This window comes from Mesorhizobium sp. PL10 (genome assembly GCF_053714315.1).
Genome location: NZ_JBSKBR010000001.1, coordinates 527,501 through 584,333, shown reverse-complemented (window position 1 = coordinate 584,333; position 56,833 = coordinate 527,501). Strand labels below are relative to the sequence as shown.

Here is a 56,833-nt window from a genome sequence, read left to right as displayed (position 1 = left end):
CCGCACGCCCTCGGAGCGCGAACTGGCCGAGCATTTCAGCGTCAGCCGCGGCCAGATCCGCGAGGCACTGGCCATTCTCGAAGCCATGCGCATCGTCGAACGTCGGGCCAAATCCGGCATCTATGTCGACACCCGGCAGGCCAGTGTCGAGGCATTGGCGCTGTTCGCACGCGCCGGGCTGCCGCTCGATCCCGTGCAAATCTACGAGACCGTGGAGCTGCGCAAGATCCACGAGATCAAGGCCGCCGAACTTGCCTGTTCGCGCGCCACTGAAGAGAATTTCGAGCGCCTGCGTGAGATCCTGAAAGCGTCGGAGGAGCGCATCGCCGCCGGCGAAGGGCTCGCCAAGGAGGACCGCGAATTCCACCTCGAAATCGTGCGGGCGACCAAGAACGGCGTCTTTCACAACATCTGCAGCGTCTATTATCTGATGGGCGAGCAGCGGCTGCCGATCTACTTCAACGATCCCGAGCGCTCAGTGCGCTCGCATGCCGAACACATCCAGATCTACGAGGCGCTGTTGCGCCGCGACGGCAACCTCGCCCAGGCGCTGATGAGCGCCCATCTGCAGGGCGCGGAAAGCTACTGGAAGGGCATCATCGAGGGCCACGGTGTGGAGCAGACAAGCGCCACGCTTGAAAAGGTCTGAGCATTCCGGAAAAGTGTGAAACGGTTTCCTTGGGAAAAATGTAGTGCTTTCCCTTGGGAACTGCGCCTTAAAGGAACAAGAACCCGATGCCCAAAATCCTGACGACGCACACGCTGCATCCGCGTGCTTCCGCCATGCTGGCGGGTGCCGGCGAACTGGTCGTCGCCTCGGCGCTCGATTCCGCCACGCTGACCAGCGAGGCGAAGAACGCGGACGTCATCATTGTGCGCGCGCCACTGCCGCCGGCGCTGTTCGAAAACGCGACCAAACTTCGGGCAGCGGTGCGCCACGGCGCCGGCCTCGACATGGTGCCGATGGAGGCCGCGGCCGCGGCCGGCGTGCTGGTCGCCAACGTGCCGGCGGTCAATGCGCGCTCGGTCGCCGAATATGTGATGTTTGCAGCCCTTGCGTTGCTTCGCCGCTTCCGCTCGGTCGACCGCGACCTGCGCGCCAGGGGCTGGAATGCCGGCCGCGACCACGCCAGCCATGCCAGCGAGCTTGCCGGCAAGACGATCGGCATCATCGGTTTCGGCGCTATCGGTCAGGCGGTCGCCCACATCGCCGCACACGGCTTCGGTCTCAACGTGGTGGCGACGCGCAGCATGCAGCCGGCGCCTGACCGGATCGGCTTCCTGTCGATCGACGCGCTGGTCGAACAGAGCGATATCATCGTTCTCTCCTGCCCGCTGACACCGGAGACGCGCGGCTTGATCAACCGCGAACGCATCACCAGGATGAAGCCGGATGCGCTGCTGATCAACATTTCGCGCGGGCCGGTGATCGATGACGAGGCGCTGATCGAGGCCTTGCGCAAGGACCGCATCGGCGGCGCCGCGCTCGATGTCTTTGCCACGCAGCCGCTGCCGGCAGATCACCCCTATTTCGATTTCGACAATGTCATCGTTACCCCACACATGGCCGGGATTACCGAGCAATCGATGATGCGCATGGGTGTCGGTGCCGCCGGCGAGACCTTGCTGGTGCTGGCCAACCGGCTGCCAGTCAATCTGCGCAACCCCGACGTTGTCGAGCATTATCGCAGGCGGTTTCCGGCCGACTGAGGTTTCGCCAAGCCGCCTCAATTTTCCCGGATTCGACGACGACCTTCGCCGCATGGTCAGAAACGTCGCAAGAATTCTTGTTCTGGTTGTCGGCGTCTGCGCGGCATTGGCTGAGGCTCGGGCCGATGGGCAAGGCAGCTACGTGCCCTGCGACAATGGCCTGCGTTGCGTGATGGCGCCCTGCCCTTCCATCAGCGCGTTCGACCTTGCCACCGGCAAGGTCGTCAAGGGCGTGTGGGTCGACACTGACGGCCTGCCGCAGCAGGACAAGGCGCTCGACCTCCCCGACAAGCTCTATGCCGGCAAGCTCGTTGTTACGGGTACGATTGAAAACCGGCAGCACAGCTTCGGCGGCACGCAGTACAGCCTGCCGACATTGGTAGCGACCGGTATCTTGCGCACCGCCAAGGACAGCGAACGCAAGCACTGTTCGTCGCGCTGATACCTGACGCCGGTCAGCGGCCAAGCAGTCCTTCGACTTCAGCCGCGATGCGCAGCAGATGATGGTCATGGCCATGCTTGGCCACCAGCATCAATCCAGCCGGCAGCGTCATGCCGGGCATCGGCACAGATATGGCGCAGAGGTCGAACTGGTTGGCGACCTGGGTATTGCGCAGAAGCAGGCCTTCGGTCTTGTCGCGCAACACCTCATCGCCTGCCATGGCGGCGATGGATGGCGCAACCATCGGCACGGTCGGCAAGGCGAGCACATCGATCGCCTCCAGCCGCGCGGCCATACCAGCGGCAAGTTCGCCGCGACGGCGGAGCGTCCTGATGTAAACCGAAGCGGGCACCGCCAGCGCGCGCGACAAAGGCCCGGCCACATGCGGATCGATCGGCACGGACGCTCCGGTTGCTAACCATTCCGCATGCACCTCCGCGCCTTCCATCGATGCGATGGTGCCGCGCTTCGTTGCCGCGCGCATCCCCGCGATGAGATCGTCTATCGACAGATCCGTGACGCGCGCGCCGGCCTTTTCGATCCTGCCGATACACCCCTCGAAGGCACTGGCGACTTCAGCCTGTGTCTCGCTGAACGGCACGCCCCGCGGAACGCCGATGCGCAGACCGGCAAGCGAGACCGGCTGAACGGCCATCGGCTCTTCTCCCGCCATGACCGCGTCAGCGATAGCGCAATCGGCAACGCTGCGGGCAAGCGGGCCGATCGAATCGAGCGTCATCGACAGCGGAAAGGCGCCGGACAACGGCACGCGCCGCGCCGTCGGCTTGAAACCGACCACGCCGTTGAGCGATGCCGGAATGCGCACCGAGCCGCCGGTGTCGGAGCCGATTGAGATGTCGCTCGTGCCCTCGCCAACGGCAACGCCGGCGCCCGAGGACGAACCGCCCGGGATCAGGCTGGCGTCACCTGCGTTTCCGGGCGTGCCAAAATGCTGGTTGTCGCCAATGGCGGTGAAGGCGAATTCGGTCATGTTGGTCTTGCCGACAATGACGGCGCCGGCCTGTCGCAGCCGCTTGACGATGGCCGCGTCGACGACCGCAGGCGCGGCGCTTCTCAGCATCAGCGACCCGGCTGTGGTCGGCTCGCCGGCGACATCGAACAGATCCTTGATTGACACGATGGTGCCGTCGAGCGGCCCAAGCGACACGCCAGCCCGTTTACGTGCGTCGCCGGCATCGGCCGCAGCCCGCGCAGCCTCGGCATAGACCTTGGTGTAGACCCTCTCGTCCGCGGCACGATTGGCAAGACGTGACAGGATGATTTCAAGGCGATCGCGGATTGATTGCATATCGATGTCGGACTCCGCCAAGGTAGAGCGTCTTTAAAGCAGTTCCAGGAGAAGCGTGTAGCGGTTTCCCTCCTGGGGAACTGCGCGGCCTTAAGGGCAGCGGAAGGGATAACCCGGCAAGCGTGCCTTTGCACCTGCCAACCACAGGAAGATGTTGATGCTGTACAAAGGCAGTTGCCACTGCGGAAAGGTGGCGTTCGAGGTCGAGGGCGAACTCGGTATGGCGGTGCGCTGCAACTGCTCGATCTGCCGGCGCAAGGGCGCGCTGTTGTGGGCCGTGCCACATGCGAGCTTCAAGCTTGTCGCCTGGGGCGACGACCTCGGCCGCTACACCTTCGGCAAGGCTTCGATGGCGCATCGTTTCTGCCGAACCTGCGGCACCCATCCGTTTGCGGAAGATGTCACACAGGGCGCCGAGCGGACGGCCTACATCAACATCAACTGTCTCGACGGCATCGATCTAACCGCCATCGAGGTCTTCGACTTCGACGGCCGCTCGGCCTGAAGCTTGTACGTTACCGCTACAAACGCCACAGCCCGAAAACCATGACGGTTCGCGGGCAGTCGCTTTAACGGGTGATGCCTGTCGGGGTGGGCCTATTCCGCGCTCTGCGGGCCATCCTGGCCAGCGCCTCGACCGTCCAGTCACGGTCGGATTGCAGGTGGGGCGAATAGCGGCGAGCACCTTGCCGACATCGGGATTGCGCACGGCCGCGATCCGGTGTGTGCGGAAGAGCTTAGCTGGCGTGCCGCAAGCTCACACCGCTGCCCTTGTCGAACAGCACGACCTTGTCCGCATTCCAGGCGAAGCGAACCGACTGCTCGATCGCCACATCGGTCCGCGCCGGCACGGTAGCGCGCAGCGTGGTGTCGCCGACCCTGAGCGTCAGGATCTTTTCGACGCCATGGTTCTCGACATCATGGACGCGTGCCTCGACCGGCGCGCCGCTTTCGAGATAGACATCCTCCGGACGGATGCCGAAGACGAGAGGGCGCCCTTCGGTCGCCGCACTCGCCTTGGCTCCCCCAAAAGTCTTGGCCCCGATTGTAAGCGGCAGCTCGAAATTCATCGGCGCCATCACCGCGCGGTTGTCGACCAGCCTGCCGTCGATGAGGTTCATCGGCGGCGAGCCGACGAAGCTCGCCACATAAGTGTCGCGCGGATTGTTGTAGATTTCGTGCGGCGTACCGGTCTGGACGATCCGGCCGTGGTTCAACACGCCGACCTTGTCGCCCATCGACATCGCCTCGATCTGGTCGTGGGTGACGAACAGGAAGGTGGCGCCAAGCTGTATCTGCAGGTTCTTCAGTTCCGTGCGCAGCGCCTCGCGCAATTTGGCGTCGAGCGCCGACAGCGGCTCGTCCATCAGGAACACGCGCGGCTTGCGCACGATGGCGCGGCCGATCGAGACGCGCTGCATCTCGCCACCTGAAAGACGGTCGGTCTTGCGGTCGAGCAGATGCTCGATCCGAAGTGTCTTGGCGGCCCGCGCAACGCGGTCCTTGATCTCGGCATCCGGCAGCCGGCGGATCTTCGGCTTCAGCGGGAATTCAAGGTTCTCGCGCACGGTGTAGCGTGGGTAGAGCGAATATTGCTGCAGCACCAGCGCCACGTCGCGCTCGGCAGCGCCCCAGTCGGCGACATCGACGCCGTCGATGAACACCTGACCTTCGCTCGGCTTTTCGAGGCCGGCGATCATGCGCAGCGTCGTCGTCTTGCCCGCGCCGGTCTCGCCAAGCAGCACGAAGAATTCGCCATCGGCGATGTCGAGATTGAGCCCGGTCAGCGCGGTGTGGTTGCCGAAGCTCTTGGAGATGTTTTTCAGTTGGATGTGGGCCATTACAATCTCACCCCAAGCGACTTGCCGCTCGCCGTGTCGAAGAAATGCGCTTGTGTCGGATCGATCCTGGCGAAGACCTTTTCACCTGGGCCGCCGACGAAGCCGCTCTTGGTGCGGGCGCGCAGCATTTTGGACCCAACCTTGAGATCGACGATGTCGAAGGAGCCGAGCGGCTCGACGATCTGCGTCTCGACCGGCACGAAGCCGTCCGCTGCTTCATGGCGTACCAGCACGCCCTCTGGCCGGATGCCGAGCGCAAGCTGGCCGCCGGCATGGCCGTTGAGCTTCGCCAGAAGCGCGCGCGGAAATTCGAAGCCGGTGGCTGCATCGCCCACCGTCACCGACGCAGCCGAGGCCTTCTCGCTCACCGAGGCCTCGGCGACATTCATCACCGGGCTGCCGACGAATTGCGCCACGAACAGATTGGCCGGATGCGAATAGACCTCGTCCGGAGAGCCGACCTGCTGCAGCACGCCCTCATGCATGATGACGATGCGGTCGGCCAGGCTCATCGCCTCGATCTGATCGTGGGTGACATAGATGGTGGTCGAGCCCTGCTTGATGTGCAGCCGCTTGATCTCGGCCCGCATCTCCTCGCGCAATTTGGCGTCGAGGGCACCGATCGGCTCGTCCATCAGCATCGCCTTCGGCCGTCGCACCAGCGCCCGGCCGATAGCGACGCGTTGCATGTCGCCGCCCGACAGCGCCGACGGTTTCTTGCCCAGCAGGTCTGTGATCTGCAGCGTCTTGGCGACCGAGCGCACTTCGCTGTCGATCTCTGCCTTGCTCTTGCGCGTTGCTCTGAGTGGGAACGCAACATTCTCGTAAACGCTCATATGTGGATAGAGCGAGAATGACTGGAACACCATGGCGATGTCGCGGTCGGCCGCCTTCAAATGCTGGACCGGCTTGCCGTCGATCAGGATGTCGCCGCCGTCGATTGTCTCCAGCCCGGCAATGGCGCGCAGCGTCGTCGTCTTGCCGCAGCCCGACTGGCCGAGCAGCACGATGAACTCGTTGTCCGATATTTTGAGGTTGAGGTCCTTGATAACCTGGACGGCGCCAAAGAATTTCTGGACGCCGCGAAGCTCGATCTGGGTCAATGCTGTGCTCCAGGATTTCGCGCATCTGCGGCATGACCCGTGCCGGCCTTTTCCTCCGGCGCGATCTTCGACGTGATGTTGAAGCCGATCAGGCCGATCAGGATGATGGTCACGCCATAGCTGTGCAGCAGCATGTTCCACGGCTGGCAGAGCGCGATGATGCCGAGCACCATCAGGATCTGCGAGCCGGGTTCGAGATATTTCTGGTTGATGGCTCGAAAGCTCATTTGCGGATCGCTCCGAAGGACATGCCGCGCAACAGATGATTGCGGAGCAGGAAGGTGAAAATGGCGACCGGCAGCAGGAACAGGAAAGTGCCCGCCGCAATCACAGTCCAGTCCGGCAGGCCGGAGCCGACCTGGCTGGGGATGAAGGGCGGTGCTGTCTGGGCACGGCGGCTGGTCATGATCAGTGCGAAGGCATATTCGTTCCACGCCGTGATAAAGCAGAAGACGGCGGTGGCGGCGATGCCGGTTGCGGCCTCGGGTAGCACGATCTTGAAGAAGGCTTCCATGCGCGTGTAGCCGTCGACCAGGGCGGCCTCCTCGTATTCCTTTGGAATCTCGTCCATGAAGCCTTTCATCAGCCAAACCGAGAAGGACAGGTTGAAAGCGGTGTAGAGGATGATCAGGCCGAGGTGGGAATCGTTAAGGCCGACCGCCCGGTACATCAGGAACATGGGGATGGCTACGACCACCGGCGGCAGCATGCGCGTCGACAGGATGAAGAAGAGCAGATCCGCCTCTCCCTTCACCTTGAAGCGCGAGAAGCCGTAGGCGGTGAAGGTGCCCATGCCGACGGCCAGTACCGTCGAGGTTATGGCCACGATCAACGAGTTCATGAAGCGGCTCGGATAGCCGGACCACTGCACCTGGCCCTTGCCGTCACGCACGATCTTCTCGCCGCCGTCGAAGACGACGCGCTCCCACCAGGGAGCGGCTGCATACTCCTCCGGCGACGCTGGGTTGCGCAGTTGCGAGCGCTTGGTGAACAGCTTGACGAAGGGCGATATTTCCGGCTGGAAGACGACCGTCGGCGGGATGGTGGTGGCAAGGTTGCGCGGCTTGAACGCCGTCGAGGCAATCCAGTAGATCGGCGCCAGGAAGATGATCGTCACCAACAGGACGGCGACGATTGCAACGCGGTTGAAACCGATTTCGGAAGAAGTGCGGACGGCGGCCATCTCAGCGCTCCTTCACCTTGTTCAGGTATTTGACGTAGATATTGGTAATGGCCAGCACCATGATCAGCACGATATAGGCCAGTGCGCAGGAGCGCCCGGTCTGCCATTCCTGGAACGCCATCTTGTAGAGCCGGATCGAGATCAGTTCGGCCGTTGGCTGGCTGGTCAGGATGTAAGCGAGATCGAAGGTCTTGAATGCCTCCATGGTGCGGAAAATGACCGCGATCATCAGGATCGGCGCGACCAGCGGGAGCGTGATGCGAAAGAAGGTGTAGAACGGCCCGGCGCGGTCGATCGCCGCCGCCTCGTAGAGATGCTTCGGCACCGCCGAGAGGCCGGCCAGCGACAGCAGCATGACAAAGGGCGACCACATCCAGATGTCGGTAAGCGCAACCGCATAGAGCGCCATTTTCGGATCCGACAGCCATTCGAAGGTGCCGAGGCCGAGCGCATAGTTGATGATGCCGAAAGACGGATCGTAGAGCAGTTTCCAGAACAGGCCGACGACCGCCATCGACAGCATCATCGGCAACAGAAGCAGCGTCGTCAGCAAGCCCTTCAGCGGAATGTCGCGGTTGAGCAGCATGGCGACGCCAAAGCCGACCAGCAACTGACCGGCGACCGAGATGATGACGTATTTCGCGGTGATGGCGAAATTGGACCACACATAGGGGTCGTTGAGCAGGTCGCGATAATTCTGCAGCCCAACGAAATTCGCCGCCGCATTGGTCGACGCGCGGAAATCGGTGAAGGAATAACCCAGCGAATAGATCAGCGGGAAGATGTTGAAGACGATCAGGAACAGGATCGTCGGAATGATGAAGAGATTGCGGATCGACATGTCGCTGAGGCCGCGTGCGGCGGCTCGTGAGGACCTGTCCAGCGTGGTGATCATCGTGGTCGCCAAGACCCTGCTCCCCGGTTCAAAAAAGAAAACGGAGGAGGCACCAATCGCCCCCTCCGTGAAGATGTCGGTTACTGCCCGCGACCGTATTTCTTGAACGTCGCGTTCCAATCGCCTGCGAGCGCGTCCAGCGTTTCCTTGGCGGAGCCTTCGCCGCCGATCATGTAGGGATAGACGCGCTGGTTGAGCTGCTGCAGCAGTTCGGCATATTCCGGCACCGCCCAGAAATCCTTCACCTTGAACATGGTCTCGTAAAAGGCCTTGTTGTACGGCGTGGCGTTCTGGAATTCCTCCGACTTGAGGACGGCGGCACTGCAGGTGTAGCCGCCGAGTGCCGCCCACTTCTTCTGGGTCTCGTCCTTGATGAACCATTCAAGGAACTTCGTCGCCTCTTCCTGCTTCTTGGAGTAGGAAACGATGGAGATGCCCTGACCGCCGAGTGCGGCGAACTGGTCGCCGCCGGGGCCGGCAGGATTGGCGAAGAAGCCGGTGTTCTTGGCGTTCGGGTTCGACGCCTCGTTGATCAGCGAGGGGAAGAACGCGAAGTAGTTCATGCTCATCGCGGCCAGGTTTTCAGTGATGGCCTGGTTGTCCTCGACGAAAAACGACTTGGCCCAGCCCGGAGGTGTGAACTTGTAGAGTTCCTTGTAGGCGTCGAGCGCCGCGATCGCCTTGTCGGAGTTGATGAAGCCATCGACCTTGTAGGTCTTATAGTCACCCAGCTCGCCGCCAAAGGAGAACAACGCGTTCTCAAAACCCATCGCCATCGCGTCATAGGAATTGTCGGTGTAGATAGCGATGCCGTATCGCTTCTGATCCGGCCGGTGGAAGAATTCGGCGATGTCGCGCAGCGCCTTGAAATCCTTCGGCACGTCGAGATCGTAGCCATACTTGGCCTTGAAGGCTTCCTTTTCCTTGGGATCTTCGAACCAGTCCTTGCGATAGGACCAGCCGACGGCGTCGCCTTCGAGCGGAATGGCCCAGTACTTGCTGCTGCCGCCCGGATATTCGGCATAGTATTTCACCGTAGCCGGCGCCATCACGTCGCCGACCTTGTGCTTGTTGAAGAAGTCGGTCAGGTCGACATAGTGGCCACCGGTCGAGCCGGCGCCGAGCCATTGCGAGTCGCCGACGACCATATCATAGGCGTCGCCATGGGCGTTGAACTCGGTGAAGGCCTTGGTCTGGAAGTCGGGCCACGGCGTGGTTTCAACCGTGATCTTGACGCCGGTCTCCTTCTCGTACTCGTTGCCGAGTTCCTGCAGGTAGTTGGCCGGATCCCATTCCGCCCAGAAGATGGTGAGTTCCTTGTCCTGCGCGTAGACGGACGTTCCGCAGGCAAGCACTAAGCCTATACCAGCAAGCAAGCTGGTCATTGTCTTGCGCATAATGTTTCCTCCCTTGTGCGCATTCTACCGTATCATGCGAGCCGGCAACGGGGCCGACCCTGGTAGTTCCTCCCGAGATCGCACCTTTCCGGTTCCAAGCCTCTCGTCTTGCCGGAAAATGGATCGCAGCTCTCACTTTCGATCCGCTTTTTCTCTCCTAATCTGGTATTACCAATTTTGGATAGCCGTCAAGCTCTTTCTTGGACCACAGCCGGAGCTTGTATGACCGGATTGTTCAGGTATCTGACTGTTTTCCCTTAATTTTCCTACTCCTTGATATAGGCTGCTCTTGTTTTGGTACTTACAGCCCGGTTAACATCGGTAATGGCCGCTCAAATCTGGTCGAACCAGATTGGCGCTATTTCGCCACTGCCGCCGACCTAACCGCATCAGCTTCTGTCATCGATTCCGCCATCGCCGCGCGCACCAGGGCGCTCGCTGCCCATTGCGCGACCGACCGCATGCCACGGCTGTCGAGCCCCCATATATCCTTGAGCACGATCAGCAATTCGACGCCGAACATCATCGATAGCGCCTGCGCCAGGCGCTTGAATTCGCGCGGCGGGAGCTGCCCCTTGAGCGGCGCAATGGCATCCTTCAACAGCTGGACGCGATGGCCTCGGGTGAACTGCGGCTCGCCTCCCAACGTGCCCGCCTGGCGCTGCGCCCACTGGTCGAGCGACAGTTTCAGCGCTGCCTTGAAGGTTGCCTCGAAAGCCTCGATGCGCGGCATGGCGGTGTCGAACAGTTCGGCGACGCGCCGCTGTGGATCTTGCGAGGCCGATTGCCAGGTCAGGATGGGGCCGAGCCCCTCGTCAACCACTGCCTGCACCAGGGCTGCCTGGCTCGGGAAATAGCGATAGGCGGTGGCGCGCGACACTTCAGCCGCTTCCGCGACTTCGCTCACTGACGGATTGACGCCCGCCTGCATCAGTCGCGTCGCCGTCTCCAGCATCAGCCGTTTTGTGCGGGCACGTGGGCCGCGTTCGGCAGCCTCCTTGGCGTCGTCGTTCACTGCGGCTTGTTGACGTGAGACATTCATATCAATACGATACGCGCGTCTCAAAAAAATGCAATGGCCTTCGCGGCCAGACCCAGCACACACCGAAGACGGGGAAACGCGATGAAGCGCATCTATGTGGTGGGCACCGCCGACACCAAGGGCGAGGAGCTTGCCTTCCTGGCCGATGCGATTGCCGCGACCGGTAGTTCGGTTGCCCGCGTCGACATTGGCACGCGCGGCGCCACTGTGCCGGTCGATATTTCGGCCGGCGAGGTCGCTGCACATCATCCCGGCGGAGCCGGCAGGGTGCTCGGCATCGACGATCGCGGCGCGGCAGTGGCCGGCATGGGCGCCGCCTTCACCAGCTTCATCCAGTCGCGCGACGACGTCGCCGGCGTGATCGGCATTGGCGGTGGCGGGGGCACCTCCATCGTCACATCGGGCATGCGCGCACTGCCGCTCGGCCTGCCCAAGATCATGGTCTCGACGCTCGCCTCCGGCGACACAGCGCCCTATGTCGACGTCTCCGATATCATCATGATGCCGTCGGTGACGGACATGGCGGGACTGAACAGGCTCTCCCGCACGGTGCTCCACAATGCCGCACAGGCCATCGCCGGCATGGCCGCAAAGCCGGCGCCGGCCGCAACCGGCAAACCGGCGCTCGGGCTGACCATGTTCGGCGTCACCACCCCTTGCGTGACGGCCATCGCCGACCAGCTGCGGGCAAACTACGACTGCATGGTTTTCCACGCAACCGGCACCGGTGGCCGTTCGATGGAGAAGCTCGCCGACAGTGGCCTGCTCGCCGGCATCATCGACATCACCACGACGGAGGTCTGCGACTTTCTGTTCGGCGGCGTGCTGCCGGCCACCGAGGATCGCTTCGGCGCCATTGCCCGCACTGGCCTGCCCTATATCGGCTCGGTCGGCGCGCTCGACATGGTCAATTTCTGGGCGCCGCCGACCATTCCCGAGAAACATCGCGGGCGGCTGTTTTATGAGCACAATCCCAACGTCACGCTGATGCGCACAACGGCGGACGAATGCCGCAGCATCGGCGAATGGATCGGCGGCAAGCTAAGCCGCTGCGAGGGTCCGGTGCATTTCCTGATCCCCGAAAGAGGCGTCTCGGCGCTCGACATCGAGGGCGGCGCCTTCTTCGATCCACAAGCCGACTCCGTGCTGTTCGACGCCATCGAGCGCGCCATCAAGCCGAACGCCACGCGCCGCGTCACGCGGCTGCCGCTGCACATCAACGATCCCGAATTTGCCAGGGCCGCAACGGCGGCCTTCCTCGACATCGCCAGACAGTGAGAGCCCAGACATGGCCGCCATACCGCGCAAGGACATACTGAAGAAGTTTAGGGCGATGATCGCCGACGGCGTGCCGATCGTCGGCGGCGGCGCCGGCACCGGCCTGTCGGCCAAGGCCGAGGAAGCCGGCGGCATCGACCTGATCATCATCTACAATTCCGGCCGCTACCGCATGGCCGGTCGCGGCTCGGCCGCCGGCCTGCTCGCCTACGGCAATGCCAACGAGATCGTCAAGGAAATGGCCTATGAGGTGCTGCCGGTGGTGAAGAAGACGCCGGTGCTCGCCGGCGTCAACGGCACCGATCCCTTCGTCATCATGCCGCTGCTTCTCAGCGAACTGAAGACGATGGGCTTTTCCGGCGTCCAGAATTTTCCGACCATAGGCCTGTTCGACGGCCAGATGCGGCAGAGCTTCGAAGAGACCGGCATGGGCTTCGGCCTGGAGGTCGACATGATCGCCGAGGCGCACAAGCTCGACCTTTTGACCACGCCCTACGTCTTCAACCCGGACGAGGCTCGCGCAATGGCACGAGCCGGCGCCGACATCATCGTCGCTCACATGGGGGTGACGACAGGCGGCTCGATCGGCGCGACGTCAGCCAAGTCGCTCGACGACTGCGTGGTTCAGATCGACGCCATCGCAAACGCCGCGCGCTCGGTTCGCAAGGATGTCATCCTGCTTTGCCATGGCGGCCCGATCTCGATGCCGGAGGACGCCCGCTACATACTCGACCGCTGCAAGGGCCTGCACGGCTTCTATGGCGCAAGCTCGATGGAACGGCTCCCGGCCGAAGCCGCGATCGCCAGACAGACGGCGGATTTCAAGGCTGTCACGCTGCACGACAAGAAGACAAGGAAGGGATGAGAATGACCGACAAGAGCAAAGTGTTCGTCTATCCGAAGGACGTCAGCGCCTTCGGCTTCGACTGGGGCAAACTGGCGCTGACGGTGGCGCCGGAAGTAAATGGTGCGACCCGTTTTTCCGGCGGCGTCGTCGACCTGCCCTCAGGCAAGGGCCACACCCGCCACAATCATCCCGGTGCGGAAGAGATCATCTTCGTCATCTCAGGCCATGGCGAGCAGATGGTCGAGGACGAGAACGGCAACCCGGTGGTGGCCAAGGTCGGGCCGGGATGCACCGTCTATGTCCCGGAGAGCCGGTTTCACTCGACGCTGAACACGGGTGACGGACCGATGCAGTTGTTTGTGGTCTATTCGCCTGCTGGGCCGGAACTGGTGCTACGAGAATTGCCGGATTTCAGGCTGATTCCGGTTGGGAGTTGATGGGCTGAATCTTCTGCTGGGGCAGTGTTGCCCCTCATTGTCCTGCCGGACATTTCTCCCCGTATAGTGACGGGGAGAAAGGCGCCGTCATCAACGCCGCTCCCTTCCCCCCGTTCTACGGGGAGAAGATGCCGGCAGGCAGATGCGGGGCGGCGCTGATCTTCGCTAACTAAGCTGTTCCACCCCTGTTCCACCCCCGCGCTCGATCCCCGAACATCACGTACCCGTTGTCCGTCACAGCCAACGTATCTTCCAGCTTGATGAACCCCCGCGTTGGGTGAAGCATGGTCGTCTCCACCGATAGCACCATGTTCTTTTCCAGCGGTTTCGCCGCATAGGTGCCTTCGTAGGTCACCGGATGGTTGGTCATCAGGAACGGCGCTTCATGCGTGATCAGCCCCATGCCGTGGGCGAAGAAATCCGTGTAGGGCGCAACCTTGGAGGCCTTCAGCACGCGCTCCGCATGCGAGATCATGTCGCCGCCGATGGTGCCCGCCTTCACCTTGGAGAACGCTGCCTGCTGCACCGCCTCGACCTCGGCCAGCAGATCTTCCAGTTCAGCATCGGGTTCGCCCAGAATGCCCATGCGGCAGAGGTCGCCGATATAGCCGTGATAGTTGCCGCCGGAATCGATCGACAGCACCTCGCCTTTTTTCCACGCCTGCGGTGACGCCGCGCGGTTGTGGCTGGAGCCGAGCGTCAGCAGGCAATATTCGAAATGCGCGCCGCGATTGGTTTCCTCGCGCCTGATATGCTCGATGATGTCGGTCTTGGTCGTGCCCTCGCGCGCCCACTGAATGGTCGCCAGCATGGAATCGGTGATCAACTCGGAAGCGATACGCAGCTTTTCCAGCTCAGCCTCCGTCTTGATGGCGCGCATCCGCTCCAGCATATCGGTTGCGTCGACCAGCTTGGCGTCCGGCAGCGCCTTGCGGATCAGCGCATAGGCGTCGGACGGCAGGAAGGCCGGTTCGATGCCGATGCGGGCGCCGGCCTTGCCGATCTTGCCGATATGCTCGACTGCCAGATTGGCGGCGTCCAGCGTGCCCCAGCAGGCGGTGTGCAGCGTCGGTGTCCAGAACGGGTTGTTCTGGTGCTCGGCGCCCTCCATCCGGTTGCCGATATAGGCAGCATGCTCCGGCCCACCCTTTTCATAGACGACGACAGGCAGATAGCGGCTGTGGCCGATCGCATCCATGGCGGCAAAGAAGATGAACTTGTAGCCGCCGAGCAGATATTGCGTGTTGTGCTTGGACGTCGAGAGCAGCACATCGATGCCGGCTTCTTCCATCAGCCGGTCCACCCTCGCCTGATCGAACGGAATATTGCTGACAGCAGTCTTGCCCGGAGCGATGTTCATCTCTTTCTCCCTGAAATTGCCTGGGATCGTCATTCGCGCTTCGCCGGATCCCTTGGCTGTCGATCAAATCTGTACCATTTTGCCCCCTCTGGTCCAGCCAGAAACAAGGAAAATAGCGTTGGCAGGCGGTCACCAAGTCGTAGTTGCTACGTCTTGGCCAAATCTGGTCCTACCAAGATGACCAAACAAAAGGCCACCCTTTAAAACTGGTCCAGCGGACGAAAATTTCACAGCCAAGCAAGGATGCGCCAATTCCGTCTCTGGCGAAACCCTTGGCAAGGGCCATAATCGCCGCAAGGATGCTGGCGGGGCCGCCGGCATCAAGGGGCGCGCCCTACCGGGTCGCGGAGAGGACGGAGTTCGATCATGTCAGATTTCACGATTTCCAGACGCACGCTGCTTGGTGGGTCCGCCCTGCTGCTGGCCTCCACCGCCATGCCGACACTGGGCTGGACGCAGACGCCGAAGAAGGGCGGCCGCTTGGTAGTCGCCGCTGATTCAGAACCGCGCAACCTCAACCCGGCAATCGTCGCCTCCAACGGCGTCTTCTTCATCTCCAGCAAGATCGTCGAAACGTTGGCCGAAGCCTCTTTCGACGGCAAGGATGGGTTGGAGCCGCGTCTGGCGCTGAGCTGGGAAGGTGCTGCCGACGGGCTGTCAGTGACCTTCAAACTGCGCGAGGGCGTCAAATGGCATGACGGCAAGCCGTTCACCTCGGCCGACGTCGCCTTCTCGGCCCTGCAGATCTGGAAACCGCTGCAGAATCTCGGCCGCACCGTGTTCAAGGATCTGGCCCGCGTCGACACCCCTGACGATCTCACCGCCGTGTTCAAGTTCGCCAAGCCGACGCCGTTCCAGCTGATCCGCAACGCCTTGCCGGCTCTGTCGAGCATCGTGCCGAAGCACGTCTACGAGATCGGAAAGATCGAGGACAACCCGGCCAACAATGCGCCCATCGGCACCGGCCCGTTCACGTTCGGCGAGTACAAGGCCGGCCAGTATTACAAGCTGACGAAAAATACCGACTACTGGGGCAAGGACGAGCCCTATCTCGACGAGATCATCTACCAGGTGCTGCCCGACCGCACGTCCGCTGCGGCCGCGCTCGAGGCCGAAGAGATCCAGCTCGCCGCCTTCTCCGCCGTGCCGCTGGCCGACCTTGACCGCATCTCCAAGGTTCCGGGCCTCAAGGTCATCTCCAAGGGCTATGAGGGGCTAACCTATCAGCTCGTCGTCGAGATCAACCATCGCCGCAAGGAACTCGCTGACGTGAAGGTGCGACAGGCGATCGCACATGCCATCGACAAGGATTTCGTCGTCAAGACGGTGTTCCTCGGCTATGCCGCGACCGCCACCGGTCCGGTGCCGAAGAACGATCCGCAGTTCTATACCGCCGACGTGCCGACCTATGCCTTCGACGTCGACAAGGCCAACGCGCTGCTCGATGAGGCCGGCTACAGCAGGAAAGACGACGGCAAGCGCTTCGCGCTGAAACTCCTGCCGGCGCCCTATTTCAACGAAACCAAACAGTTCGGCGATTATCTGCGCCAGGCGCTGGCCGCCATCGGCATCGATGCCGAGATCGTCAACAACGACTCGCCCGCGCACATCAAGGCCGTCTATACCGACCACGCCTTCGACCTCGCCGTCGGCCCGCCGGTGTTCCGCGGCGATCCGGCGATCTCGACCACCATCCTGGTGCAGAGCGGCATTCCGGACGGCGTGCCGTTCTCCAACCAGGGCGGCTACAAGAACGAGGCGCTCGACGCGCTGATCGCCAAGGCATCGGAGACGCTCGACACCACGGCGCGCACCGACCTCTACAAGCAGTTCCAGAAGGAGGTGGTCGCCGACTTGCCACTGATCAACGTCGCCGAATGGAGCTTCATCAGCGTCGCACGCGACACGGTGGGGAATATCGCCAACAACCCACGCTGGGCGGTGTCGAACTGGGCGGACACGTATCTGGCGGGCTAAGCGCGATCCACACGGGATGCTTGCGCATCGTTTGAGCGAATGCTCATCATCAGGGATGAGAGTTCCGTCGCGCCCCCCTCTGTCCTGCCGGACATCTCCCCCACGAGGGGGGAGATCAGCTGTCATCACGGCCTTCGCTAATCGCCGGCGTTGCCGCAGCGAGCGCGGCGTGGGAACTGCCAATCTCCCCCCGTGTGGGGGAGATGTCCGGCAGGACAGAGGGGGGCGCCGTAGAGCGCAACTTCAAATGCCTGCGCGCGCTCCCTTTTCCCCATGACCCGCGCCCTCACCCTCATCCGCCGCCGTCTCGTCGGCAGCGTCTTCGTGCTGCTGATTGTCATCATCGGCACGTTCCTTTTGCTCGAAGCCGCTCCCGGCGACGCGGTCGATGCCTACATCGTCTCGACCGGCGGCGACGCCGGCATGATTGAATTGCTGCGCCATCGCTGGGGTCTCGACCAGTCGGAACTGACACGGCTCGCCAACTATCTCTGGGCGCTGCTGCATCTAGACCTCGGCCAATCCGTCACCTTCTCGCGGCCGATCCGTGACTTGATCCTGGAGCGCCTCCCCACCACGCTGCTCCTCATGGTCAGCGCCACCGCGTTTTCCTTCGGTTTGGGCTCGGCGCTCGGCGTCTATGCCGGCGCCAGACCCGGCAGCTTTCGCGACCGCTTCCTGTCCATCGGCTCGCTGGCGCTTTATGCCGTGCCGGGCTTCTGGCTCGGCCTGGTTCTGATCGTCGTCTTTGCCGTCGACCTGCGCTGGCTGCCGATTGGCGGGATCGAGACACTGGCCTCGGACAAGACCGGGCTTGCCCGCGCCGCCGACATCGCCGTCCATCTCGTGCTGCCGGTTTCCGCCCTCGGCTTCATCTATCTCGCGCTCTATCTTCGCATGATGCGCGCCGGCATGGCCGAGGCCTGGCGCCAGGATTTTGTGCTGGCCGCCCGCGCCAGAGGGCTTTCGCGCCGCCGCATCGTGCTTGCCCATGTCGCCCGCAACGCGCTCTTGCCGCTGGTCACCATGCTCGGCCTGCAATCGGCGCAAATGCTGGGCGGCAGCGTCGTCATCGAGAGCGTCTTTGCCGTGCCCGGGCTCGGCCGGCTGGCGCAGGAGGCGGTGGCCGCGCGCGACACGCCGCTGCTGCTCGGCATCATCCTCACCAGCGCTGTGCTGGTCATCGCCATCAACCTTGCCGTCGACATCGCCTACGCCTTCCTCGACCCGCGCGTCGGCGCCAGCGAGGCCAGCGCGTGAAACCGCTTAATCGGTACCTGCGTCGGCCGGAAGCGGTCGCCGGCGCGATCATCCTGGCGCTGCTTTTCGCCATGGCGCTGTTTGCGTCGCTGTTGTTCCCCGGCGATCCGCAGGCCATTGCCGGCCGGGCGCTGCTGCCGCCGTTTCAGGACTGGTCGCTGCCGCTCGGCACCGACCGGCTCGGCCGCGATGTGCTGGCCGAGTTGTTCCACGGCGCCCGTACCTCCCTGGCGGTCGGTCTGGCGGCAGCGGCCGCCGCGCTCTTCATCGGCGCGGTCGTCGGCACGCTGGCCGGCTTTGCCGGTGGCCTCATCGATGAGGTGCTGATGCGCATCACCGATGCCTTCCAGACCGTGCCCAGCTTTCTTCTGGCGCTGGCCTTCGTCAGCGTCGTCGGCCCGTCGCTCGGCATCGTCGTCGCGGCAATCGCGCTCGGCGCCTGGACCGGACCGGCACGTGTAGCGCGCGCCGAAGTTCTGTCGATCCGCGAGCGCGACTATGTCGCCGGCGCCCGTGTCATCGGCATGCATCCGCTCGAAATCGCTTTCCACGAGGTGCTGCCCAACGCCTTGCCGCCGGTGCTGGCGCTGTCCTCGGTGATCGTCGCCGCCGCGATCCTCACCGAAGCAGCACTGTCCTTCCTCGGCCTCGGCGACCCCAACCGCGTCACTTGGGGCGGCATGATCGCCGAAGGCCGAACTGTGCTGCGCACCGCGCCCTTCCTGTCGATCGTCCCGGGCGTAGCCCTCATACTGACCGTGCTCGGCGTCTACCTCGCCGGCGAAGGTGTGGTCGAGACGACGGCTGTGCGAAGGAGCCTGTCGTGACGGCGCTCGCTTCGATCCGCGATCTTTCCGTGCACTATATCAGCGATGGCAGCGAGGTTACGGCGCTGAACGGCATCAGTCTTGATGTCTTTGCCGGTGAACGGCTGGCGATCATCGGCGAAAGCGGTTCAGGCAAGAGCACGCTGGCGTTGGCGATTGCGGGGTTGTTGCCGGCAAGCGCCAAGGTCGAAGGTCGCATCGATTGGTACATGTCGGAATCGTCTCATTCCTTCGCGCCCCCCTCTGTCCTGCCGGACATCTCCCCCACAAGGGGGGAGATTGGCAGCTCCGTCGCCGGCTCTCGGTCTGCAACGTTGGAGATTGGCGAAAGCGGCAGCGACAGCGCAATCTCCCCCCGTGTGGGGGAGATGTCCGGCAGGACAGAGGGGGGCGCCGTAGAGCGCCACCCTTCCCGTCCTAGCGACAGGTCCCCCCTCCCCGGCCGCGACATCGGCTACGTCTTCCAGGACCCTTCCGCCAGCCTCGACCCCGTGATGACCATCGGTAAACAAATCGCCGAAGTCGCCCACACCCATCTCGGCGTCGACTGGCCGCAGGCTTATGCCAAGGCAAAGCAGTTGCTCGGACGCGTCCGCCTGCCTGACCCGGACTCGACCATGCGCGCCTTTCCGCACCAGCTCTCCGGTGGCCAGAAGCAGCGCGTGGCGATCGGTGCTGCGATCGCGGCTGGCCCAAGGCTGCTGATCGCCGACGAGGCGACCAGCGCGCTCGACACCATCGTGCAAGCCGAGATCGTCAGCCTCATTCGGCAACTGGTGGCCGAGGACGGCATGACGCTGCTGTTCATCAGCCACGACATCGCACTTGCCGCCGAGCTTGCCGAACGCATCGCCGTGTTCCGGCACGGCGAGCTGATCGAGATCGGCCCGACTGAGCAGATCATCAATGCCCCGCGCCAGGACTATACGCGCGGGCTGCTCGACGCCCATCTTGGCCTCGACGCCTCGCCGCTGCTGCGGCAGGCGCCGGCATGAGTGTGCTCGCCGTCTCCGACCTGACCAAGCGCTACCGCCGCGGCGGCACGGCCATCGCCGCCGTCGACGGCGTCTCCTTCACCATCGAACCCGGCGAAACGCTGGCGCTGGCCGGCCCCTCCGGCAGCGGCAAGTCGACAATCGCGCGGCTGGTGCTCAGGCTTATCGAGCCCGATGCCGGAACCATACAATTCGAAGGCGATGACTTCCTTGCCTTGAAGGGTGCGGCCTTGCGCGCCAGGCGCGCGCGGCTGCAAATGGTGTTCCAGGATCCGCTCGCCGCCTTCAATCCACGCGCCACTGTGGCGCGCGTGCTCGACGATCCCTTGCGCATCCATGCCATCGCCTCTCGCGCCGAGCGCCCCGCCCGCATTGCCGCCTTGCTCGAACGCGTGGGGCTCTCCGCCGATCTCGCCCCGCGCGCCATCCACGAAATATCGGGCGGCCAGCGCCAGCGCGTGGCGATTGCCCGCGCCATCGCCACGAAACCGTCGCTGATCGTGCTCGACGAGGCGGTGTCGGCACTCGACGTTTCGGTGCGCGGACAGATTCTTGAGCTGCTGCTCGACCTGCAAGCCAGGGAACGGATCGCCTATCTCTTCATTTCGCATGATCTCGGCGTTGTCAGAGCCATGGCCCACCGGCTCGTCCTTCTCGACGCCGGGCGGATTGCCGAGAGCGGCGACGCCCGCGCCGTCATCGACGCGCCGCAATCGGCAATCGGCAAGGCGCTGGTGGCGGCGGCACCAAGATTGAACAGAAGACCAAGGCAGCTACCATGACCGACCCAGAAGCCAGAGCCGAAAAACTGTCGCGCGAACTCGATTCCGCCTTCCGCAACCGCGCCGATCTCTACCGCCTGTTGCTCGATGAACTGACCAGCGAGCTGGGCGCGGACAAAGCCGAGGCGATCATGGTCCGCACCATCGAACAGCGCGGCAAGGAGGTGGCGGCGACCGCCTTTGCCCGCTTCGGGCCCAACGACGCGCCGGCCATTGGTGAAGCATTCCTGGCCGTCAGCCCGGACGGCGGCCTGATGTATCCGACCGATGTCGAGCGCGGGCCGGACCACATCGCCTTCAAGGTGAAACGGTGCCCGCTGAAGGATGCCTGGGTCGAGGCCGGTGTCGGTGACGAGAAACTTGCCACGCTCTGCCGCATCGCCGGCGCTTTCGACCGAGGCCTGTTCGAGGCGACGGGCGTGCGCTTCGACAATGTCACCTGGTCGCCGGGCCATGGCTCGGGATGCTGCCACATCGCGCTGACCAACCGGGATGCTGCCGGATAGGTAGCGGCGCCCCCTCTAATCAGTCGGCGGGAACACATGCAGCTCCGTGCCCGCCTGTTTGGTGGCAGTGCGCAGGTCGGCCTTCGGTTCGCTGTCGGTGACGATATCGGCAATGTCGTCAAGTCCGCAGATGCGTTCCAGGCTGGAGCGGCCGAACTTGTCGTGGGTCACAACCAGCACCGTCGACAGGGAACGCGATATCATCGCGCGCTTGACTGCCGCGGCGCCCGAGATCATGTCGCTCGGACCGTCGGCGCTTAGTCCCGACGCCCCGATGATGGCGACGTCGGCATTGTAGCGGCGCACGAACTCGACAGTGTCTTCGCCCAGCACGCTACCTTCCCGGCTGTCATAGGTTCCGGGGCAGAGCAGCACGCGGAAGGTCGGATTGGCGCCAGCCACCGAGGCGACGCCGGTGGAATTGGTGATAATAGTCAGGTCGCGCTTCAGCTGGGAAAGGTTGCGCGCCACCTCATAGGTGGTCGAGCCGCCATCGATCATTACGATCTGGCCTTTCTCGATCAGGCCCGCGGCGCCGCGGCCGATCCGGGCGCGCTCCTCGACCAGGGTCAGGCCGCGCTCGGAGATTACCGGTTCGGACGTCACCAGCGAGATCGTCGCGCCGCCATAAGTGCGGTTGATCAGCCCGGCATCGCCCAGCTCGATGAGATCGCGGCGGATGGTCTCGCCGGCGACGCCGATGCGGCGCGCAAGCTTGGATATGCGAATGGACGCCGACCGGCGCACTTCCGAAAGGATAAGCGCGTGCCGCTCCTTCTTCGTCAGTCGGCCATGATCCATGATTATTCCATTCCCTTTGCAGCAATCAACGCGTCGGCAAGCTCGGCAAATCCGTGCGCGCCGCGCCCGCTTGTGACGAAGGCAGGAGATGCCGGAAGTTCGCCGGCGAAGTCCAGCACATTAGCGACGCCGACGCTGTTGGGGAAGAAGCCGAACATTGGTGCATCGTTTGGACTATCGCCGACGAAGACAATGCTGTCCTTGTCGTGGTCAATATCTATACCGAAACAGTCGCGCAAGAATAGCCGGCTTGTCGACAGTTTGTCGTATGTGCCGAACCAGCCATTGACATGGATGGACGAGATTTTCGCCGTCGCACCGAAGCGTTGGAAGATACCGACGATCTTCAGCACTTCGGTTTTGGGCAGCGGTGCGACGTCTTCGCAGAAATCGATCGCAAGGTCGGCCTCGCGATAGGTCTGGTCGGCAGCGACCGCCGCACCCGGAATTTCCGCGAGCACGGCGCGTTCGATCTCGCGCAAACGCGCCGCGTCGGCCTGCCGTTCGGCAGCGCTTCTGGCGTAGTGGCGGACCATCCGCTTGGCAGCGTCGTCGTAGCGAAAATAAAAGGCGCCGTTCTCACCGATCACGCCGTCCACCGGCCATTGCCGGGCGATCAGGTCGCACCAGCCGGCAGGCCGGCCGGTAACCGGCGCGACGATGAACCCGGCCTGCTTCAGCCGTTCCAGCGCCGCATAGGCCTTTGCCGGCAGCCGCCCCTTGTCGGTCAAGGTGTCGTCGATGTCGGTCAGTACGACGGCGATCCTGCGACGATCCAGGCCGGTGAAGTCGGCGAGCGGACGCAGCACTCGCTCAGGCTCCCGCCGCGACCGTTTCGAGCGAGGCGGCCGCGACGTCGAGCATCGTGAACCTGTCGCGGATCAGCCGCGCATTGGCTACCGCTTCATCGTAGAAGGCGGCGGGTATGGCGACCTCCTGCGGCGTGGTTGGCGCGCCGGCGGCACGCAGTGCTGCCGCGATCTCGCGCGCCGGACGGGCCACGCGGGAAAGCCTTTCGCGATACGAACGCCATTGCTCGGCCAGCATGGTGTTGATGGCGGTCGCCCGCTCATTGTCGAGCAGCTTGGGCTTGAACGCTGCCCAGCAGGAGCGTCCGAGGGTTTCGCCAAAGATCTCGATGAAACGGTCCGGCGTATCGGAGGACGGGGCAAGCTGCAGTTCCGGCAATGCCAACACCCGCTCCTGCAGCCGCGCCATCGTCAACGTCGTCACCGCTATGTGTTCGCCGTGATGCGCATCGGGCAGTCCCTGGCCGCGCATATCGATGTAGTGGGCGATCAGATGTTCGCCCTGGCTGGCCGGATAGGAGCCACCGCACAAAGTCATGCCGAGCCCCGACATGACCAGCGTGCGGACTAGAACTTCCATTGCCGCGAGGTCGCCGGTCCTGAGTTCGCCGGCCTTGGCGATGAGCGCCTTCTCGTCCTCGGCCAGAAGCATGAACGGCGCCTGCCTGTAGGGCGTACCGAGGAAAAGGTGCGCCATCAGCCAGTCGGTCTGCGCGGTCGGCCGCGCCATCGAATCGCCGAAGCCGGCTGCGATCAGCCGGTGCGGCGCCCGTGCCATCACGTCGAGGTCGAGGAACACCCCGACCGGCAGGCTCGCCGTCAGCGATTTCTTCAGGCCGTCCTGAGTGATCGCCGCCGACACCGAGGTGTAGCCGTTCATCGACGGCGCGGTGCCGAACACCACATAGGGTTTTTGGGTCAGATGGGCGGCATATTTGGTGATGTCGTTGATCGAACCCGATCCGACCGCGACCAGTCCGCTGGCATTCTGCGTGCGGGCGATCACCGATCGCACGGCGTCCATGTCCGGATGCGGATGGCGCGGCAGGATGATCTTGTCGACATCGCTGCTGCCGCGCAGCGCGATCGAGACCCTCTCGCCCAGCGCCAGGCGGGTTTCCGGATCCATCACCACCGCAAGCTTGCGGCCGAGCGGCAGCGGCTTGACCAGCGCATCGGCCTCGTCACCAAGACCGCGCCCGATGACGATGGTCTTTAGCGGCACCGATAGCATTCCCTCGTCATCCGGGTCGGGAAGGGTGCCGGCAATGAGGCTATCGAGCATTTCCTTGGACATCGGGATGTCGTCCAATCAGTCGCTATGAAGCGGGGTCAGGGCATCGAACAGGGTCCGATACCGGCGGTAACTTCTGTCGTAGGCGGCCATGGCCGAAGGATTTGGGTCGATCGTCTCGATGCCGCCGCCCAACCTTTCGGCCGCCTGCTGCACCGAGGACGCAAGGCCGATGGCGGTGGCGGCAAGGATTGCCGCGCCGATCGGCGAGGCATCGGCGGCACTTGCTATCTCGACAGGCCTGCCGCTGACATCGGCACGGATTTGCGACCACACCGGGCTGCGGGCACCGCCGCCGGAAAGCCTGATGCGCCCGGTGGCGATGCCAAGCTCGTCCAGTCGGTCGACCACGTCGCGCATGCCGAAGGCACAGCCTTCCAGCACTGCGCGGGCGCAGGCCGCTTTGCCGTGGAAGGATGTCAGCCCGTAGAAAGCACCGCGCGCCTCGGCAATCCAGCGCGGCGCCATGGCGCCGGACAGTGCCGGCAGGAACAGCAGATCGTCGCTGCCGGCAACGACCGTCGCCGCCAGCTCCGACATCGCCGCCGGGGAACCGACGCCGAAGGTAGACTGGAACCAGGTCACTGCGCCGCCAGAAAGCCATCCGGGATTGGAGACGAAATAGCGGTCACCGAGAAAACCATGTGTCTCGACCAGGCCGCCGGGATCGAGGCGAAGCGTGTCCGACACCGCACCGACCACTTCTGCCGTGCCGAGATTGCAGGCAACGATACCGGGCACGACAACGCCGGCGCCGATGGCGGCGGAAAAATCATCGCCCGTGCCGACTGCCAGCGGCGTGCCCACAGGCAGGCCTGTCAGTTCGGCGCCGACCGCGGTCAAGGCGCCGGCGGCCGCCGATGCATCGTCGATGCCCGGCAGCTTATCCGCATCGATGTCGAAGGCCGCCAGCAGATCGCCGGCATAGTGGCGCTCGTTCAGCCCATAGAGCATGGTCGTCGAGGCAAGTGCGTGGTCGATGACGGCACGACCGCACAACGCAGCGACCACGAACGAAACGGGCTGGTGCCAGAGCGCCACGCGACGCGCTTCGGGCAGGTTGCGCGCTGCCCAGCGGATTTTCGCCGCCATATGGGTGGCGTCGAGGACGAGACCGGTGCGCTCCCGGATGAAACCTGGATCTATGCCGGCGATTTCTCCCGACGCCCGCCGATCCATCCAGATGATGCAAGGCGCCAGGGCCTGGCCGCTGCCGTCGACCGCGACGCAGCCGTCGAGCTGGCCGGCAATGGCAAAGCCCCTGATGTCGGATGGTGCAAGCCCAGCCTTGTCGAGTGCGCCGGCAATAGCCGGCTTGAGCGCCGCCAGCCACAGCGCCGGATTCTGTTCGGCCCAACCCGGAGCCGGGAAGGCCGGCTGATAAAGCACAGCGGCCTCGCCACGCAGCCGCAATTCGTCATCGACGACGATCGCCTTCAGGCTTTGTGTGCCCAGATCGAGGCCGATGACTGGCATTAGACACGCTCGCAATCCGCGAGGACATCCCGCAACTGCGAGAGGATAGAACCTTTCGTCGGCGAATAGGAACCGTCGAAAACCGCTGTGCCAATGGTAAAAGCGTTGGCGCCGGCCTGCTTGATTGCCTTGATCCGATCGGCCGAGGCTACGGCGCCGGCGACGATCAGATGCCGCGACGGCCCAAGCCCGCGCCGGGCGGCGCGAACCAGTTCGGCCGGGTCGGCCTCGGTGGCGCGATAGGCGAGGATGTCGCATCCCGCACAACCCTTTTCGGCGAAGGCGCGGCAATCGGCCTCCACCTCTCCAGGGGAGCCGCCGAGCTTGGTCGGATGCCCGACCGGCCGGCCCGGAAAAGGGTAGTATTCGGTATCGCTCCCTTCCAGCAGCGCCATGATCTCGTCGACCTGGGTGCCGCCGAGCAGCCGCTGGATGCCGAGATCCCTGGCGATGCGCGCCGAATTGAGGCAGGCCTCTGCTGTCGTCGAGACAACTTCCATGTAAGTGGTGGCGCCTGTCCGGCGAATGGCGCCGGCGAGCTTGCTCAATACATCCGGCGCCACGCCGATGTCCTTGAAGCCGACATGCTTCAGCCCGACCGGCTCGATCAGCTCGACAAGGTCGAGGCAGTCCTCGACCGTGCGATCGTTACGCGTCAGCATGAAGATGAAGTCCATCCGAAAGGTCCCTCGCCTGGTCGGGAAAGCCGGTTTACTGCCGGTCTGTTAACATCTCCCAACCATTTGTTGCAAGGTGCCACATTTTAATTTGCAGTACCACACATTTTATGACAGAACGGGCGCCGGCCCGCCAGGCACGACTTCTAGGGAGAGGGAAGAATGCTCAAGCCGCTGAGACGTGGGAGTACCGCATCCGGACTGCTCGTCGTCGCCGCCCTTATGTGGCAAATCACACAGGCTGCTGCGTGGGACCTGAAGGAGGCGTCGAAGCCCTACAGCGGCCAGACCATCCGCATGGTCGGCGAGGCGCTGCCGCCGCTCGAAGCGCTGAAGAAGATGGCGCCGGAGTTTGAAAAGCAGACGGGCATCCATGTCGAAGTCGAGATGTATGAGCATTCGGAAGCCGTCAACAAGGTGCAGCTCGATCTCAATTCGCACCGCGGCCGTTACGACGTCATCATCCAGCCGCACCGCGAGCTCGGCAAGTTCGCCACCAACAATCATCTGATCGAAATCGCCAAGATGATGGCCGACCCGGCTTTGCGCGATCCGACCTTCGAGCCGGAAAAGCAGCTCTACCAGACTGCCTGGCACGAGATCTCCTGGTATGACGGCAAGGAGTACGGCTTCCCCTTCACCGTGCTCAACATGTTCATGTGGTATCGCTCGGACCTGCTCGCCGATCCCAAGGAGCAGGCCGGCTTCAAGGCGAAGTATGGCTACGACCTGGCGCCCGCCAAGGACTGGAAGCAGTATCGCGACATCGCCGAATGGTTCTACCGCCCCGACCAGGGCTTCTACGGCACAGCCCTGCAGGGCAAGCGCCATGAGGCGCTGTGGTACGAGTGGCTCAACTTCCTCTATTCCTTCGGCGGCGACGTGCTCGACGTGAAGAGCGGCTCGGCCTGCGGCCCGGTCATCGTCAACAGCCCCAAGGCCGTCGCCTCGCTCGAATATTACAAGAGTCTGCTGCAGTTCTCACCGCCGGACAGCCTCAACTATTTCTGGGACGACGTCATGGCGCTGATGCAGCAGGCCAAGGTCGCCGAACTGATCATGTGGAACGACGCCACCTATGCCGTGTCGGTCGACACCACCGCCTCCACCGTCGTCGGCAAGGTCGGCTTCGACCTCGTGCCGCAAGGCGAAGGCGGCAAGATCGGCCAGGTCGAGGGTTGGACCTATCTCATCCCGGTCTATTCGAAGAACCCGCAGGCCGCCTTCCTCTTCGTCCAGTGGATGATGGGTTATGACCGCCAGCTTGAGCAGCATCTCAATGGCGGCGCTTCCGGCCGGCCCGATGTCTATGCTTCGGCGGAGGTGCAGAAGCTGCCCTATGCCAAGGCTTCGATGGAGGCCAACGAGCATGCGGTGCCGAAGGCGACACTGCCGCAATCGGCAGAGATGACCGACATATTGGTGCGCGAGCTGTCGTCCTACCTCGCCGGCGAGAAGGAAGCGCAGGCTGCCCTGGACACCGCCGCCACCGACATCTCGACATTGCTCGGTTCTTGCGCACCCATGACCTATCCGGCACGATAGGTCTCGAATGTCGCGCAGAGGCTACCCGCACAAGCGGGTAGCCATTCTTGTCCGCAGGAAATGCCCGTGACGAACCGCACTCCATCGCCGCGCGGAATGCCGCTTCTCGACGGTGGGGTGGGACCGCTGCTGATGCTGCCAGCGACGCTGCTTGTCGTCGTCTTCCTGGTCGGCCCGTTCTACTACATGGTCTATACCGCGTTGACCGACCTCAGCTTTGCCGATGCCAGCCATTCCGGCGCGTTTGTCGGCTTCGACAATTTCCGCAAGCTGATGCGCAACGATCCGTTCTTCTGGGCGTCGTTCCTGCTGACGCTGAAATTCGTCCTCATCGCCGTGGGTCTCGAATTCCTGCTCGGCTTCGCGCTGGCCTTCATGATCTTCCGCTTCGTCGCCAGCCAGCGGCTTTTGACCACGCTGCTGCTCATCCCGATGATGATTGCGCCGGTCGCCGTCGGGCTGATCTGGCGCCTGCTTCTGCAGGGCGATTTCGGCATGCTCACCTTCTACATGCGCAAGGTCGGCCTGCTGGCGCAGAACGCCGCGGTGCTTTCGGCGCCCGACCTCGTCTTTCCGACCATCGTCGCCATCGACGTCTGGCAGTGGACGCCTTTCGTCACCCTGATCATGCTGGCCGGCATGATGAGCCTGCCGCGCGCACCGTTCGAGGCGGCGATGATGGACGGCGCCAAACCGTTCCAGATTTTTCGCGATGTCATGCTGCCGCTGCTGCGGCCGGTCATAGCGCTGGTGCTGCTCTTGCGCGGCATCGACGCCTTCAAGGAATTCGACAAGGTGTTTTTGATGACCGGCGGCGGCCCGGGAACGCTGACCGAGCTGGTCTCGATCTATGCCTACCGCGTCAACTTCCGCAACTGGGACCTCGGCTACGGCGCCGCGGTCGCCTTCATGATCTATCTCGTCGTGCTGATCCTGTGCTCGGTCTTCTACAAGGCCGTCTACTGGTCGAGCCGCAAGCCGGCGGCGGCGTTTTGAGGGCACGGCGATGATCGACCAGTCCACCAATCGCGCCTGGAAGAGCTTTGCCTGGGCCGTGCTGCTCGTCGCCGTCGTGGTTGCCTTGACGCCTTACGTCTGGATGGTGCTGGCCTCGTTCAAGAACCGCGTCGACCTGTTGTCGTCGGTGCCGAAATGGAGCTTCGCGCCGACGCTCGCCAACTATCCGGCCGTCTTCATCGACAAGGAATACTGGCCGCTGGCGATCAATTCGGTGCTGATTTCGGTATCGTCGACGGTACTTTGCATCCTCATCGGTGCGCCGGCAGCCTATGGCTTCGCCCGCTCTGATTTTCCCGGCAAGGAAGACCTGTTCTTCTTCTTTCTGACGACGCGCATGGCGCCACCGATCTCGATCGCCGTGCCGCTGTTCCTGTTCTTCACCTCGCTTGGCCTGATCGACACCATCTATGCCGTGGTGATCGCCCACACCTCCTTCAACCTGTCGCTCGTCGTCTGGATGATGCGCGGCTTCTTTGCCGAAATCCCCAGGGAGATCGACGAGGCGGCGATGATGGACGGCCGCTCGCGGCTCGGCGCTTTCTTCTTCGTTGTAGCACCGCTGGCCGCGCCCGGCATCGGCGCGACGGCGGTGCTATGCTTCATCCTGTCGTGGAACGAGTTCCTCTATGCCTTCATCCTCGTCGCCTTCGATGGGCGTCCGCTGACCGTCGGCATACCCGGGCTGGTGACGCCGCATGGCACGCTGTGGGGACAGGTAGCGGCGGTCGCCATCGTGGCGACGCTGCCGATCGTGCTTTTCACTTTCCTTGTCCAGAAACAGCTCGTCCGCGGCCTGACCTTCGGCGCGGTCAAGGGTTGAAGGGATCTTGCATGGCAATTGTTTTCGACGGCGTCACCAAGGCCTTCCCGGACGGGACGGTGGCGCTGCAGGCGCTCGACCTCGCTTTCGAGCCCGGCGAATTCCTCGTGCTGCTCGGCCCTTCGGGCTCCGGCAAGACCACAGCCTGCCGGCTGCTTGCCGGCCTTGAACGTCCGACCGCCGGCCGTATCCTGGTCGAAGGCCGCGATGTCACCGACCTGCCGCCGCGCCTGCGCGGCATGGGCATGGTGTTCCAGAACTACGCGCTCTACAGCCACAAGAGCGTCTACGAGAACATCGCCTATCCCTTGCGCATCCGAAAAATGCCGGCCGCCGAGCTCGACCGCTGCGTGCGCGCCATGGCCGAGCTTCTGGAAATCACGCGTTACCTCGACCGCCGTCCTTCGCAACTGTCGGGCGGCCAGGCGCAGCGCGTCGCAGTGGCCCGCGCGCTGGTCTGGCAGCCCAGTCTTTGCCTGATGGACGAGCCGCTGTCCAACCTCGACGCCTTGCTGCGGCTCCACATGCGCACCGAGTTGAAGCGCCTGCATCGAGAGTTGAAAAAGACCTTCGTCTTCGTCACCCATGACCAGGAAGAGGCGATGACGCTGGCGACCAGGGTCGCGGTGCTGCGCGAAGGCGCGCTGATCCAGTATGACGATCCGCGCGAGATCTACCGGCGGCCGGCCAACCGCTTCATCGCCGAATTCATCGGCCGCCCGGCCATGAACACGTTCGACGGCGATGTCCGCGACGGTGTTTTCCATGCCAGCGGCTTTACCTGCCCGCTGCCCGGACGGCCGGACGGTCCGATCGTGCTCGGCATCCGCCCTGAACAGATCCAGCTCGTCGACGCTTCCGCCGGCGACGCGATCCGTTTCGCCGTCGATGTCGTCGAGCCGGTCGAGCCCGACGTACTGATCTTCGCCAAGAGCGAGGCGAATGCGCTGATCGTCAGGACCGCCAATGACGATCGCGCCTACGGTCCCGGCCAGCCGCTGCATCTGCGCTTTCCGCCAGCAGCGCTGCACACGTTCGATGCGGTGTCGGGAGCGCGGCTGCGGTGAGCACGCTGCTCGCTCTGGCGCCGCTGGCCGCCGCCGCTCTGGTCTGGCGGCTGTTCTACAGCTTCAACCGGTCGAGGCGCTGGTTCTCGACCGGCGAGCTCATTTTCTGGGACGCCATCGCTTTGGTCATCCTGCAGCTTGTCTGGTTGATCTGGTTTTAGGATCCAGCCCGGTCAGGACGCCTTGGCAAGGAATGATTGATAGTCGGACTTGGCCTGCAGCAGGCGCAGCGTGTTTTCGCGCGATCCGCGCACATGGGCGCGGGCCAGACTGCCGGCCCGGTTCACGTCTCCGGCGCCTATCGCTTCGACGATGGCGGCATGTTCGTCGCGTGCGATCTTCCACTCGTCCAGAAAAAGCAATTCCGTCCATACATAGTGTTGGCACTTGTCCAGTATGCCGCACAGCATGCCGTGAAGCATGACGTTGCCGCTGATTTCGGCGATCACGCGGTGTAGGTCGATGCCAACCTCCAGCTCCGCAAATTTCTCCCTGGTGGTGCGGTCGGGAATTGCGGCCAACCGCTCGCATTCGGCCAGCATGCCGCGAAGCCGCGTCATGTCCTTTTCGGTTGCCTTGGCGGCGGCCAGTTCGGTGGCGTGTCCGTCGAGCAGTTCGCGGATTTCGAACGCCTCGCGAAACATGTTGATGTCGAACTCGGTAACGGCATAGCCCTGACGCGGCCTGCCGGTGACCAGTCCGTCGCGCTCAAGGCGGTTGAAGGCCTCGCGCACCGGCGTGCGGCTGACATTCAGCTTGGCGGCGATGTCATTTTCGGTGACGCGCGACCCGGGCGGGATCTGGCCGGTCACGATCATTGCCTTGAGAGACGAGTAGACCGAGTCGCGCAGCGTGTTTTTCGTTTCCTTGGCCAATGATCGGTTCCGTTTCTCAGGTTCTTAGCCGGACGTCGAAGTTCTCTCAGGCCTATCTGTATTCACAGTCGGCGTCATTTGCCACGCCCGGTGAGCCCATCCCCAACGGCACGAGACGCTTAAGTCGGCAGTACCAGGGACTGTTGACTTCACCAGCCCCTAGGCTACACTCAAAATTGTATACAAAATAGCATGCGAAATCAAAAACAATGGGAACACCGGTTGGAGAACCGAAAATGAACAGGACCAGCAACGTCAGAATTTTTGCCATCGCAGGCCTTTTGGCCTCGGTTGCGGTGCCGGCGATCGCCGGCGACACAATCACCGTCGCCTCATGGGGCGGCACCTATCAGGAGGCGCAGACCAAGGCGTTCTTCAAGCCGGCCGCCGATGCGCTCGGCATCACCATCAAGGAAGACACCACCAACGGCCTGGACGATGTCCGCCTGCAGGTGACCGGCAATGCGGTGAAGTGGGACCTCACCGAACTCGGCGCCGACGAATGCGCGCGCGGCTCGAAGGAAGGCCTGTTCGAAAAGCTCGATTACAACATCATCGACAAGGCCGGCATCAATCCGAAACTCGTCCATGACGACTGGGTCGGCATCTCCTACACATCTGTCGTCCTCATCTACCGAACCGACGTCTTCGGCGACAAAGGCCCAAAAACATGGGCGGATTTCTGGGATGTCAAAAAGTTTCCGGGCCGGCGCGCATTGAGCGGCAGCCAGGCGACGGAAACGCTGAGCGTTGCCGCTCTTGCCGAAGGTACCCCAATCGACAAAGTCTACCCCGTCGACATCGACGGTGCTTTGAAATCCGTCGACAAGATCCGCGGCAACGTCGATGCTTGGTGGACCTCCGGCGCCCAGGCCATGCAATTGGTCAAGGACGGCGAAGTCGACATGGCGAGCATCTGGAACGGCCGCGCCGGCACGCTGAAGAAGAGCGGCGCCCCGGTCAGCTTCTCCTTCGACCAGGGTGTGCTCACCGCCGACTGCATGGTCATCCCCAAGGGCGCCAAGAACAAGGATGCCGCCATGAAGGCGCTGGCCATGTTCGTCAGCCCTGACCTGCAGGCCAATCTGCCGCTCTATGTCGACAACGGTCCGGTCAACGAGAAGGCATTCGAGACCGGCAAGATCCCGCCGGAGCGGATCAAGGACATCAACTCAGCGCCCGAAAACGTCAAGAAGCAGGTGCTGCAGGATGCCGAGTTCTGGCGCGACAATCTCGTGGAAGCCACTGAGAAGTTCAACAATCTGATCCAGCAATAGGCTGCGACCGGAACCTCGACTTGCGGCAGGGCGACGAACCTTCGCCCTGCCACCATGCCGCGCCTCACAATCCCGGGAGAAGCTTTTGTCCATTGCGCCCTCCGCGCTCCCCATCGGCATTCGTCGCATAGAGAAACGATTTGGCGCCGTGTCGGTCCTGCGGGATCTGAGCCTCGATGTCGCTGCCGGCGAATTCCTGACGCTGCTTGGTCCTTCCGGATCCGGAAAGACGACGCTGCTGATGATCCTGGCCGGCTTTGTGCGGGCCAATGCCGGCTCGATCAAGGTCGGCGACGAGGAGATCATCGCCACGCCTCCGCACAAACGCAACATCGGCATGGTGTTCCAGAACTATGCGCTGTTTCCGCATATGAATGTGTTTCACAACATCGCCTTTCCGCTAAAGCAGCGCCGCGTGCCAGCGGCCGAGATGGCCGCGCGTGTCGAGAAAGCGCTGGACCTGGTGAAACTGCAGGGACTGGGCGAACGCGGGGTCGACCAGCTCTCGGGCGGCCAGCGCCAGCGCGTGGCCCTGGCGCGCGCCATCGTGTTCGAGCCGCGCATCGTGCTGATGGACGAACCCTTGTCGGCGTTGGACAAGGGACTGCGTGAACACATGCAGATTGAACTGCGCAGCCTGCATCGCCGGCTGGGCATGACGACGGTCTATGTCACGCACGACCAGCGCGAAGCCATCACCATGTCGGACCGCATCGCCGTGATGAACGAAGGACGCATCGAGCAGCTCGACCGCCCGGAAGCCCTCTACGCGACGCCGCAGACCCGATTTGTGGCAGGCTTTATCGGCGAATCGAACTTCATTCCGGTGGAATGCCGCAACGGCTCGGCCTGGTACGGAGACAAGCGAATCCACACGGCAATGCCGGCGCCGACCTCGGGCCAGCGCCTCCTGGTGGTGCGGCCCGAGAAGCTGCGGCTGGTGACGGAGGCCGAACCGGCGAACGGCGTCAGTGTGCTGCGCGCCACGGTCGGCGACATCATTTATCAGGGCGACAGTTTCGTCTGCTACGCAGCGCTGCCTGACGGCAGGCAGCTGACGCTGCGCGATTATTGCCGCAGCGACGTGCTGGCCAGGCTTCCGGCTGCCGGCCAACCCGTCAACCTCGGTATCGACGCGCAGGACGCTATCCTGGTGGCGGCGGACTGATGTCAGCGCAATCGGCCCTCGTGGACGACGCCAGCCATCAGCAGCTGAACGCGCAGGCGCTGCGCGCCGACGCCCGGCGCGAATCCCTTCGGCTGCTGGCGCTACTGGCGCCGAGCCTGTTCCTCGTCTGCGCGGTCATCGTCGTGCCGATCGGCTGGCTGTTCTGGCTCTCGCTGTTCGATGAAGCCGGCGCCTTCAGCGCCGCCAACTATGCCCGCTTCTTCGAACAGGCCTCCTACATCAAGACCTTCGTCACCACCTTCAAGGTCGCCTTCATCGTCACCGCTGCCTGCGTTCTTCTTGGCTATCCCCTGGCCTATATGCTGTCGCAATTGCCGCGCCGGGCGGCGTCGATCTGCCTGATCTTCGTCATCTTGCCATTCTGGACATCGGTGCTGGTGCGAACCTATGCCTGGCTGGTGATCCTGCAGCGCAAGGGGCTGATCAACAGCTGGCTGATCGATCTCGGCGTCATCAGCCAGCCGCTACCGCTCGCCAACAATCTTTCCGGCGTCGTCATCGGCATGACGCACATCCTGCTGCCGTTCCTGGTGCTGCCGCTCTACGCCTCGATGAAGACCATCGACACCGACTGCCTGCGCGCCGGCATGAACCTCGGCGCCGGCCCTGTCGCCACCTTCCGGCAGATCTTCTTTCCGCTCTCGCTGCCGGGCCTTGCCTCGGGCGTGGTCATCGTCTTCGTGCTTTGTCTGGGTTTCTTCGTCACGCCGGCGCTGATGGGCGGTGGCAAGGTGATCATGTGGGCGATGCGCATGGAGCAGACCACCAGCCTCTATTCGAATTGGGGCGCCGGCGGCGCGCTTGGTGTGGTGCTGCTGGTGGTCACGCTTGCGCTGCTCGGCCTCTTCCAGTGGCTGCTCGGCGCACGCGCCACCGGTGTATGGAGTTCGCGATGAGCGCAGATGTCGGCCTGCCCATTTCGCACCGGCAACGCCTGTGGCTCTATGCGCTCGGCGGCCTCGTCCTGTTGTTCCTGATCGCGCCGTCGATCATCATCGTCATCATGTCGTTTTCGGATTCGACACTGCTGCAATTTCCGCCGCAGCAATGGTCTTTGCGCTGGTATGAGAGTTACTTCCAGTCGCCGGAATGGCGCGACGCCACCATTGTCTCGGTCAAAGTGGCTGTTATGACGACATGCGTGGCAACGCCACTCGGCACGGCCGCGGCCTATGCGATCAACCGGGGTACGCTGCGCCTCAACGGCACCATCAATGCGCTGCTGATGGCTTCGCTGATCGTCCCGGTGATCCTGATCGGCATCGGTACTTTCTTTCTTTATGCCCGCATCGGGCTCAACAACACGCTGACCGGCCTCGTCATCGCCCACACGGTGCAGGCGCTGCCGCTGGTGGTGCTGACGGTGCTTTCGGGCCTGCGCTCCTACGACATGAACCAGGAGCGGGTGGCGCGCAGCCTTGGCGCCGGACGCATCGCCGCATTCTGGCAGGTGACCATGCCGCAGATCCGTTTCTCCATCGTCTCCGGCGCGCTGTTTGCCTTCATCACCTCGTTTGACGAGGTCGTCGTATCGCTGTTCATATCGGGCGGCGAGACCACGACGCTGACCCGCCGCATGTTCAACGCGCTACGCGACCAGATCGACCCGACCATTGCCGCCATCTCGACCTGCCTGATCGTGCTGTCGGTCGTGCTTTTGTCGGTTGCGCAGATTTTCGGCCGCCGCCATTGATTTCAGCTGACCATGGGATACCCAGACCAAATGCGTGATTTCCAGTTTCCCGGCCGCTCGCCCGTCCGCGCCACCGAGGCCATGGCCGCAACGTCGCATCCGCTTTCGACGCTCGCCGCAATCGAGATGCTGCGCGCCGGCGGCAACGCCATGGATGCCGCAATCTGCGCCGCCGCAGTGCAGGGCGTGGTCGAGCCGCAATCCACCGGCATCGGCGGAGATTGTTTTGTCCTTTATTGCCCGCGCGGACAGGGCGAGGTGCTGGCCTTCAATGGCTCGGGCCGCGCGCCGGCCAAGGCCACGACCGATTGGTACCGGCAAAAAGGCTTCGACACGATCCCGCTGCAGGGTCCGCATGCGGTCACCGTGCCGGGCGCCGTCGATGCATGGTGCCGGTTGCTGGAGGAGCATGGCCGCAAGGGTATCGCCGAAGTGCTGGCGCCGGCCATCCACTATGCCGAGAACGGCTATGTCGTGCATGACCGCGTCGCCTTCGACTGGGCCGCACCTGAAACGGATCTTTCCGCCGACGAGCATTCGGCGCGCATCTTCCTGCCGGGCGGCAAACCGCCGAAGGCCGGCGAGGTGCACAGGCAGCCGCAACTCGCCGCCACCTTGCGAATCATCGCCAAACAAGGTCGCGCCGGATTTTACCAAGGCATGGTCGCCGACGACATCGTCGACCGGCTCAACGAACTTGGCGGATTGCATACGCTTGAGGATTTCGCCGCCACCAAGGGTGACTACGTGGCGCCGGTCAGCGTCTCCTATGGCGGCCATGAGGTCTACCAGATGCCGCCGAACAACCAGGGCCTGACGGCGCTTCTGATGCTGAACGTGCTGTCGGGCTTCAAGCTCGGCGCGCTCGACCCGAACGGCGCCGAACGCCTGCATCTGGAAATCGAGGCGGGACGGCTGGCCTATCGCGACCGTGATACTTTCGTCGGCGACCAGGACCAGGTTCGGGTGCCGGTGAGAGAGCTTCTGTCCAGCGCCTATGCCGACCGCCTGCGCGCCGAGATCGACCGCGAGCGCGCCATGACGCACCTGCCTGATGTCGACCTGCCGGGCAGCGACACAGTCTATATCTCCGTCGTCGACCGGGATCGCAATGCGGTCTCCTTCATCAACTCGACCTACTACTCCTTCGGCAGCGGTGTCGTCGGCCCGCAAACCGGCGTGGTGCTGCAGAACCGTGGCGCGAGCTTCCGCCTCGACCCGGCGCACCCCAACGCGATCGCACCCGGCAAGCGGCCGATGCACACGATCATGCCCGGCATGATGACGAAGAACGGCCGCGCGGTGATGCCGTTCGGCGTCATGGGTGGGGGCTACCAGCCGTTCGGACATGCCCACCTTCTTACCAACATGCTGGACTTCGGCATGGACCCGCAACAGGCGCTGGATGCGCCAAGGGTGTTCTGCAATGACGGCATGGTGGAAGCCGAACGCAACGTACCCGCCGAGGCCATCGAAGGCCTGCGCCGGCGCGGCCATCGCATCGCCGAGCCGCACCATCCGCTCGGCGGCGGCCAGGTCGTGTTGATCGACTGGGACAAGGGAACGCTGACTGGCGCCTCCGATCCTCGCAAGGACGGTTTGGCGCTTGGCTATTGAGCGGATGCGCGTTGCAAGGCCGGCGCTTGCCGCGCTTCGGCGCCGCCATCTGTACCGAGCCCAAATCGTCCGCTGGACTTTCACAAGCACTCGTTTGAAACATAGCCGGTGACCATGACCCAAAATCACCCAGATCTCTCCCATCGTCTCGTCGCGGGCGTCGATAATGCCGCGGCGATCCTGGCGCCCGACAGGCCCGCGCTGACCCATGGCGGCCTGCGGGCGCTGGTCGCGGCAACAGCCGAACAATTGCACGCGCTCGGCATCGGCCGTGGCGACAGGGTGGCCATCCTGCTGCCGAACGGGCCGGAGATGGCCACGGCCTTCATCGCGGTGGCGGCGGCCGCGTCGACGGCGCCGCTCAATCCGGCCTACCGGGCCGACGAGCTCGATTTCTACCTGACCGACATCGGCGCCAAGGCGATCCTCGTCGCCGAGGACGAGGCCGGCCCGTCCGTGGCGGTGGCCGAGCGGCTCGGCATCGGCGTGCTGAGGCTCGTCGTACAGCGCAACGCGCCTGCTGGAACCTTCACGATCAAGGGCGCTGCAATCGGTCCGCAGGCAGCGCCCGACATGGCGCAGGACGGCGACATCGCACTTTTGCTACACACTTCGGGCACCACGTCCCGCCCCAAGCTGGTGCCGCTCAGCCATGCCAATGTCGCGGCCTCCGCCGCCCATATCGGCGCGACGCTGAGCCTGACCGCCAATGACCGATGCCTCAATATCATGCCGCTGTTTCATATCCACGGGCTGATCGCGGCCGTGCTGTCCTCGCTAGCAGCCGGCGGCAGCGTCTACTGCACCCCGGGCTTCAACGCGCTTCGTTTCTTCCATTGGCTCAATGAAACGAGGCCTAGCTGGTACACGGCGGTGCCCACCATGCATCAGGCGATCCTGCCGCGCGCGGCGCGCAACGCCGAGGCGCTGGCCGCGGCCCCCTGCGCTTCATCCGCTCGTCCTCGGCATCGCTGCCGGCGCAAGTGATGGCGGAACTGGAGGCGACCTTCGGCTGCCCGGTCATCGAATCCTATGGGATGACCGAGGCCGCGCATCAGATGGCGTCGAACCGCCTGCCGCCGGGTCAGCGCAAGCCAGGCAGCGTCGGCGCCGCCGGTGGACCCGAAGTGGCTGTCATGGCGCCGGACGGAAAACTGCTGAAGGCCGGGGAAACCGGCGAAATCGTCATTCGCGGACCCAATGTCACGACGGGCTACGAGAACAACCCGGACGCCAACGCCACGGCCTTCGCGCATGGCTGGTTCCACACCGGCGACCAGGGCGTGCTGGATGACGATCTCTATCTGCGCGTCACCGGCCGGCTCAAGGAAATCATCAATCGCGGCGGCGAGAAGATCTCGCCGCTCGAGGTCGACAACGTGTTGATGGATCATCCGGCGGTGGCGCAGGTCGTCACCTTCGCCATGCCGCATGAGAAGCTCGGCGAAGAGGTCGCGGCCGCAGTTGTGCTGCGTGAAGCCATGGCGGCCAGTGAGGGCGACATCCGCACCTACGCCGCCACGCGGCTCGCCGACTTCAAGGTGCCGCGCAAGGTGCTGATCCTCGACGAGATCCCCAAGGGCGCGACGGGCAAGCTGCAGCGCATCGGGCTGGCCGCCAAGCTCGGACTTTGACGATGAAGATCACCGTCTTCGGCGCCGGCGCCATTGGCGGCTACCTCGCCGCCAAGCTTGCCATGGCTGGCCGAACCGAGCTTTCGATCGTGGCGCGCGGCGCGCATCTCGAAGCGATCCGGACGGACGGATTGCGTCTGATCGAGGATGGCAGGGAGACGAAAGCTCCTGCCAAGGCTGCCGCCGATGCCGCGGAGCTTGGCGTGCAGGACTATGTCGTGCTGGCGCTGAAGGCCCACTCCGTCGCCCCTGCCCTCGACCAGATCGCGCCGCTGCTCGGACCTGGGACGGCCGTCATCACCATGCAGAACGGCGTGCCATGGTGGTATTTTTACAAGAACGGCAGCGCGCTCGAAGACACGAGGCTGCAAGCAGTGGACCCCGGTGGTGTCATCTGGGACCGGCTAGGTCCTCAACGCGTCATCGGTTCGGTCGTCTATCCCGCGGTCGAGGTCGATGCGCCCGGCCTGATCCGTCATGTCGAGGGCAAGCGCTTCTCGCTTGGCGAGCCTTCGGGCGAGAAGAGCGAGCGCGTCGCACGACTGGCCCACGAAATGGCCAAGGCCGGGCTACAGGCACCGGTTCGCGAAGACATCCGCGGCGAAATCTGGGTGAAGCTGTGGGGCAACCTCTCCTTCAACCCGATCTCGGCGCTGACCGGCAGCACGCTGGCCGCGATCGTGGCCGATGAGGGCACACGCACGCTTGCCCGCACCATGATGCTGGAGGCGCAGGCGATCGGCGAAAGCCTCGGCGTCCGCTTTCCCATCGCGGTCGACCGGCGCATCAAGGGCGCCGGCGATGTCGGCGAGCACAAGACCTCGATGCTGCAGGATCTGGAGCGCGGCCGGCCGATGGAGATCGACGCGCTGGTGAGCGCGGTGCAGGAACTCGGCCGGCTCGCCGGCCAGCCGACGCCGACCATCGACGCCGTGCTGGCCCTGGTGCGTCGCCTCGCCACCGAGCGCGGCTGCTACCCCTGAGTTCAGTGCTTGATGCGGTCGCGCATGGCGTACCACAACATGCCCAGCACATAGAGCGGACCGCGCAGCGCCGTCCCGCCAGGGAACGGCAGCGGCGTCAGCGTCGAGAACAGGTCGAGCCGCGTGGCGTCGCCGGTGATCGCTTCGGCGAGCAGCTTGCCCGACAGCGTCGACAGGATGACGCCCTTGCCCGAATAGCCATGCGCGAAATAGACCTCGCCATAGTGCCCGACATGCGGCAGCCGCGACGTCGTCACCGACACCAGCCCGCCCCAGGCGTGATCGATGCGGCAGCCCTTCAGTTGCGGGAAAGTGGCTTCCATATGCGGCCGCACGAAGCCGGCAATGTCGGCTGGCGGCGATGGCGTATAGCGCTCGCCGCCACCGAACAGCAGCCGACCGTCCGCCGACATGCGGTAGTAGTTGACGACGAAGCGCGTATCGGACACCGCGACATTGGCCGGGATGACATTGCGCTTGCCCTCCAGCTTCTCGGTGGCGACGATGTAGTTTCCGACCGGCATGATGCGGCTGTTGACGCGCGGCTCCAGTCCGTGCAGCAACGCGTCGCCCGCCAGCATGACATGTTTGGCCCGAACCGAACCCTTTGCTGTCGAGACCCGGATCGAAGGTTCGCGCTCCAGTTTCACCGCCACCGAATTCTCGTGGATGATGACACCGGCGGCGGTCGCGGCGCGGGCAAGCCCGAGCGTGTAGTTCAGCGGATGCATGTGGCCGCCGAGCGGTTCATACATGGCGCCGAGATAGGGCGTGTCGACTTTGGCTCGAGCGTCGGCCGCAGACAGGATCTCGACGTCGCGGAACTTCATCGCCCTGTCGAGGCATTTGGCCTCTTCTTCCAGGTCCTTGAGATCGGAGCCGTTGACCGCGCCGACCAGATGGCCGGTCAGCCTCAGGTCGCAATCGATGGCATGGCGCTCGATGATATCGAGCACCAGGCCGCGCGCCTCGAAGGCGAGGTCGAACAGCGCCTTCGCCCGCTCCGGCCCGAAAGCCTTGACCAAGCCCTTGGCGCCTTTGCGTAAGCCTGGGATCATCTGCCCGCCATTGCGGCCTGACGCGCCCCAGCCGATCTTGCCGCCTTCAAGCAGCACCACCTTCAGGCCGCGCTCAGCGGCATGAAGGGCGGCGGACAGGCCGGTGCCGCCGCCGCCGACCACCACCAGGTCGGTGTCGACATCTCCCACCAGCGCCGGATGGTCCGGCGCCGGATTGGCGGTGGCGACATAGTAGGATTTGCCGATATCGAGACCGGAATTGAAACCTGTTGGACTGGAGGCCATGATCACACCTTCAGCAACAGGTGGTCGCGTTCCCAGCTCGTCACCACGCTCTGGAACAGGTCGAGTTCGACGCACTTGACGCGCAGATAGGTCTGGAAGAAATCCTCGCCGAGCAGCGCCCGCACCGGCTCGCAAGCCGTGAAACGGTCGAGCGCCTCCTCCATGGTTTTCGGCAGCGTGCTTTTGATCTTGTAGGCATTGCCCGATGCCTCGGCCGAGCGCGCGAGCTTCTGCTCGACGCCGAGATAGCCCGCAAGCAGAGAGCCGGCGAGCGCCAGATATGGGTTGCTATCGGCGCCCGGCAGGCGGTTTTCCACCCGCCTTGCGGCGCGCCCACCGGCCGGCACGCGCAACCCGCAGGAGCGGTTGTCATGCGACCATTCGATATTGGCCGGCGCGCTGTGGTTTGGCCGGATACGGCGGAACGAGTTCACGTTCGGCGCAAACAGCGGCATGATCTCGGGCACGTACTTCTGCAGGCCGCCGATGAAGTGGCCGAACATTTCGGTGTCGGCATCGTCGGCCCTGGCAAACAGCGCCGCACCCGTCTTCTCGTCGACCACAGACATGTGCAAGTGCATCGAGCTGCCGGCCTGTGTCGCATGCGGCTTGGCCATGAACGTGGCATGCATGCCGCATTGCTGCGCGGCCTGGCGCGTCAGCCGCTTGAACAGCAGCACCTGATCGGCAAGCTGCACCGCATCGCCATGCAGCAGGTTTATCTCCAACTGCCCCGGTCCGGATTCATGGATCAGTGTGTCGAGCGGCAGCCCGGCCGCCGCGGCATAATCATAGATGCGCCGGATCACCGGCTCGTATTCCTCGAGCGCAACCATGTCATAGGGATGCTGCGAACCCTCAGCGCGGCCATTGCCGCCCACCGGCGCGGTCAGCGGTTGATCGGGATTGGGATTGTGCGCGGTCAGGTAGAATTCCACCTCCGGCGCCACCACCGCGCGCCAGCCGCGCTGCCGATAGAGATCGAGCACGGCACGCAGGACATGGCGCGGCGAGGCCATCCACGGGCGGTCGCTATCCATGTGGAAGACGTCGGCGAAGACGTAGGCTTTGCCGGAACCGCCGCCCGGCGCCAGGCAGAGCGTCGAGACGTCAGGTACCATGCGCATATCCGGGTCCTGATAGGCAAAGCCTTCGTCGATCGAACCGGAATAGCGGCCGTCGATGCTGACCAGGAAAGCGCTACTCGGCAGGAACAGTGCGCGGTCTTCCAGCGCCTTGAGGAATTTCGCCGTCGGCAGCGCCTTGCCGCGCAGCACGCCGTTCATGTCCGGCACCAGGCATTCTACTTCGTTGATGCCGTGCCGGGCGAGCCAGCTCTTGGGGTCGATGCCGTTGAAGGTCGTCGCGGTATCCGTATTTTTGTCCATTTCGTTCACGTACCTATGAGAGAGAGTATGGCTTGCGCGGCCACATCCGTTCCAGGGGTCAGCGCCATCCGGGCTGCATTCTCCCTGAGGCGGGCGCGCATCGCATCGTCGGCCAGCAGGCCGAGAATGGCTTTCTCCAATCCCCCTTCGGTCCAGGCATCGCGGCCGATATGGTCGCCGACGCCCGTCTCTTCCGCGCGTTGCGCATTGTCGTGACCGTCCCAGCAATAGGGCATGATCAGCGACGGCACGCCGAAGCGCAGCGCCTCGCAAAAGCTGTTGTTTCCTCCGTGGTGAATGAAAAGGTCCGACTTCGCCACCACCGAAGGCTGCGGAAACCAGGCGTCGAGATAGACATTGTCCGGCACCGCGCGATAGGCGTCGCGCAAGCCGCCGGCATTGACGATGAAGCGCGCCGGCAGCCGGTCGAAGACAGCGAGCATGCGCTCGATCAGCCCGACATCCATGGCGCCGAGGCTGCCGAAGCTGACATAGACCAGCGGCCCGCCATTGCGCGGAAACACCGGCACATCGAAGGGCCCTTCCGAGCGCACGCAGCCTTCGAGATAGACGAAGCGGGCAGGATCGAGCGGCTCGGCGCGCTCGCGCCGCACGATCGACGGCGTCAAAAGCAGGTTGAGGTCGGGCGACGTTTCGAGGAACAGGCCGCAGGGCAGCGGCGCCAGGCCGGCATCCACCCGAAAACGGTTGAAGCGTTCATGCGCCGGCGCGGAGGCCAACAGGTAGCGCGCTTCGAACGCCTCGCGCTGCGGGTCGTTGGCGGCCATCCCGGACAGATAAGGTGGTACCTCGGCATCCGGCAGCTCGGTCTCGGCGCAGGAGACGACACGCACCCACGGACAGCCGGCCGCTGCGATCGCCGGGAACATGATGACATTGTCGAGCACCACCGCATCCGGCTTCAGCCTTGCCAGCAATTGCCGCAGCGGCGCTTCTGCGTTGACCGCAGTATCGACGATCGCCTGCCAGGTCGGCGCGACATAGGTTTCGAGCTGGTCGATCGGGCTCAGCCGGAAATGCGGCAGATGCCGGCGCACGAAGGCCTGCCAATAGCTCTGGCGCTCGCTGTCGCTCAGCGGCTCGTCGGTCGGCAGTTGGTATTCCTGGAAACCATAGTCGGCAAAGACGCCGGAGAAACCGGCATGGCAGATGAAGACGGGGCGAGCGCCCCGGGCACGCAATGCCTGCGCGATACCAACGCAATTCAACGCGGCCCCGAAACTGGCTTCGGGAAACAGCGCGATGGTCGGGCTGGCTTTACGCGTCAATTATTCCTCTTCAGTCCGGTTCAGTCCGGTCGGCTGATCATGCCGAACAGTGCGGGGGCCCCGCGGCTGGCTGCTTGCGGTCGCTGGTTGCGGGAGAGCCGCAGATGGATGCGAAGCAGATCGGCAGCCACCTCATACTGCCGGTTTTCAAGATGGTCGAGTATATTCAGATGTTCCAGCAGCGATTGCCGCAGCCGGAAGACGTTGACCCCGGTATAAATGCCCGGCAGCCGGCGCAACCGGAGATGATCGGCCAGCGCATCGGACACAAAGCGGTTGGCGCAGCCCTCGGCGATCATGCCGTGGAAATCCATGTCCAGTCGCTGGAACTCGCGCGTGTCGAAGTTTGCGTCCGGCAGTGCCGACAGCGCTTCCATGCCCTGACGCAATGCTGCCGCCCGCGCGCCGTCCAGCCGGAAGCCGGGCGCCAGGATCGCCGCGGGCTCCAGCAGCAGCCGGAACTCGTAGCTTTCGCCTTGTGCCTCCGGATCGTCGGGCGCTCGGCGGAAAAGCCACGACTGGCCGGGCGCACGGTCGAGCAGATTCTCATCGGTCAGTTTGTTAAGCGCTTTTAGTACCGTCTTGCGATCAGCATCATACCGCCGCATCAGCCCTGCGACGGTCACCGTCTGGTCGAGCCGGCGCGCCGAGCGGTCGCGCAGGATCGCCTCCGCGAGTTCGTCTTCCTCGGCACTTGGCAGCTCGGCGGCGATGGCCGGCTGCGCGGCAAGGTCGACCGCCAGATAATAACCGGAATCGGCCTCCCAGCGCACGACACCCCGACCGGCAAGCAGGCTGAGTGCCGCCCGCACTGGTGTACGCGAGACATTGCAGAGAGAGGCAATCTGCTGCTCGGGCAGGCGGGCGCCGGGCTCGAAGCCGCGCTGGCGCGCCACATCGAGGATGCGCTGCGCCAAATCGAGATGGTTGGTGCGAGGTCGTCGGGCTGCTGCTTGCATGACTGGTCTCGGCGGGCGGATGTGACCGCATTGGTTTGGCCGATCGCCGGAACGGACGCAATCGGCCAGATTCCTCGGTCGGCTGGCAAATTATGGATTGACGTACTTTTTTCTGCAATAGTACTGTCAGCACAATCGGCGAGAAAAGACCGAGGGAACAGGATCAAGGCAACGGCGCGGATCGCCGGCTTGGTCCAGCGAGTGAATTCGACGATCAACCCGAATGGGAGTCTGCCATGACCGCTACCAGCCTGCGGCGCCGTGCGCTCAAAATATCTTCAATCGCTCTCGGCCTCGCCCTGACGCTCTCGGCGCCGGGGATGGCCGCCGACCTCGTCATTTCCAACTGGGACGGCTACATGGCGCCCGACGCCATGGCCGCCTTCAAGACCGCCACCGGCGTCTCCGGCGAAGTGGTGGTGCACGCCACCAATGAAGAGATCATGGGAAAGCTGATTGCCGCCGGTGGCAAGGGCTATGACGTAGTGTTCGTCTCCTCGCCCTTCGCCGAGGTGCTGAACAAGCTTGGCCTGACCGAGCCGGTCGACCCCGCCAAGATCCCCAACCTTGCCAACCTCTACCCCGAAGCGACAAAGCTGCCGCATGATGTCGGCAACACTTTTTCCGTCCCCTACACCTGGGGCACGACGGGTCTCTGCTACCGCTCGGATCTGGTCAAGACGGCGCCCACCAGCTGGAGCGACCTGCTCGCGCCTTCAGACGAGTTGAAGGGCAAGACCACCATGCTGGCGACCGACCGTTGGCTGTTGGCCGCCGGGCAGCTCGACAAGGGCTTTTCCGTCAACGAGACCGACCCGGCCAAGATGGCCGAGGTCAAGGACCTCTTGATCTCGGCCAAGAAGACCCTGCTTGCCTATGACGACACCACCTTCTACTCCAAGCTGGTTTCCGGCGAGGCGCTTATGGTGCAGGCCTGGGACGGCTGGTGCAATTACGGCATCGCCGACAAGCCCGAGATCAAATATGTCATCCCCAAGGAAGGTTCGGACCTCTGGGTCGACACGATGGTGGTGATGAAGGCTTCCGAGCACAAGGACGACGCCTTCAAGTTCATCAACTTCATGCTCGACGCCAAGAACCACGCCTGGGCGGCGCAGAACATCGATTATAAAGTGCCGAACAAGCCGGCGATGGAAAGCCTGCCTGCCGATTTCCTGACCAAATTCCCAAATATGGCGATGCCGGTGGCCGACCTCGTCAAGTTCGAACAGCTGCGTGACGTCGGAGAGGCCCAGCGCGACTATTCCAAGATCGTCAGCGAGATCAAGGCCGCGCAGTAAGCGGCGCAGACATCGCGGCCAGCGGCGCTTCTGTCGCCGGCCTTGAGCGGTACCTGAAGAATTGTCCCAGACCCGACTTCGCTCCTCCCTGCTGATGGCCCCCGCGCTGGTCTGGCTGACCGCGCTGATGGTGGTGCCATGCGCTCTGGTGCTGGCTCTCGCCTTCTTCCGGCGCGGCATTTATGGCGGCATCGACTACACCTTCACGCTGGAGAATTTCGGGCTGGTGTTCGACCCGCTCTATGCCGGCATCTTCCTCAAGTCGGCGCGCATCGCCGGCACGGCGACGCTCATCGCAGTGATGATCGGCTACGCCGCCGCCTATGCGATTGCGGCCGCGCCGCGCCGGTGGCAGCCGGTGTTCCTGTTCTTCGCGGTGCTGCCGTTCTGGTCCAATTATCTGATCCGCACCTATGCCTGGATCGTGCTGCTCAACCGCGAGGGCCTGATCACTCAGTTGCTACGCTGGTTTGGCTACACCGGCGAGCCGCCGTCGATGCTCTACACCGAAGGCGCTGTCATCGCGGGTCTCGTCTACAACTATCTGCCCTTCGTCATCCTCGCCTGCTACGCGCCGCTGTCGCGGCTCAACCCGGAACTGGCCGAAGCCTCGCGCGATCTCGGCGCTTCCGCCGCCACGACATTTCGTCGTGTCATCCTGCCACTGACAGTGCCGGGCATCGCCGCCGGCGCGGTCTTCGTCTTCGTGCTGTCGATCGGCAATTTCGTCACTCCGGCGCTGCTCGGCGGCGGCCGCTTCCAGATGATCGGCAATCTCGTCTACGACCAGTTCCTGACCGCCAACGACTGGCCCTTTGGTGCCGCCCTCGCCATGGCGCTGATCGCCATCATGCTCCTGGTGCTGATGGCACAGGCGCTGGCCGCCGACCGCGCCGCGGGACGGTCGCCAGAGGCTAACGGAGGCACGGATGGCTGAGCGCTCTCCCGCCACCCGGCGCACGCTCTGGATCGTGCTCACCCTCGTCTTCGCCTTCCTCTACATCCCGATCGCCGTGCTGGTGGCGCTGTCCTTCAACGAAGGCGGGCTGCCTACGGCGTGGTCGGGCTTTTCACTGAAATGGTACATTTCGCTGGCTTCGAACAGCGCCATCCTCTCAGCCGCGCTCAACACGCTGATCGTGGCTCTGGTCTCCACGGCAATCGCCACGCTGCTTGGCACGCTGCTGGCCATCGGCGTCGAGATGCGCAGGCAATACGGCAAGGGGCTCGAAGCCCTGATCTTCGCGCCGATGATCATCCCCGACATCGTGCTCGCAATCGCGCTGCTGTCGTTCTTTTCCATGCTCAATTTGACCATGGGCCTGCATACCATCATCCTCGCCCATGTCGTCTTCAACCTCGCCTTCGTCTGCTCGGTCGTGCGTGCAAGGCTGAAGAGCTTCGACTGGTCGATCGTCGAGGCTTCCGCCGACCTCGGCGCCTCCGCCATCACCACCTTCAGGCGTGTGACCTTACCGGTCATCTTGCCGGCGGTGACTGCCGGCGCACTGCTTGCCTTCACGCTCTCGGTCGACGAGTTCATCATCGCCTTCTTCACCGCCGGCGCCGGCCGCGCCTCGACCACTCTGCCGATGCAGATCTACGCCATGATCCGCTTCGGCATCACGCCGGAGATCAATGCGCTGGCGACCATCGTCATGGCGGTAAGCATCACCGCGCTGACCCTGTCGCAGCGGCTCAACCGTGGGATGATCGGTCAATGAGCGAACCGCGCACGCTGCTCGCCATCGATGATGTGTCGAAGAATTTCGGCCGCGTCACCGCCGTCGACGGCATCTCGCTCGACATCAGGGAGAACGAGTTCTTCGCCCTGCTTGGGCCCTCCGGTTGCGGCAAGACCACACTGCTGCGCATGCTGGCCGGCTTCGAGACGCCTACGGACGGGCGCATCCTGCTCGATGGCCGTGATATTGCGAGGACGCCGCCCAACAAGCGGCCGGTCAATCTGATGTTCCAGTCCTACGCACTGTTTCCGCATATGAGCGTCCGCGCCAATGTCTCTTATGGGCTGGAGATGGAACGTTTGCCGGCGTCCGAAATCCGCTCCCGCGTCGACGCGATCCTGGCGACCACCGAACTGGTCCCCTTCGCCGACCGCAAGCCGGAGCAATTGTCGGGCGGCCAGAAGCAGCGCGTCGCGCTCGCCCGCGCTTTGGTCAAGCGGCCTCGCCTGCTGCTGCTCGACGAGCCGCTCGGCGCGCTCGACAAGAAACTGCGCGGCGCCATGCAGCTGGAACTGAAGCGCCTGCAGCACGAAGTCGGCATCACCTTCGTCATCGTAACCCACGACCAGGAAGAATCGCTGGTCATGGCCGATCGCATGGCGGTGCTGAAGGACGGCAGACTGCTGCAATGCGATACGCCGCACGTCATCTACGAGCATCCCGCCGACCGTTTCGTCGCCGACTTCATTGGCGTGATGAATTTTATCCCGGGCAAGGCATCGGCCGATGGCGTGATCGCCACAAACGGCGCGCGCATCACCGGCAAGGTTCCCGCAGCGCTTTCGTCAGGCGCTTCGGCGGTGGCCTCGGTGCGGCCCGAGCGCATCCGGCTGTTCCCGTCGCCCGAGACCGCCAACCGCACCACCGGCACGGTCGAGGCGCTGGCCTATCTGGGGCTTGACCTGCAACTGCATATCCGCACGCCTTTGTCGCCCAGACCGTTCCTGGTGCGCGTCACTGCCGATGCCGCCGACCGCAGGCCTGTCGCATCCGGCGACCAGGTCGAACTCGGCTGGGATGCCGCCGATGTCAGAATTTTTGAGGAATGAGAGGAGAAGCCTGATGGCGCAGAAGACGATCGCGTTTTTTCCGGAAGCAGCCTACGGCCCGGCGCTCAATTCCGTCGGCATCGCGCAAGCGGTCGAAGCGCGCGGCCACAAGGCCGTGTTCCTGTCCGACCCTGGCTTCGTCGATGTCTACAAGGGCTACGGCTTCGAGGCGCATCCGGTGAACCTGTCGGAACCGATGCCGCCCGAGCAGATGGCGAAATTCTGGGAGGATTTCATCAACGGCCACATCCCGAACTTCCGCAAATCGCCCTACGACCAGGTCGACAATTATGTGAAGGATTGCTGGACGGCGATCGTCGACAGCGCAAAGTGGGCGCAGAAGGATCTGCCGCGCGTTCTGGCCGCCATCAAGCCCGACGTCATCTGCGTCGACAACGTCATCCTGTTCCCGGCGATCAAGCAGTTCGGCAAGCCTTGGGTGCGCGTCATCTCCTGCTCGGAAAACGAGATCGAGGATGAAGACATCCCGCCGCATCTGTCGGGCTGCGGCGAGAACGACCATGTCGGCCACCAGCGCTACCGCGATCACTTCAACGCCGTGATCAAGCCGATCCATGACGACTTCAACGCTTTCCTCACTGCCAACAATGAGGCGCCCTACCCGATCGGCCAGTTCTTCGAGGCCTCGCCCTATCTCAACCTGCTGCTCTACCCCGAAGCGGCGAAGTTCAAGCGCCGCGATCCACTCGACCCGGCAAAGTTCCAATACCTCGAAGGCTGCGTGCGGCAGGAGAAACCCTATACGGTACCGACCTTCGCCGAGAACAATGACGGGCCGCTGCTTTATGTCTCCTTCGGCAGCCTCGGCGCCGGCGATGTCGATTTGTTGAAGCGCATTATCGCGACATTGGGCAAGACCCGCTACCGCGCGCTGGTCAATGTCGGTGGCTACAAGGATCAGTACACGGATGTGCCCGGCAACGTCACGGTCGAGAGCTGGTTCCCGCAGCCTTCGGTGATCCCGCAGGTCGATGCGGTGATCCACCATGGCGGCAACAACTCGTTCACCGAGTGCCTCTATTTCGGCAAGCCGGCCATCATAATGCCCTATGTCTGGGACGGCCACGACAACGCCACCCGGGTCCAGGAAACCGGCCACGGCTTCGGCATGCCGCGCTATGACTGGAGCGATGCCCAGTTGATCAGCCGGATCGAGACCTGCCTGACCGACCCGACGATGAAGGCGAAGCTGGCCAAGACCTCGGCGCAGATGCAGGCGCAGAACGGTCCGGAAAAGGCGGCCGGGCTGCTGGAGGCGCTGCTGTGATTGGATTGGTCGAAAGATCGAGCCAAGGCACCCCCCTCTGGCCTGCCGGCCATCTCCCCCGCAAGGAGGGAGATTGGCAGCTTTGCCGCCGGCACTCGCTCTCAGATCTTGATGATTGGCGAAAGCCGAGACGACATCTGATCTCCCCCCTTGCGGGGGAGATGTCCGGCAGGACAGAGGGGGGTGCCCGGGCGCAACATGTCGACATTAGGCATCACGCCACCGGAGCACGCCAATGACCTCATCCGCCCCGCACCTATACCTGGCTACAACCCGCACCGATCTCGTCGACTGGGGCGACCAGCCCGATGCGCTTGAGGGCACCTCGCACTCGACCGGCAAGCTGGTGCACAAAGGCCCAAACAACCAGCCGGAATCCGGCATCTGGGTCTGCACGCCCGGCCGCTGGCGGCTGAGCATTCCGCGCGATGAATTGTGCCATTTCGTTGCCGGCCGCGCGACCTACCGGTCGGATGTCGGCGAAGTGATAGAAGTCTCCGCCGGGACCGGGGTCATGTTCCCTGCCGGCTGGACGGGCGAATGCACGGTCCACGAGACCATGCGCAACGTCTACATGCTGGCCTGACAAGCATGATCCCGAACCGAAGGACCGCGCCAGCGAAAAGTGGAAACCGGTTTTCGGACAAGATCATGCTTAAGCAAGAATCGGAGCACGACATGCCGACACCGCATTGGCCGCAGGCCTCAACCGTGGATCTGGAGGATTGGGGCGCCGGCAGCAATACGATATCGGGATCGCCGCGCGCTTCGGGCAAGATCCTGTCGCAGAACCCGGATGGTTCCAGCGAATGCGGCCTCTGGTCGTGCACGCCGGGCTCGCGAAAAGTTACCTTTGCCGCCGACGAATTCTGCCATTTCCTGTCGGGCCACGGGACTTATGTCCACGAGAGTGGCGAACACATCCCGGTCGAGGCCGGCACGCTGGTGTTCTTCCCCGCCGGCTGGACCGGCACCTCCACCATCACGCAAACGCTGACCAAGGCCTTCATGTGCCGCTGAGCTCCAAGGAAATCGCTATGACCACGCCCATCATGCAATCCCCGCTTGCCATCACCGACCTCGTCGACTGGGGCGTCATCCCGACCATGATCGAGGGGCAATCCCACACTTCGGGCAAGTTGCTCTACAAGGGACCGGAAGGCCGCTCCGAATGTGGCCTGTGGGTCTGCACCCCAGGCAAATGGCATTGCCACGTCATCCGCGACGAGTTCTGCCACTTCCTCGAAGGGCGTTGCACCTATGTCCATGAATCCGGCGAGGTCATTGAGATCGAGCCAGACACGGCGGCATTCTTTCCGCAGGACTGGAAAGGCGTCTGCACCGTCCATGAGACGATCAAGAAGGTCTACATGATCCGCTGAGCCTTTCCGATAATTCTACCCTGCCGGACACCTGACGCGGCTTTCTGCGCTTCCGGTGCTCACGGACCCAAATGTCCGCTGCGCTCCGGTTCTCGAAAGCCACGCCATCTGCCTCGGCAGGGCGAATTCTCAAAAAAGGCTCCATACGTGGAGGAGGACGAAAAAATGCATTTCTCCGCCGACCGGCCGACCCTCTTCGTCAACCCTGACTACCGGCCGATGACCGGCCCGGCAAAACCGGTGATCGATCCGGCGACGCTGGAAACCGTCGGCGCAATCGCATCAGCCAGCGATGGCGAGATCGACGCCGCGCTGACCGCCGCGATCGCGGCGCAAGGCGCCTGGAAGAAGCTCGACGCCAAGAGCCGGGCCAAGCACCTGCATGCGGTCGCCAACGCCATCGAGGCCGCGGACTTCACCCGCTGCGCCGAGCTGATGGTGCGCGAGATGGGAAAACCCTATCCCGAAGCGATCGGCGAGATCGCCAATTGTGCGCCGATCTTCCGCTATTATGCCGAGATGGCGCGTGACGAGGCCGGCAAGATCGCCGGCACGACGCAGGCCGGCTCGTTCCAATATGCGCGCTACGAGCCCTACGGCGTCTCCGTCCACATCATGCCCTACAACTTCCCGATCCTGTTGATGTGCTGGACCGTTGCGGCATCGCTTGCCGCTGGCAATGCCTGCATCATCAAGCCGGCCGAGGCGACGACGCTATCGACGCTCGACTACATGAGCGTGTTCCGCTCGCTGCCCGAAGGCCTGGTGTCTTGCCTGCCGGGCGGGGCGGCGACAGCGCAGACGCTGATCGCGTCCGACCGCACTCACGCCGTTGCTTTCACCGGCTCGGTCGCCGCCGGCAAGGCGGTGGCCGTCGCCTGCGCCGAACGCATGAAGCCTTGCGTCATCGAGGCTGGCGGCAGCGATCCACTGATCATCAGCCAGCACGCCCCGCTGGACGTGGCGGCAACCGGCAGTGTCACCGCCGCCTTCCACCTCACCGGCCAGGTCTGCACCTCGGCCGAGCGCTTCTTTGTCGTGGACTCGGTGCATGATCGCTTCGTCGAGCTGTTCGCCGAGAAGACGCGAGCGCTGCGCATCGGCAATGGTATGGACAAGACCGAGATCGGCCCGCTGGTCAGCGAGGCCGCCCGGGCGAAAGTGATGCGGCTGGTCGACGATGCCATTCGCAACGGCGCCAAGGCAGTCACCGGCGGCCGTATCCCGCCGGCGCACAACACCGGCTGGTTCTACGAGCCGACGATCCTGACCGGCGTCACCCCCGACATGGCGATCGTGCGCGAAGAGTGTTTTGGTCCGGTCGCCGCGATCTGCCGTGCCAAGGATTTCGACGAGGCGATCCGGCTTGCCAATGACAGTCCGTTCGGGCTCGGCGCCTCGGTGTTCACCACCGACCTCGCCGAGGCGCATGAGGCGGCCGAGCGGCTCGAGGCCGGCATGGTCTGGGTCAACAACCCGCTGATCGACAATGACGCCCTGCCCTTTGGCGGCTGGAAGGCCTCAGGCCTTGGCCGCGAGCTCGGCCGCCAGGGGCTCGACGCCTTCCGCCGCTCCAAGATGGTGATCATCGACCACAAGCCGGCGGTCCAGGACTGGTGGTACCCCTACCCCGACAGCTGGTTCCGGGAAACCGGCGGCCGCAAGCACGTATGAGATGATCTGTCAGGGCTTTGCGTCAGCCGATGCCATGCCGCTCGCTCGCCTTGAATTGCCTGCCTTGCCAGCCAATGCCGCCGCCTTGACGCGTCCTCGCTTAGCCCAAGGGGTCGATGACCGCGATCGCATCGATTTCTATCAGGTAGCCAGGAGACATCACAGCTATCCCGACCACCACGTTTGCCGGCTTGTGATCCCCGAACAGCTCGATCTGGGCCTGTTCGATGATCGGCACGTGTTCGTCGCGTTTGTAATCGACGATGTAGATTGTGATCTTGCAGACTTGCTCAGGCCGAGCGCCGGCGGCAGCAAGCGCACGGCCAAGATTTCCGAACGACAGGCGCGCCTGGGCGGCGAAATCACCATGGCCAACGAGCTTGCCGTGTATGTCTTCCGGCTGCTGGCCCGAGACGAACACCAGCTTGCTTCCTGTCGCGACGACGACCTGACTGTACATTTCCGGAATCGGCAGATCGTCGGGATTTATGCATTCGAGCGGCATTGAATAGGTCTCCTGCTATGACTGCCTGGCTGCTTCGCGCAGATCAAAATACGGGGGTCTATTTGCGGAGCTACGACATTGTCGCCGGCGCGGGCGCTCCGTCACGACCTCACTTATACCACCGCAAGCGTCCGCATTTGAGCACCGCGGCGACTGATCGGCTCCGGGCTAGTCGGGGCTCCAAGGGTTAAAGTCAGGCTGCCATACGCTCCGCGTCGAGCATGGCGTAGTATCTTCGGCCTCGGCAGGCGGAATGTTTCCGAAAGGCTCGAGCAGGCGGCGATGGTTGAGCCAAGTCGAGCCGTCTGCCGAATACACAAAAGCCCGCACGAGGCGGGCTTTTTATGTTGGTTGCGGGGACAGGATTTGAACCTGTGACCTTCAGGTTATGAGCCTGACGAGCTACCGGGCTGCTCCACCCCGCGTCACCTCCGGGCAAGCTCTTGCTTGTCCCGTCCGAGCAAGCGCTTGCTTGCCGAATTCAGCAAGGAATTTCTTGCTGGATATGTTTTGCCACCAAATGAAAGGGCCGCTTTCGCGGCCCGTGTTCCCGTTGGCGGGCCTCATGCATGTCGCCCAAAAGTGCTTAGCGGTTTTGGGATAACGACATGCACCACAAAAATCGTAGAGAGAAGATTTCGCTTCATGCGGGATCGTTTGATCCTTGATGTAAGCAACGTGCGTTTGGCAGACCTGGCAGCGACCTACTCTCCCGCGTCTTGAGACGAAGTACCATCAGCGCTGGAGCGTTTCACGGCCGAGTTCGGAATGGGATCGGGTGCAGCCGCTCCGCCATAACCACCAGGTCGGCAAAACGCACGTTATTCGAGAAGCTGTTTTTGTGCCAAAGGCGACGCCTTTGCGGTTGGCTTTCGGGCGTAGCCCGCAAGCGCGACTGCGCGTCGCCGGTTTTCCGGCGCCCTCGCGGAGCGTCCGGCCGAAGGCCGATACGACGCGTGAGCGCTGGTCAGATCATCGTGGCGACAATCCTTTGGATTGCGCCGAGATGAGCATAAGGAATGAGAACGATCAAGCCGATCGAACTATTAGTACCGGTAAGCTTCAAGCGTTGCCGCTCTTCCACACCCGGCCTATCAACGTGGTCGTCTTCCACGGTTCTCAGGGAATACTCGTTTTAAGGTGGGTTTCCCGCTTAGATGCCTTCAGCGGTTATCCCGTCCGGATATAGCTACCCTGCTATGCGGCTGGCGCCACAACAGGTCCACCAGAGATCCGTCCATCCCGGTCCTCTCGTACTAGGGACAGATCCTTTCAATATTCCTACACCCACGGCAGATAGGGACCGAACTGTCTCACGACGTTCTGAACCCAACTCACGTACCGCTTTAAATGGCGAACAGCCATACCCTTGGGACCTGCTCCAGCCCCAGGATGCGATGAGTCGACATCGAGGTGCCAAACAACCCCGTCGATATGGACTCTTGGGGGTCATCAGCCTGTTATCCCCGGCGTACCTTTTATCCGTTGAGCGATGGCCCTTCCACGCGGGACCACCGGATCACTATGACCGACTTTCGTCTCTGCTCGACTTGTCAGTCTCGCAGTCAGGCAGGCTTATGCCATTGCACTCAGCGAACGATTTCCGACCGTTCTGAGCCCACCATCGCGCGCCTCCGTTACTCTTTAGGAGGCGACCGCCCCAGTCAAACTACCCACCATACATTGTCCCGGACCCGGATAACGGGCCGCGGTTAGACATCCATAGTAATAAGGGTGGTATTTCAAGGGTGGCTCCACCTGAGCTGGCGCCCAGGTTTCAAAGCCTACCACCTATCCTACACATGCCACTACGAATGCCAATGTAAAGCTATAGTAAAGGTGCACGGGGTCTTTCCGTCTAACCGCAGGAACCCCGCATCTTCACGGGGAATTCAATTTCACTGAGTCTATGCTGGAGACAGCGGGGAAGTCGTTACGCCATTCGTGCAGGTCGGAACTTACCCGACAAGGAATTTCGCTACCTTAGGACCGTTATAGTTACGGCCGCCGTTTACTGGGGCTTCGATTCAGAGCTTGCACCCCTCCTCTTAACCTTCCAGCACCGGGCAGGCGTCAGACCCTATACGTCGTCTTGCGACTTCGCAGAGCCCTGTGTTTTTGATAAACAGTCGCTACCCCCTGGTCTGTGCCACCCTCCTCTACTTGCGTAGAAAAGGGTCACGCTTCTTCCGAAGTTACGCGTGCAATTTGCCGAGTTCCTTCAGCATAGTTCTCTCAAGCGCCTTGGTATACTCTACCTGACCACCAGTGTCGGTTTCGGGTACGGTTTATAAGGAGGAGCTATTTCCTGGAACCGCTCCGCTGCCCGTTCAATCCGATAAGATTGGACAACTTGTGCGATCCGTCACTACCTCCAAGCCCACGAATATTAACGTGGTTCCCATCGACTACGCGTTTCCGCCTCGTCTTAGGGGCCGGCTAACCCTGCTCAGATTAGCTTTAAGCAGGAACCCTTGGTCTTTCGGCGGGGGAGTCTCTCACTCCCCTTACGTTACTCATGTCAGCATTCGCACTTCTGATACCTCCACCACCCCTCACGGGTATGGCTTCATCAGCTTACAGAACGCTCCGCTACCGCTTGGCCCTTGCGGACCAAACCCTAAGCTTCGGTGTATGGCTTTAGCCCCGTTACATTTTCGGCGCAAAGACCCTTATTTAGACCAGTGAGCTGTTACGCTTTCTTTAAATGATGGCTGCTTCTAAGCCAACATCCTGGTTGTTTTGGGATCCTCACATCCTTTCCCACTTAGCCATAACTTGGGGACCTTAGCTGTAGGTCAGGGTTGTTTCCCTTTTCACGACGGACGTTAGCACCCGCCGTGTGTCTGCCGACTAGTACTCCCAGGTATTCGGAGTTTGGTTAGGTTTGGTAATCCGGTGAGGACCCCTAGCCCATCCAGTGCTCTACCCCCTGGGGTATTCGGTCGACGCTCTACCTAAATAGATTTCGCGGAGAACCA

At 63.3% G+C, this 56,833-nt stretch carries 53 protein-coding genes, 1 tRNA gene, 2 rRNA genes and 1 pseudogene (2 of these 57 cut by a window edge); 34 read left to right on the top strand and 23 right to left on the bottom strand.

Annotated elements, in window-relative coordinates; genetic code table 11:
* The 3 genes from ACWGTO_RS02925 to ACWGTO_RS02915 all read left to right on the top strand — a co-directional run.
* Positions 1–649 carry the 3' portion of a FadR/GntR family transcriptional regulator gene (locus ACWGTO_RS02925; protein ID WP_454573351.1) on the top strand. It extends 68 nt beyond the left edge of the window, so only the last 649 of its 717 coding nucleotides appear in the window; the start codon falls outside the window, past its left edge; the stop codon is at positions 647–649.
* Positions 650–735: 86 nt separating this feature from the next.
* Complete coding sequence (locus ACWGTO_RS02920) at positions 736–1,710, top strand: NAD(P)-dependent oxidoreductase (protein ID WP_454573350.1); 975 nt, start codon at positions 736–738, stop codon at positions 1,708–1,710.
* A gap of 52 nt (positions 1,711–1,762) precedes the next feature.
* Complete coding sequence (locus ACWGTO_RS02915) at positions 1,763–2,152, top strand: hypothetical protein (RefSeq protein ID WP_454573349.1); 390 nt, start codon at positions 1,763–1,765, stop codon at positions 2,150–2,152.
* A 13-nt stretch (positions 2,153–2,165) separates the two neighbouring features.
* Here the strand turns inward: ACWGTO_RS02915 and ACWGTO_RS02910 are convergent, their stop codons facing one another.
* Positions 2,166–3,461 (bottom strand): amidase, encoded by a 1,296-nt coding sequence (locus ACWGTO_RS02910; protein ID WP_454573348.1) that lies wholly within the window; start codon positions 3,459–3,461, stop codon positions 2,166–2,168.
* 157 nt (positions 3,462–3,618) lie between these two features.
* Here ACWGTO_RS02910 and ACWGTO_RS02905 point away from each other — a divergent pair, with 157 nt between their 5' ends.
* On the top strand, positions 3,619–3,966 hold the full coding sequence (locus ACWGTO_RS02905) for a GFA family protein (RefSeq protein ID WP_454573347.1): 348 nt from the start codon (positions 3,619–3,621) through the stop codon (positions 3,964–3,966).
* 232 nt (positions 3,967–4,198) lie between these two features.
* Here ACWGTO_RS02905 and ACWGTO_RS02900 read toward each other — a convergent pair whose 3' ends face one another.
* The 7 genes from ACWGTO_RS02900 to ACWGTO_RS02870 all read right to left on the bottom strand — a co-directional run bounded on the left by ACWGTO_RS02900 (position 4,199) and on the right by ACWGTO_RS02870 (position 10,922).
* On the bottom strand, positions 4,199–5,302 hold the full coding sequence (locus ACWGTO_RS02900) for an ABC transporter ATP-binding protein (protein ID WP_454573346.1): 1,104 nt from the start codon (positions 5,300–5,302) through the stop codon (positions 4,199–4,201).
* Positions 5,302–6,405, bottom strand: coding sequence for an ABC transporter ATP-binding protein (locus ACWGTO_RS02895; RefSeq protein WP_454573345.1), 1,104 nt, complete (start codon positions 6,403–6,405; stop codon positions 5,302–5,304). The genes ACWGTO_RS02900 and ACWGTO_RS02895 overlap by 1 nt, the downstream gene beginning before the upstream one ends.
* Complete coding sequence (locus tag ACWGTO_RS02890) at positions 6,402–6,632, bottom strand: hypothetical protein (RefSeq protein ID WP_454573344.1); 231 nt, start codon at positions 6,630–6,632, stop codon at positions 6,402–6,404. The genes ACWGTO_RS02895 and ACWGTO_RS02890 overlap by 4 nt, the downstream gene beginning before the upstream one ends.
* The gene (locus ACWGTO_RS02885; RefSeq protein WP_142867318.1) at positions 6,629–7,588 is read right to left on the bottom strand and encodes a carbohydrate ABC transporter permease; all 960 of its coding nucleotides are present in this window, start codon (positions 7,586–7,588) and stop codon (positions 6,629–6,631) included. Before ACWGTO_RS02885 ends, ACWGTO_RS02890 begins: the two co-directional genes overlap by 4 nt.
* A 1-nt stretch (position 7,589) precedes the next feature.
* A complete protein-coding gene (locus tag ACWGTO_RS02880) occupies positions 7,590–8,495 on the bottom strand; it encodes a carbohydrate ABC transporter permease (protein ID WP_454573343.1) in 906 nt (301 codons plus the stop codon).
* Between the two features lie 68 nt (positions 8,496–8,563).
* Entirely contained in the window at positions 8,564–9,880 is a 1,317-nt protein-coding gene (locus ACWGTO_RS02875) for an ABC transporter substrate-binding protein (protein WP_454573342.1), read from the bottom strand.
* Between the two features lie 358 nt (positions 9,881–10,238).
* A complete protein-coding gene (locus tag ACWGTO_RS02870; protein ID WP_454573341.1) occupies positions 10,239–10,922 on the bottom strand; it encodes a TetR/AcrR family transcriptional regulator in 684 nt (227 codons plus the stop codon).
* Between the two features lie 81 nt (positions 10,923–11,003).
* Between ACWGTO_RS02870 and ACWGTO_RS02865 the strand changes: the two genes are divergently transcribed.
* Genes ACWGTO_RS02865 through ACWGTO_RS02855 form a run of 3 tightly spaced genes read left to right on the top strand, consistent with a single transcriptional unit; the run spans position 11,004 to position 13,484 of the window.
* Complete coding sequence (locus tag ACWGTO_RS02865) at positions 11,004–12,200, top strand: Tm-1-like ATP-binding domain-containing protein (RefSeq protein WP_454573340.1); 1,197 nt, start codon at positions 11,004–11,006, stop codon at positions 12,198–12,200.
* A gap of 10 nt (positions 12,201–12,210) precedes the next feature.
* Complete coding sequence (locus ACWGTO_RS02860; protein ID WP_454573339.1) at positions 12,211–13,065, top strand: phosphoenolpyruvate hydrolase family protein; 855 nt, start codon at positions 12,211–12,213, stop codon at positions 13,063–13,065.
* Positions 13,066–13,067: 2 nt separating this feature from the next.
* Positions 13,068–13,484 carry a cupin domain-containing protein gene (locus ACWGTO_RS02855; protein WP_454573338.1) on the top strand — a complete coding sequence of 139 codons (417 nt, stop codon included), beginning with the start codon at positions 13,068–13,070 and terminating at the stop codon, positions 13,482–13,484.
* Between the two features lie 169 nt (positions 13,485–13,653).
* Here the strand turns inward: ACWGTO_RS02855 and ACWGTO_RS02850 are convergent, their stop codons facing one another.
* The gene (locus ACWGTO_RS02850) at positions 13,654–14,844 is read right to left on the bottom strand and encodes a M24 family metallopeptidase (RefSeq protein WP_454573337.1); all 1,191 of its coding nucleotides are present in this window, start codon (positions 14,842–14,844) and stop codon (positions 13,654–13,656) included.
* 366 nt (positions 14,845–15,210) lie between these two features.
* Here ACWGTO_RS02850 and ACWGTO_RS02845 point away from each other — a divergent pair, with 366 nt between their 5' ends.
* The 6 genes from ACWGTO_RS02845 (at position 15,211) to ACWGTO_RS02820 (ending at position 21,191) form a co-directional block, all read left to right on the top strand.
* Positions 15,211–16,821, top strand: a complete 1,611-nt coding sequence (locus tag ACWGTO_RS02845) for an ABC transporter substrate-binding protein (protein ID WP_454573336.1) — start codon at positions 15,211–15,213, stop codon at positions 16,819–16,821.
* 273 nt (positions 16,822–17,094) lie between these two features.
* On the top strand, positions 17,095–18,081 hold the full coding sequence (locus ACWGTO_RS02840; RefSeq protein WP_454573335.1) for an ABC transporter permease: 987 nt from the start codon (positions 17,095–17,097) through the stop codon (positions 18,079–18,081).
* The gene (locus tag ACWGTO_RS02835) at positions 18,078–18,908 is read left to right on the top strand and encodes an ABC transporter permease (protein ID WP_454573334.1); all 831 of its coding nucleotides are present in this window, start codon (positions 18,078–18,080) and stop codon (positions 18,906–18,908) included. Before ACWGTO_RS02840 ends, ACWGTO_RS02835 begins: the two co-directional genes overlap by 4 nt.
* Entirely contained in the window at positions 18,905–19,903 is a 999-nt protein-coding gene (locus ACWGTO_RS02830) for an ABC transporter ATP-binding protein (RefSeq protein WP_454573333.1), read from the top strand. Before ACWGTO_RS02835 ends, ACWGTO_RS02830 begins: the two co-directional genes overlap by 4 nt.
* Positions 19,900–20,685 carry an ABC transporter ATP-binding protein gene (locus tag ACWGTO_RS02825; RefSeq protein WP_454573332.1) on the top strand — a complete coding sequence of 262 codons (786 nt, stop codon included), beginning with the start codon at positions 19,900–19,902 and terminating at the stop codon, positions 20,683–20,685. Before ACWGTO_RS02830 ends, ACWGTO_RS02825 begins: the two co-directional genes overlap by 4 nt.
* Positions 20,682–21,191 (top strand): L-2-amino-thiazoline-4-carboxylic acid hydrolase, encoded by a 510-nt coding sequence (locus ACWGTO_RS02820; RefSeq protein ID WP_454573331.1) that lies wholly within the window; start codon positions 20,682–20,684, stop codon positions 21,189–21,191. Before ACWGTO_RS02825 ends, ACWGTO_RS02820 begins: the two co-directional genes overlap by 4 nt.
* A gap of 15 nt (positions 21,192–21,206) precedes the next feature.
* On the opposite strand, the gene ACWGTO_RS02815 is transcribed toward ACWGTO_RS02820, so the two are convergent.
* The 5 genes from ACWGTO_RS02815 to ACWGTO_RS02795 are packed head-to-tail and all read right to left on the bottom strand — an operon-like array spanning position 21,207 to position 26,248.
* Entirely contained in the window at positions 21,207–21,992 is a 786-nt protein-coding gene (locus ACWGTO_RS02815) for a DeoR/GlpR family DNA-binding transcription regulator (RefSeq protein WP_454573330.1), read from the bottom strand.
* 2 nt (positions 21,993–21,994) lie between these two features.
* A complete protein-coding gene (locus tag ACWGTO_RS02810; protein ID WP_454573507.1) occupies positions 21,995–22,798 on the bottom strand; it encodes an HAD-IIB family hydrolase in 804 nt (267 codons plus the stop codon).
* A 7-nt stretch (positions 22,799–22,805) separates the two neighbouring features.
* The gene (locus ACWGTO_RS02805) at positions 22,806–24,098 is read right to left on the bottom strand and encodes an iron-containing alcohol dehydrogenase (RefSeq protein WP_454573329.1); all 1,293 of its coding nucleotides are present in this window, start codon (positions 24,096–24,098) and stop codon (positions 22,806–22,808) included.
* Between the two features lie 15 nt (positions 24,099–24,113).
* The gene (locus ACWGTO_RS02800) at positions 24,114–25,571 is read right to left on the bottom strand and encodes a xylulokinase (protein ID WP_454573328.1); all 1,458 of its coding nucleotides are present in this window, start codon (positions 25,569–25,571) and stop codon (positions 24,114–24,116) included.
* Positions 25,571–26,248 (bottom strand): 4-hydroxythreonine-4-phosphate dehydrogenase, encoded by a 678-nt coding sequence (locus ACWGTO_RS02795; RefSeq protein ID WP_454573327.1) that lies wholly within the window; start codon positions 26,246–26,248, stop codon positions 25,571–25,573. Before ACWGTO_RS02795 ends, ACWGTO_RS02800 begins: the two co-directional genes overlap by 1 nt.
* A 162-nt stretch (positions 26,249–26,410) precedes the next feature.
* Here ACWGTO_RS02795 and ACWGTO_RS02790 point away from each other — a divergent pair, with 162 nt between their 5' ends.
* The 5 genes from ACWGTO_RS02790 to ACWGTO_RS02770 all read left to right on the top strand — a co-directional run bounded on the left by ACWGTO_RS02790 (position 26,411) and on the right by ACWGTO_RS02770 (position 30,861).
* Complete coding sequence (locus ACWGTO_RS02790) at positions 26,411–27,793, top strand: ABC transporter substrate-binding protein (RefSeq protein WP_454573326.1); 1,383 nt, start codon at positions 26,411–26,413, stop codon at positions 27,791–27,793.
* 66 nt (positions 27,794–27,859) lie between these two features.
* On the top strand, positions 27,860–28,789 hold the full coding sequence (locus tag ACWGTO_RS02785) for a carbohydrate ABC transporter permease (protein WP_454573325.1): 930 nt from the start codon (positions 27,860–27,862) through the stop codon (positions 28,787–28,789).
* Positions 28,790–28,799: 10 nt separating this feature from the next.
* The gene (locus tag ACWGTO_RS02780; RefSeq protein ID WP_454573324.1) at positions 28,800–29,633 is read left to right on the top strand and encodes a carbohydrate ABC transporter permease; all 834 of its coding nucleotides are present in this window, start codon (positions 28,800–28,802) and stop codon (positions 29,631–29,633) included.
* A gap of 11 nt (positions 29,634–29,644) precedes the next feature.
* Entirely contained in the window at positions 29,645–30,700 is a 1,056-nt protein-coding gene (locus ACWGTO_RS02775; protein ID WP_454573323.1) for an ABC transporter ATP-binding protein, read from the top strand.
* Complete coding sequence (locus ACWGTO_RS02770; RefSeq protein ID WP_454573322.1) at positions 30,697–30,861, top strand: hypothetical protein; 165 nt, start codon at positions 30,697–30,699, stop codon at positions 30,859–30,861. The genes ACWGTO_RS02775 and ACWGTO_RS02770 overlap by 4 nt, the downstream gene beginning before the upstream one ends.
* A gap of 12 nt (positions 30,862–30,873) precedes the next feature.
* Here ACWGTO_RS02770 and ACWGTO_RS02765 read toward each other — a convergent pair whose 3' ends face one another.
* Positions 30,874–31,575: a GntR family transcriptional regulator gene (locus ACWGTO_RS02765; protein WP_454573321.1), complete on the bottom strand. Its 702-nt coding sequence runs from the start codon at positions 31,573–31,575 to the stop codon at positions 30,874–30,876.
* 236 nt (positions 31,576–31,811) lie between these two features.
* On the opposite strand from ACWGTO_RS02765, the gene ACWGTO_RS02760 reads away from it, so the two are divergent.
* From ACWGTO_RS02760 to ACWGTO_RS02730, 7 genes and pseudogenes are all read left to right on the top strand, one after another.
* Positions 31,812–32,852 (top strand): ABC transporter substrate-binding protein, encoded by a 1,041-nt coding sequence (locus ACWGTO_RS02760; RefSeq protein WP_454573320.1) that lies wholly within the window; start codon positions 31,812–31,814, stop codon positions 32,850–32,852.
* An 85-nt stretch (positions 32,853–32,937) separates the two neighbouring features.
* Positions 32,938–34,020 (top strand): ABC transporter ATP-binding protein, encoded by a 1,083-nt coding sequence (locus ACWGTO_RS02755; protein WP_454573319.1) that lies wholly within the window; start codon positions 32,938–32,940, stop codon positions 34,018–34,020.
* The gene (locus tag ACWGTO_RS02750; RefSeq protein WP_454573318.1) at positions 34,020–34,937 is read left to right on the top strand and encodes an ABC transporter permease; all 918 of its coding nucleotides are present in this window, start codon (positions 34,020–34,022) and stop codon (positions 34,935–34,937) included. The genes ACWGTO_RS02755 and ACWGTO_RS02750 overlap by 1 nt, the downstream gene beginning before the upstream one ends.
* Positions 34,934–35,734 (top strand): ABC transporter permease, encoded by an 801-nt coding sequence (locus ACWGTO_RS02745; RefSeq protein WP_454573317.1) that lies wholly within the window; start codon positions 34,934–34,936, stop codon positions 35,732–35,734. Before ACWGTO_RS02750 ends, ACWGTO_RS02745 begins: the two co-directional genes overlap by 4 nt.
* A gap of 30 nt (positions 35,735–35,764) precedes the next feature.
* On the top strand, positions 35,765–37,351 hold the full coding sequence (ggt, locus tag ACWGTO_RS02740) for a gamma-glutamyltransferase (protein WP_454573316.1): 1,587 nt from the start codon (positions 35,765–35,767) through the stop codon (positions 37,349–37,351).
* A gap of 114 nt (positions 37,352–37,465) precedes the next feature.
* A pseudogene (locus ACWGTO_RS02735) lies at positions 37,466–38,985 on the top strand (acyl--CoA ligase).
* A 2-nt stretch (positions 38,986–38,987) separates the two neighbouring features.
* Positions 38,988–39,968, top strand: a complete 981-nt coding sequence (locus ACWGTO_RS02730) for a 2-dehydropantoate 2-reductase (protein WP_454573315.1) — start codon at positions 38,988–38,990, stop codon at positions 39,966–39,968.
* A 2-nt stretch (positions 39,969–39,970) separates the two neighbouring features.
* Here the strand turns inward: ACWGTO_RS02730 and ACWGTO_RS02725 are convergent, their stop codons facing one another.
* From ACWGTO_RS02725 to ACWGTO_RS02710, 4 genes are read right to left on the bottom strand one after another with little or no spacing between them, the layout of a single operon-like run.
* Positions 39,971–41,272, bottom strand: a complete 1,302-nt coding sequence (locus ACWGTO_RS02725; protein ID WP_454573314.1) for an NAD(P)/FAD-dependent oxidoreductase — start codon at positions 41,270–41,272, stop codon at positions 39,971–39,973.
* A 2-nt stretch (positions 41,273–41,274) separates the two neighbouring features.
* The gene (locus ACWGTO_RS02720; protein WP_454573313.1) at positions 41,275–42,660 is read right to left on the bottom strand and encodes a glutamine synthetase family protein; all 1,386 of its coding nucleotides are present in this window, start codon (positions 42,658–42,660) and stop codon (positions 41,275–41,277) included.
* A 5-nt stretch (positions 42,661–42,665) separates the two neighbouring features.
* Positions 42,666–43,949 (bottom strand): glycosyltransferase, encoded by a 1,284-nt coding sequence (locus tag ACWGTO_RS02715; RefSeq protein WP_454573312.1) that lies wholly within the window; start codon positions 43,947–43,949, stop codon positions 42,666–42,668.
* A 20-nt stretch (positions 43,950–43,969) separates the two neighbouring features.
* Positions 43,970–44,908 (bottom strand): GntR family transcriptional regulator, encoded by a 939-nt coding sequence (locus tag ACWGTO_RS02710; RefSeq protein WP_454573311.1) that lies wholly within the window; start codon positions 44,906–44,908, stop codon positions 43,970–43,972.
* A gap of 236 nt (positions 44,909–45,144) precedes the next feature.
* On the opposite strand from ACWGTO_RS02710, the gene ACWGTO_RS02705 reads away from it, so the two are divergent.
* The 9 genes from ACWGTO_RS02705 (at position 45,145) to ACWGTO_RS02665 (ending at position 53,347) form a co-directional block, all read left to right on the top strand.
* A complete protein-coding gene (locus tag ACWGTO_RS02705) occupies positions 45,145–46,209 on the top strand; it encodes a polyamine ABC transporter substrate-binding protein (protein WP_454573310.1) in 1,065 nt (354 codons plus the stop codon).
* 94 nt (positions 46,210–46,303) lie between these two features.
* Positions 46,304–47,146, top strand: a complete 843-nt coding sequence (locus ACWGTO_RS02700; protein ID WP_454573506.1) for an ABC transporter permease — start codon at positions 46,304–46,306, stop codon at positions 47,144–47,146.
* Positions 47,139–47,933, top strand: a complete 795-nt coding sequence (locus ACWGTO_RS02695) for an ABC transporter permease (protein ID WP_454573309.1) — start codon at positions 47,139–47,141, stop codon at positions 47,931–47,933. Before ACWGTO_RS02700 ends, ACWGTO_RS02695 begins: the two co-directional genes overlap by 8 nt.
* Complete coding sequence (locus tag ACWGTO_RS02690) at positions 47,930–49,003, top strand: ABC transporter ATP-binding protein (protein ID WP_454573308.1); 1,074 nt, start codon at positions 47,930–47,932, stop codon at positions 49,001–49,003. The genes ACWGTO_RS02695 and ACWGTO_RS02690 overlap by 4 nt, the downstream gene beginning before the upstream one ends.
* A 13-nt stretch (positions 49,004–49,016) precedes the next feature.
* Positions 49,017–50,291: a glycosyltransferase gene (locus ACWGTO_RS02685; protein ID WP_454573307.1), complete on the top strand. Its 1,275-nt coding sequence runs from the start codon at positions 49,017–49,019 to the stop codon at positions 50,289–50,291.
* A 235-nt stretch (positions 50,292–50,526) separates the two neighbouring features.
* Positions 50,527–50,877, top strand: a complete 351-nt coding sequence (locus ACWGTO_RS02680) for a cupin domain-containing protein (RefSeq protein WP_454573306.1) — start codon at positions 50,527–50,529, stop codon at positions 50,875–50,877.
* A gap of 65 nt (positions 50,878–50,942) precedes the next feature.
* A complete protein-coding gene (locus tag ACWGTO_RS02675) occupies positions 50,943–51,311 on the top strand; it encodes a cupin domain-containing protein (protein WP_454573305.1) in 369 nt (122 codons plus the stop codon).
* A 17-nt stretch (positions 51,312–51,328) separates the two neighbouring features.
* Positions 51,329–51,673 (top strand): cupin domain-containing protein, encoded by a 345-nt coding sequence (locus ACWGTO_RS02670; RefSeq protein ID WP_454573304.1) that lies wholly within the window; start codon positions 51,329–51,331, stop codon positions 51,671–51,673.
* Between the two features lie 165 nt (positions 51,674–51,838).
* Positions 51,839–53,347, top strand: coding sequence for an aldehyde dehydrogenase family protein (locus tag ACWGTO_RS02665; RefSeq protein ID WP_454573303.1), 1,509 nt, complete (start codon positions 51,839–51,841; stop codon positions 53,345–53,347).
* A 100-nt stretch (positions 53,348–53,447) separates the two neighbouring features.
* Here the strand turns inward: ACWGTO_RS02665 and ACWGTO_RS02660 are convergent, their stop codons facing one another.
* The 4 genes from ACWGTO_RS02660 to ACWGTO_RS02645 all read right to left on the bottom strand — a co-directional run.
* Positions 53,448–53,852 carry a RidA family protein gene (locus ACWGTO_RS02660; RefSeq protein ID WP_454573302.1) on the bottom strand — a complete coding sequence of 135 codons (405 nt, stop codon included), beginning with the start codon at positions 53,850–53,852 and terminating at the stop codon, positions 53,448–53,450.
* A gap of 348 nt (positions 53,853–54,200) precedes the next feature.
* A tRNA-Met gene (locus tag ACWGTO_RS02655) sits at positions 54,201–54,277 on the bottom strand.
* Positions 54,278–54,543: 266 nt separating this feature from the next.
* Positions 54,544–54,658 (bottom strand): 5S ribosomal RNA (rrf, locus tag ACWGTO_RS02650).
* Between the two features lie 219 nt (positions 54,659–54,877).
* Positions 54,878–56,833 (bottom strand): 23S ribosomal RNA (locus ACWGTO_RS02645) (it continues 846 nt past the right edge of the window).

Coding starts and splice junctions, on each gene's coding strand:
- ACWGTO_RS02875 (WP_454573342.1), bottom strand. CDS start 9,880: ATGCGCAAGACAATGACCAGCTTGCTTGCTGGTATAGGCTTAGTGCTT.
- ACWGTO_RS02780 (WP_454573324.1), top strand. CDS start 28,800: ATGATCGACCAGTCCACCAATCGCGCCTGGAAGAGCTTTGCCTGGGCC.
- ACWGTO_RS02805 (WP_454573329.1), bottom strand. CDS start 24,098: ATGTCCAAGGAAATGCTCGATAGCCTCATTGCCGGCACCCTTCCCGAC.
- ACWGTO_RS02700 (WP_454573506.1), top strand. CDS start 46,304: ATGGCCCCCGCGCTGGTCTGGCTGACCGCGCTGATGGTGGTGCCATGC.
- ACWGTO_RS02800 (WP_454573328.1), bottom strand. CDS start 25,571: ATGCCAGTCATCGGCCTCGATCTGGGCACACAAAGCCTGAAGGCGATC.
- ACWGTO_RS02850 (WP_454573337.1), bottom strand. CDS start 14,844: ATGAACATCGCTCCGGGCAAGACTGCTGTCAGCAATATTCCGTTCGAT.
- ACWGTO_RS02685 (WP_454573307.1), top strand. CDS start 49,017: ATGGCGCAGAAGACGATCGCGTTTTTTCCGGAAGCAGCCTACGGCCCG.
- ACWGTO_RS02900 (WP_454573346.1), bottom strand. CDS start 5,302: ATGGCCCACATCCAACTGAAAAACATCTCCAAGAGCTTCGGCAACCAC.
- ACWGTO_RS02820 (WP_454573331.1), top strand. CDS start 20,682: ATGACCGACCCAGAAGCCAGAGCCGAAAAACTGTCGCGCGAACTCGAT.
- ACWGTO_RS02795 (WP_454573327.1), bottom strand. CDS start 26,248: ATGGACTTCATCTTCATGCTGACGCGTAACGATCGCACGGTCGAGGAC.
- ACWGTO_RS02815 (WP_454573330.1), bottom strand. CDS start 21,992: ATGGATCATGGCCGACTGACGAAGAAGGAGCGGCACGCGCTTATCCTT.
- ACWGTO_RS02725 (WP_454573314.1), bottom strand. CDS start 41,272: ATGGCCTCCAGTCCAACAGGTTTCAATTCCGGTCTCGATATCGGCAAA.
- ACWGTO_RS02920 (WP_454573350.1), top strand. CDS start 736: ATGCCCAAAATCCTGACGACGCACACGCTGCATCCGCGTGCTTCCGCC.
- ACWGTO_RS02665 (WP_454573303.1), top strand. CDS start 51,839: ATGCATTTCTCCGCCGACCGGCCGACCCTCTTCGTCAACCCTGACTAC.
- ACWGTO_RS02750 (WP_454573318.1), top strand. CDS start 34,020: ATGTCAGCGCAATCGGCCCTCGTGGACGACGCCAGCCATCAGCAGCTG.
- ACWGTO_RS02790 (WP_454573326.1), top strand. CDS start 26,411: ATGCTCAAGCCGCTGAGACGTGGGAGTACCGCATCCGGACTGCTCGTC.
- ACWGTO_RS02890 (WP_454573344.1), bottom strand. CDS start 6,632: ATGAGCTTTCGAGCCATCAACCAGAAATATCTCGAACCCGGCTCGCAG.
- ACWGTO_RS02710 (WP_454573311.1), bottom strand. CDS start 44,908: ATGCAAGCAGCAGCCCGACGACCTCGCACCAACCATCTCGATTTGGCG.
- ACWGTO_RS02695 (WP_454573309.1), top strand. CDS start 47,139: ATGGCTGAGCGCTCTCCCGCCACCCGGCGCACGCTCTGGATCGTGCTC.
- ACWGTO_RS02745 (WP_454573317.1), top strand. CDS start 34,934: ATGAGCGCAGATGTCGGCCTGCCCATTTCGCACCGGCAACGCCTGTGG.
- ACWGTO_RS02690 (WP_454573308.1), top strand. CDS start 47,930: ATGAGCGAACCGCGCACGCTGCTCGCCATCGATGATGTGTCGAAGAAT.
- ACWGTO_RS02910 (WP_454573348.1), bottom strand. CDS start 3,461: ATGCAATCAATCCGCGATCGCCTTGAAATCATCCTGTCACGTCTTGCC.
- ACWGTO_RS02775 (WP_454573323.1), top strand. CDS start 29,645: ATGGCAATTGTTTTCGACGGCGTCACCAAGGCCTTCCCGGACGGGACG.
- ACWGTO_RS02660 (WP_454573302.1), bottom strand. CDS start 53,852: ATGCCGCTCGAATGCATAAATCCCGACGATCTGCCGATTCCGGAAATG.
- ACWGTO_RS02860 (WP_454573339.1), top strand. CDS start 12,211: ATGGCCGCCATACCGCGCAAGGACATACTGAAGAAGTTTAGGGCGATG.
- ACWGTO_RS02845 (WP_454573336.1), top strand. CDS start 15,211: ATGTCAGATTTCACGATTTCCAGACGCACGCTGCTTGGTGGGTCCGCC.
- ACWGTO_RS02670 (WP_454573304.1), top strand. CDS start 51,329: ATGACCACGCCCATCATGCAATCCCCGCTTGCCATCACCGACCTCGTC.
- ACWGTO_RS02905 (WP_454573347.1), top strand. CDS start 3,619: ATGCTGTACAAAGGCAGTTGCCACTGCGGAAAGGTGGCGTTCGAGGTC.
- ACWGTO_RS02870 (WP_454573341.1), bottom strand. CDS start 10,922: ATGAATGTCTCACGTCAACAAGCCGCAGTGAACGACGACGCCAAGGAG.
- ACWGTO_RS02705 (WP_454573310.1), top strand. CDS start 45,145: ATGACCGCTACCAGCCTGCGGCGCCGTGCGCTCAAAATATCTTCAATC.
- ACWGTO_RS02730 (WP_454573315.1), top strand. CDS start 38,988: ATGAAGATCACCGTCTTCGGCGCCGGCGCCATTGGCGGCTACCTCGCC.
- ACWGTO_RS02720 (WP_454573313.1), bottom strand. CDS start 42,660: ATGGACAAAAATACGGATACCGCGACGACCTTCAACGGCATCGACCCC.
- ACWGTO_RS02825 (WP_454573332.1), top strand. CDS start 19,900: ATGAGTGTGCTCGCCGTCTCCGACCTGACCAAGCGCTACCGCCGCGGC.
- ACWGTO_RS02840 (WP_454573335.1), top strand. CDS start 17,095: ATGACCCGCGCCCTCACCCTCATCCGCCGCCGTCTCGTCGGCAGCGTC.
- ACWGTO_RS02915 (WP_454573349.1), top strand. CDS start 1,763: ATGGTCAGAAACGTCGCAAGAATTCTTGTTCTGGTTGTCGGCGTCTGC.
- ACWGTO_RS02855 (WP_454573338.1), top strand. CDS start 13,068: ATGACCGACAAGAGCAAAGTGTTCGTCTATCCGAAGGACGTCAGCGCC.
- ggt (WP_454573316.1), top strand. CDS start 35,765: ATGCGTGATTTCCAGTTTCCCGGCCGCTCGCCCGTCCGCGCCACCGAG.
- ACWGTO_RS02760 (WP_454573320.1), top strand. CDS start 31,812: ATGAACAGGACCAGCAACGTCAGAATTTTTGCCATCGCAGGCCTTTTG.
- ACWGTO_RS02885 (WP_142867318.1), bottom strand. CDS start 7,588: ATGGCCGCCGTCCGCACTTCTTCCGAAATCGGTTTCAACCGCGTTGCA.
- ACWGTO_RS02675 (WP_454573305.1), top strand. CDS start 50,943: ATGCTTAAGCAAGAATCGGAGCACGACATGCCGACACCGCATTGGCCG.
- ACWGTO_RS02865 (WP_454573340.1), top strand. CDS start 11,004: ATGAAGCGCATCTATGTGGTGGGCACCGCCGACACCAAGGGCGAGGAG.
- ACWGTO_RS02680 (WP_454573306.1), top strand. CDS start 50,527: ATGACCTCATCCGCCCCGCACCTATACCTGGCTACAACCCGCACCGAT.